This is a genomic window from Streptomyces sp. NPDC026672 (assembly GCF_040638185.1).
In the GTDB taxonomy this organism is placed as follows: domain Bacteria; phylum Actinomycetota; class Actinomycetes; order Streptomycetales; family Streptomycetaceae; genus Streptomyces.
Genome location: NZ_JBEZXS010000023.1, coordinates 54,489 through 109,696 on the forward strand (window position 1 = coordinate 54,489; position 55,208 = coordinate 109,696).

Sequence of the window (55,208 nt, forward strand, 5' to 3'; positions counted from 1 at the left end):
GCCAGGGGTTCGACCTGGGCGTGCCGGACGTACCACTCGTCGAGCGCGGCGGCGGTGGCGCGGGCGTCGTGCAGACGGGCCGGTTCGGTGCGGCCCCACCGGGCGCGGGCGCCGTCCTCGCCCAGTCCGGTGCGGGCGCCGATCCAGGCCCAGGAGGTGTCGTGGGCCCGCAGATGGGCGACCAGCGCGTCCTGGAGCGCGGGCACCCCGTCGTCGAGGAGCCGGAGGATCCGCTCGGCCAGCGCGCTGCCGGGGCCGGCCGCGGTGGGGCCGTCGGGCTCGGCGACCGCTTTGCGCAACTCCTCGGAGAGGTCTCTCAGTTGGGCCGAGAGGGCGAGGCGGGCCAGGTCCTGCTCGGAGAAGTGGGCGGGAAGCACGGTTCTCTCCTTCCTTAAGGGGCGAGCGAGGTGTAGAGGCGGAGTTCCGACGTGTTGTCGGCCGCGTAGTGCACCCGGGCGTAACCGGGGCTCCCGGGGGCGGACATCGGCTCCAGGTCGGGCCGGTGGACGAGGCGCAGGGGCTCGTCCACCGTGAGCCGGCCGAGCAGGACGGCCTCGGCGACGGTGTGGTGGAGATGGACGAGGTACTTGACGAGCGTCACCTCCCGTGTGGCCAGCCGGAGTTCACGGGGCGGGCCGCCGGCGCGGCCCGGGACGTCGAGGGTGCGCGGGAGCGGCGGCAGCGATCCGGTGAGCGGTTTCAGCAGGCGGCTGACCCCGGGCAGATGGTCCGACGGGTGGGGTCCGAGCCAGGCTGCGGTGCCGGCCGGTGCCACGGTCCGGGCCGGGGCGCGGTCCGTCAGGTTCTGCGGGTTGCCGAACAGGAAGCGGGTCCTGGTCCACGAACGCAGCCAGGTCCGGCCCTCCGCCCCGGTCAGTCCGGTGGCGAAGGCGCGTGCGCCCCGGACGAGGTCGACGACGTCCAGGCCGCGCAGGACCACGAGGGCGGTGACGGAGGTCGTGTCGGTGGTGGCTCCGGCCACGAGCCGGGCCCGTTCGTCGAAGAGGGCGGCCAGCCGGTCCTGGGTGAGGGCGGCCGTGGGTGGCGGCGTCATCGTTCCACCCGGGCACCGAGTGCGGCGCGCACCTGGTCCAGTACCGCTTCGGGCGGCGCGTCGGCGTCGACGACGGTCAGCGGCAGTTCGGAGGTCTCCTTGAGCAGCGCGCCGCGCAACTCGTCCTGGAGCCGGGTGAATCCGGCCTCGGTGGGCCGCTCGCCGAAGTGCTCGAAGGGGTTGATCCGCTGCCCGCGGCCACTGCGCTCCCACGCCACCTCGGAGGACACGTCGAGGTAGACGACGCCCTCGGGCTGCGGGAAGGACCGCCAGGCGGCGAACACCCCGCTGTCCTCCACTCCCAGCAGGGCGCATTTGGAGAGCAGCTTGTAGTAGTACGAGTCGACGACGACCCTCTCGCGGCCCGCGGCGCGCGCCAGTTCGTCCCGCAGGTGCAGCACGATGGGGTGCAGCACCGCGAGCACCAGCTCCGGCGAGTACCGCCTGCCGCTCCAGACGAACGCGTCGTCGACCCACATCTCCCGCAACCGCCTGATCAGCGGGGCGGACTCCAGGTAGCGGTCGTCGTAGGAGACGACGTGCCAGTCGTGTGCGGTGTGCAGCCGGCTCAGGACCGTGGACTTTCCGGAGAAGTCCGGTCCGAGCAGTGTCCAGAATCCGGTCAAGGGACGTGCCTCCGTTCCATGGGTCGGTCGGATCGAGGTGCTGTCACCGGGCGTCGAGGAGGCCGATGGCCGCGAACGACGCGAAGGTCAGCAGCAGGTACAGCACGGCGAGGCCCACGGACCAGCGCGGTGCCCCGCGGTGGAAGTGGTGGGCGGCGACCAGGGGCAGGGGCAGGGAGAGCAGGACCAGCCAGCCGGCCGCCTGTCCCGGGGACCACGGCCGGACGGCGGCGAGTTCGAGCGCCGCCGCCGCGAACGGGAGGGCGAGCGTCACCCGTGCCGTGGCCCGCACGCCCAACTGGTGGACGTAGGTGCGGGTGTGGGGGGCGGGGTCGCGGACGAGCCGGCGGGCGAATTCGAGGTGTGTCAGCGCCAGCACGAAGCCCAGGGCGGCGCCGACGTCCTGTCCGGAGGGCGGCTCGCTCTGCCCCCGGGTGGAACCGAGGTAGACGTAGAGGCAGATCAGTGTCTGCATGGGAAGGTTGACCGGCAGGTGCAGCAACGGCCGGTCGGCGTCGGGCCACTTCCAGCGCCACTCGACGAGGAGCGTCACGCACAGGTACCCGCAGACCGCGGCGTAACCGGCCACGGGCCAGCCGCGCGGTGCGTTGAACAGCAGCAGGACACCGACGCCCAGGAGGAACAGCGTCTTCAGGTCCCGCACCTGCACCGCCCCGGTGACCAGTGGCCGACGCGGGTTCTGGACCCGGTCGTAGTCGAGGTCGCGTACGTCGTCCACGGCGCGGAACAGCAGGAACGTGACCGCGATGGTGGCCGCCGTCACGGCGAGCCCGGCCGCCGGCGCCGTACCGGTCCGGTGGGCCGCCTGGTAGACGGAGGTCAGGCCGTAGGACCAGCCGAGGCCGACGGCGCCGTAGAACCAGAGCGGGTAGGCCAGGGCGTACCTGGTGAGCCGGGTGATCATGAGGCGTCCTCGGCTCCGGTCTCGTCGAGCACGGTGACCGTGCCCCGGTCGCCGTCCACCTCGATCAGTGCCCCGTCGGGAATGCGGTCCACCACGCCGTGCACCGCGACCACCGTGGGGACGCCGAAGATGCGGCCGGTGATGGCCATGTGCGACAGCACGGTCCCCCGCTCGGCCACCAGGCCCTTGGCCACCAGCATGAGGAACATCCAGCCGGGATCGGTCTCCCGGGCGACGAGGATGCGGTCGCGGCACGACTCGGGGTCGACGTCCGGTTCGGTGACCACACGGGCCCGTCCGCGCACCACTCCCCCGCTGGAGGCGAGGCCGGTGAGCGTGGATCCGGCGGTGCTGTGGGCGGAGCCGGCCGATTCCAGCGCCAGGTCCAGGGGCAGATCGGCGTCAGTGGCGAAGATGTTGGGCGGATCCCCGCGCAGCAGGCTCGCCTCCCGGGCCTTGGCGCGGACCCCCGCCAGTTCGCGCAGTCCGACAGTGGCTCCGCCACCCTCGTAGACGCCGAGGATCTCCTCGACCGTGAGGTCGTTGACGTCGTCGACCGAGTCCAGCCGGCCCGCGTCGACGAGGTGTTGTCCGAGGGTGCGGACCATCCTGCGGGACGCGCCGAAGAGTTCGGTACGGCAGAAGCGGGCGTTCTCGCGGATGAACAGATTGCGCCGGAGCGACCAGAACAGCAGGCGGAGCAGGGCGAGGCGCAGCGGGCCCGCGCAGTGGGCACGCAGTTCGCCCTCGGCCTCCCGCCGGGCCCTGCGCTCCTCCTCGATGCTGACCTCGGTCGTGCGACCGCTGGTGATGATCGGCCGCAGTTGGGCCAGAAGCATCTCCGGGCGCTGGGAGACCACCGTCGTCTCCAGCTTGAGGTCGTGCAGACCCCGGTCGCCGTACCGCTTCACATGCGTGGTCGCCAGCGCCGCGAGGTCGTCGCCGAACGCGCCGCCCGCCAGCTTTCGCCACACGTCGGCGGCGTCCTGCTCCGCACGGCCCTGGTCGGCCCCGAACACGGCCGCCCGTGCCTCGGCCCGGTCCGCGACCGCCTCGGCGAGGTTCAGGAGGGAACGCAGGGCCAGGACCGAGCGGTTGACCGGCCCGTCGCACAGCATGCCGTTGAGCACGCCGCGGTCCGCCTCCGGGGCCCAGCGGCGCATCAGCCGTTCGGCCAGGTCGAGTTCGGCGATGACATGGGTGTTGGCCACGAGTGTCCGGCCCCAGCACAGGGCGACGTCCGCCCACAGCTCCCGGTAGTCCTGCACGATCTGGCCGGGTGAACGGGTCTGCGGGTCGGGCAGGTTGTCCCGCCGCTCGTCCCACCAGGCGAAGAAGGCGCGCATACGGCGGGGGTTGAGCACACGTCGCAGACCGGCCGCCGGTATTTCGCGTACCCTCATGGCCCAGCGCCGCAGCCGGGTGGGCGCGGGGAGGACCACGGACGAGTCGACCGTCACGACGGCCTTCTCCCATTTGCGCTTCAGTCCGACGAACGCCCGCATCTGGCTGTGCAGCCGGTACCAGGACTCCAGCCGCATGTACACGCGGCCGTCCACGTAGCCGAGCATCCGCCGCAGTTCGTACCGCCGGCCGCGGAGGGTCCGCTCGGGAACGCCCATGCTGCGGTAGAACTCCTCGAATCCGACCGCGTACAGCTCGGAGGCGACGGAGTAGGTGAGCATCGAGGTGTGTCCGGCGTAGCTCTCGGAGATGTTCCCGTTGCTCCAGTGCAGTTCGTGCCGGTCGCGGGGCGCCGCGCCGAGGACGGCCGGGCGGGCCTGGACGAGGTGGATCTCCCCGTCCTCGGTGACCGCGCCCTCGATGTCCTGGGGCATGCCGAAGTGGCGTTCCAGCGCCAGGGCCAGTTCGGCGACGGCGCGTGCGGTGCGGTCGTCGAGCACGGGGCGGTCCGCGAGTTCCCCGGGTACGTCCGCGAGGGTCGTGCCGCCCGTGGCGCTCGGGACGACCCGGCGCTTCTTGTGCACGAGCCGCGGCACGACGGCGCCGGTGGTCGCGTGCACGGAGAAGTGGTCGACGTCGGCCTGTTCCTGGACGACTCCCTCGCCGAGCCCGTAGGCCGCCGCGATGAGGCTCTCCTGCGTCCCGTGGCCGCCGCGCGGGTCGCGGCTGAAGGCCACGAAGGAGCCGGCGGCGGGGACGAGACGCTGGATTCCCACGGCCATCCGGGTGGCGGCGGGGTCACCGCCGCGCCGTGCCCGGTAGAGCACGCCCTCCGGGGTGAAGGCCGAGGTCCAGCATTCGGCGACCCTGTCGACGAGTTCGGCGCGGCCGACCGAGAGGAAGCTGCGGCCCAGTCCGGCGAAGGGGTCCGCCGCGGAGTCCTCGCCGCTCTGTTCGGTGTCGCTCGTGAGGGGGACGGCGCAGGAGCGCACCGCCACGACGCCTGAGTCCCCCGCCAGCCGGTCGAAGTGGCGCAGCAGCGTGTCGGTGACGCTGTCCGGGACGCCGGCGCGCAGCACCGCCGCGGCGGCCTTCTCGGCCCATTCGGCGAGTTCCTCGGGGCTGCCGTCCACGGGCGGTTCGGGCATGTCCGGCCGGGCGGTCTCCATCATGCGGTCGAATTCCTCGACCGAGAGGCAGACGAACTCGGGGACGTTGTAACCGGCCGCGCGGAGTTGTGCCTGGCGTGCGAACTTGTGGCCCACGAGCAGGGGGTCGGCCGACTCGGCCGCGGTGTCGGCAAAGATCGTCGTGTGGGTCATCGTGCGTCGTCCTCGGTGCGGCGTCGGCGGAAGCGGATGGTCTCGTACTGGCGCGGGTCCACGATCAGCGTGTCCAGGTGTGCGCTGCCGACCTCCGTGTCGAGACCGTCGCCGGACGGGTGGTAGAGCCTCATCGCGAGGTCGAACGCGCGGCCCTTGCGGGGGCGCGGCACCCATTCCAGCCGGACGTCGTCGGCCGGGAGCTCGGGCGGGAGGTCCGCTTCCAGGGTGCGCAGGATGAACTTGGAGTCGCTGGGCCGCTCATAGCCGGCGTGGCCGATCAGGGTGGCGAACTGCCGTGAGGTCTCGATGAGTTGTTCCAGCGGGCGGTCCCGCAGGAGATGGCCGGCGGGCGGCTTGCGGGCGCTCGCGAGCAGTCGGTCCTCGGCCCACCACGCCTCGTCGACGAGGCAGTTCTCGGGGCGGGAGCGGTGCGAGAGTTCGGCCGTGGGGAGGGACGTGCCGGTCTGGCCCGGAGCTGCGGGCACGAGCGGGGCGGACGGCTTCTGGCCCAGGACGGCGGTTCCGCTGACGGCGACGTCGGTGCCTATCTCCGCGCGCAGGTTCCAGCCCGGCTCGTTCTCGTTGCCGCTCTCCTGCCGGTCCTCGGGCGTCAGCGGGGTGATCGACAGGGTGATGTCGTCGTCGAGTTCGCAGAACCTGTGGAATTCCAGGGACATCCGCACCCGCCAGTCCGGCGGTATGCCACTGCTCTCGGTCCGTATCAGGTCGAGCAATCCCGTGATGACGAGAATTCCCGGCACATGATCGAGGGCGTGGTCGAAGAAGAACGAATCCTCCCTGTCGACCACCAATTGCGCTGTCGTCCTCCCGGAGGAATGATTCCGCCCTGTAAGGATCTCCTTCTTTTCCATGCATCATCTCCTTTCCGTTCGCCTGGCCGCGAATGCAATAATTCGAGCCGGTCGCTCTCGAATCAGGAGCGACCCGACGACCTTACGCAGGTCGTAACGTCCGGAGAACCGCAGCAAGCGATTTCTAGTATTTCCCTTAGGATTCTGGAGTCACATCCCGAGGCGGCTCGAATGCGCCCATAACCGGGCGTCGAATGCATGGTCGGCACACTTATCGGCCCGCTTGAACGGGAGCCATGATTCGCTTTACCGCGGAATTGGCCGGTAAGCTGCGGCCCGCAGACGTCGAGCAGATAACGAGCCGCGCCCGTGATACGAGACCTCTACAACGTCCGGCTGCTGCCCGAGGAGGGCGCCGCCACCCCGCTGACCGACGAGGAGGAGCGGCGCTTCCGGGCCGTGCTGTTCAGCGAGCTCGGCAACACCATCGCCGACCAGGGCTGGGCGCGCTTCCCGGCGTACACCCCGCAGGAGCGCCGCCGGCTGGTCGACGTGGCGCAGCGCCTCACGGAGCACTGGGGGCAGCGGGTGTTCGTCGAGGCGGAGGACCAGTGCCGGGTCAGGCTCTGTCTGGCGGGGCACGAGACGCGGCCGACGTCGCTGCCGGCGGGTGACCACTGAGGGGCCTGCGGGCGACCTTGAGGGGCGTGCGCCCCACCCCTACGCGTCCATGGGCAGGTTCGGTCCGGCCGCGTGGGTGAGCGGCGGTGCGATGGCCTGGGCGTCCGCCCCTTCTCCGACCCACAGGGCGATGAACAGGGCGGCGGTCGCCTCCAGGAGCCCCGCCCGGTCGAGTCCGCCGCCGGACACGGGCTCGCAGCCCGCGTCCCGCACCAACTCGCGGACGTACGCGAGGGATCGGCGGTCGTCACCACAGATCGGCACGGCGAGCGGCCGTCCGTCGAAGACGGGTGGGCGCATGCGCCACACGTCCTCGTGACACAGGTTGAACGCCTTGACGACGTGGGCTCCGGGCGCCGCCTCGGCGAGTTGCCGCGCGGCGGAGGGCCCGCCTTCCGTGAGCAGGCGGAAGCCGGGCCCGACGGGGTTGGAACAGTCGACCAGCGTCTTGCCCTTGAGGGCCGTCCGCAGTTCCCCCACGACGCTCGCGCCGGAAGCGAAGGGAAGGGCGGCCAGCACCACGTCGCCGGCCTCGGCCGCGTCCCGCAGACCGGCGGATGCGGCGCCGGCCCCGACGCGCTCCGCGAGCAGGTCCGCCTTGGCCGTGTCGCGCCCGCCGATGGTCACTTGATGGCCCGCCCGTGCCCAGTGGGTGGCGAGTGCGTCCGCCATGCCGCCCGTGCCCAGCACTCCGATTTTCATCACTTGATCCCTCTCCATGCCTGTTCCGGCGGTTCGGGATCACGCTATGCGACCGATCGGGCACCGTCCGGTACGTGACGGCCGACACCGGCGGGTCGTCCTCGGCTCAGTCCGGGGCGGCCGCGAGGGACTGGAGGGCGTGGATCAGGGTGGCCGCGTCCCCGGCGGAGAGCGGGGCGAGGAAGTCGCGTTCCATCCGCAGGCGGGCCGATTCGGCCGCGCGCAGGCGTTCCCGTCCGGTCTCCGTCAGCCGCACGATGTTCTTGCGCCGGTCCTCGGAACTGCGCCGCCGCTCGACGAGTCCCTTGCCCTCCAGGGTGTCGACGAGGGCGACCATCGTGGTGCGGTCGACCCCCAGCTTGCCCGCCGCCTCCAGCTGGGACAGCGCGTCATGCGCGTCGAGCACGGCGAGCACCGCCAGTTCACGGCCGTCGATCCCGTGCGGCGCCAGGGCGCGCGCGGACTCCTCGGTCAGCCGCAGATACGCGTGCTTGAGCAGATAACCGAGACGGGAGGAGAGAACCTCGGGCGGCGCTTCACGGGTCATGCCCCCAGCGTATCGAGAGGACTGATCGTCAGCCTTACTGACGATCCGCTAGGGTGACGGTGATGCCGTCGCCCCCCGGCGGCACATCGACCCGAAGGGCGCGTGGCTCCCATGTCCGACCAGCACCTCTCCCCCGTGACGTTCGGCGTCAAGACCACCCCGATGCGGGTCCCCTACGCGGACGTCCTGCGGGTGTGGCAGGAGGCCGACGAGTTGCCCGAGATAGCGGACGCGTGGCTGTGGGACCACCTCATGCCGATCGCCGGACCGCCCGACGGGCAGATCCTCGAAGGGTGGACCCTGTTGAGCGCCCTGGCCGCCGTCACCCGGCGACTGCGCCTCGGGCTGCTCGTGACGAGCAACCGGATCCGTCCGCCCGCCGTCCTCGGCAAGATGGCCACCACGGTCGACGTGATCTCCGGCGGCCGTCTGATCATGGGTCTCGGCGTGGGCGGCACCGTGCAGCCGCCCGGCGCGGGCGGCATCGCCGGTGAGAACCCGGCCGTCGCCGAGTACGCGGCGTACGGCCTCACGCTCGTCCCGCCCGCGGAGGGCATCACCCGCCTGGAGGAGACCATCGCCATCCTGCGCGGCATGTGGACGCGGGACGTGTTCGACTTCCACGGGCGCCACCACCGCCTGACCGGCAACCGCAACGAGCCCAAGCCCGTGCAGCGGCCGGGCCCGCCCCTGCTGATCGGCGGCTGGGGAACCCGCACGCTCCGCGTGGTCGCCGAGCACGCCGACATCTGGAACATCCCCGGGCCGCCGCACCACACGCTGGAGCGCGTCGTCGAGCGCGGCGCCGTCCTGGACGCGCACTGCGCGGCCGTCGGGCGCGATCCGCGGACGATCACCCGTTCCGTGCAGTACACCGTCTCGTACGACGATCCGGCCGGCGACCGCGAGGCCGTGACCGCACTCGTCGCGGCGGGCATGACGCACATCGTGCTGAGCCTGCGCGGCCCCTATCCCCCGGGGGTCGCCCGGTGGCTCACGCGGGAGATCATCACGCCCGTGCGGGACGCGACGGGGTACTGACGGGCCGTCCGCCGTGCGCGACGCGGAAATGCCGGGCCGTCCGCCGGCCGTGACGGCGAACTGACGGATCGTCCACCGGGCGCGGCGACACGGCGACACGATCCGGTCCCGCACCCATCCATGCGGCGAACCGGGGTATCCGCGTCACAGAGGGACCATCAGTCCGACCCGAAGGGAGTCCCCGTGCCCCTCACCTTCCGCAAGAGCCTGCGCATCCTGCCCGGTGTGAAGCTGAACATCAACAAGCGCTCCTGGTCGATCACCACGGGCGGCAGGAACGGCCCCCGGCACACCCACAGCAGCACGGGACGGCGCACGACCTCCATGGACCTGCCCGGCCCGTTCGGCTGGCGCCGCACCACCAAGGCACGCCGGAAGTGAGCCCCGACCCCGCGACCCACGGGTTCCGGGCCCGGCCGTGTGCCGGGCCCGGAACGGGTCACGCCTGGGCGAGCTGCGGGTAGAGGGCCTCGACCCCGGCGGACAGACCGGCCTTGACCTGCCTGCTGATCTCGTCGGCGATCACCTCCGGCAGGCCCTTCTCGAGGCCTTCGAGGGCGATGCGGGCGATGTCGGCCGGGTCGGACTTCTCGACGTCCAGGCCGGCGATCATGTCGGTGTCCATGTAGCCGACGTGCAGCGCGGTCACCTGCGTGCCCTGCCCGGCGAGCTGCAGCCGCAGGGAGTTGGTGATCGACCACTCGGCCGCCTTGGCCGCGCAGTAGGCCGCGGCGTCCGGCATGGAGAACCAGGACAGGACGGACAGGACGTTCAGGATCGAGCCGCCGCCGTTGCGGGCGAGGATCGGGGCGAAGGCCCGGGAGACGTCCAGGGTGCCGAGCACATGGGTGTTGTACTCCAGGTGGAAGGCGTCGAAGCCGCCGTCGAGCACGGTGGCGCCGGTGGACGACCCCGCGTTGTTGATCAGCAGATCCACGTCCTGCGCCTGTTCGGCCGCGGCGAGGACGGAGGCGTGGTCGGTGATGTCGAGCGCGAGCGGGACGGCACCCTCGACGGTGACGGCACGGGGGTCACGGGCCGCCGCGTAGACCTTGCTCGCACCCGCGTCGAGCAGGGCGCGGACGAACTTGTCGCCGAGGCCGCGGTTGCCGCCGGTGACGAGGGCGACGGAGCCATTGAGCGTCATGAGGTGATCTTCTTCCTGGTGGGGGTGGAAAAGGGGAGGGACGTCCCGTCGGGAAGCGCCGCCGCGACCGACAGGAGTCACGGAGCCCCGGAGGAAACCGATCGGTTTCCTCCCGTGTCTCGACTGTAGACCGATCGGTTTCCGATGTCGAGTCGGCGGGGTAATGTCATCACCATGACCACCGACACAGCCGCGTCCGGGACGGCGCACAGGACGTCGGGGACCGCCCCCGGGGCCGCACCGCGCGACCGGCTGCTGGACGCCGCGGCCGAGCTGTTCTACCGCCGGGGCGTCGGGACCCCGACCGACGACCTCTGCCGGGCCGCGAAGATCTCCAAGCGGTCCATGTACCGGATGTTCGACGGCAAGGACACGCTGCTCGCGGCGGCGCTGGAACACCGGGCGCCCGCCTTCGCCGACCTGCTGCTGCCCCCGCCCGACCTGGACGCCGGGCCCCGTGCGCGCATGCTGTACGTCTTCGAGCGGCTGGAGGAAGCCGCCCTGTCACCCGGTTACCTGGGCTGCCCGTACGTGGCCGCGCAGGTCGAGCTGAAGGACCCCGCGCATCCGGCGAGCGTCGTGGCGGCCGACGCCAAGCGGGACGTCCTCGACTTCTTCCGCGCCGAGGCACAGCGGGCGGGCATCGCCGACCCCGACCTGCTGGCCCGCCAGCTGGCCGTCGTCTACGACGGTGCGAGCACCCGCGCCGGCATCGGCGCCGACGATCTGCGCGGCCTCGCGGTCACCACGGCCGCCGCGCTCATCACCACGGCCGGCGTCACCCACTGACCCCGACCCACCCCACCGGCCCGCGCCCCACCGGCCCGGTGGTCCAGCCGGTCTCCACCGCCGCTGGAGCGACGGCCCCGACACTCGCGGCGGCAGCTCGGAAAGGGGCACTGCATGTCGGACTCAGGCGTCGTCAGGACGCGTCATGCGATCGAGGTGGCGGCCGAACCCAAGGCCGTGTACGAGCTGATCGCGGCGGCGGAGAACTGGCCGCACATCTTTCCTCCCAGCGTGCACGTGGCGAAGCTGGACGGGGACGACAGGTCGGAGCGGTTGCGGATCTGGGCCTTCGCGAACGGGGAGGTGCGCTCCTGGACCTCCCGCCGCCTGCTCGACCCGGACGCCCTGCGGGTGACGTTCCGTCAGGAGGTCTCGTCCGCGCCCGTCGCCTCGATGGGCGGCGAGTGGATCATCGAGGCGGCGCCGGGCGGCAGCAGCGTCGTCCTGCTGCACGACTTCACCGTCCTCGGCGACGACGGGGCGGCCCGCGCGTGGGTGGAGCGCGCCGTCGACACCAACAGCACCTCCGAGCTGGCGGCGCTGAAGTCGGCGGCCGAGTCCCTGGCGGCGGAGCCAGGGGCGCTGCTGTCGTTCGCCGACCACGTCGACATCGCGGGCCCGCGGCGGGAGGTGTACGACTTCCTGTGGCGGGCGGACCTCTGGGAGGAGCGCCTTCCCCATGTGGACCGGCTCGTACTGACCGAGCCCGGCGAGGATCTCCAGACGGTGGAGATGGACACCCGCGCCGCCGACGGCTCGGTGCACACGACGACGTCGGTACGGGTCGGTTTCGCGCCGGACCGGCTCGTGTACAAGCAGATCCAGGTGCCGCCCCTGATGGCCGCGCACACGGGCCGCTGGAGCATCGAGCCGATCGGGCAGGGAGTGCGGGCCACCTCGCACCACACGGTCGTCCTGCGCCCGGAGCGGGTGCGGGAGCTGCTGGGCCCGCGGGCCACGCTGGAGACGGCCCGGGATCTCGTGCGCACCGCCCTCGGCAGGAACAGCACGGCCACGCTGTCGCTGGCCAAGGAGGCCGCGGAACGGGCCGTGTCGCGCTGAGTACGGACGACCGAGAGGGAGGTGCCCCGGAGATCCGGGGCACCTCCCTCTCACTGTGGTCCGGCGCAGTGCGGCGGGTGCGGATCAGCCGCCCGACAGGGCCGAGTTGACCAGGTCGACGAAGGCCCGGGGCGTCTCGGCGCCGTCGAAGTCCTCGTCCGGGAGGTCGACCCCGTAGTCACGGGTGATGCGGCCCGCCACCTCCAGCAGGGCGAGGGAGTCGTAGCCGAGTTCCGTGAACGGCACGTCGGCGATGTCCCCGCTCAGGTCGACCGCCTCGTCCTCGCCCGCCGACTCGCGCAGGATGCTGGTGAAGTCCTCGATGCTCAGTGCCGTGGCCCCGTTGGTGCTCATGGCGGTTCCTTCCGTCCGGTGGGTGCTCGTCGGTGGGGTGATGTGCCGGTGGTGCGTGCGGGCCCGGTGCGCCCGGTGGTGCGGTGGTTCAGTCGGCCCTCGTGACGACCGCCGCCGCGTTGAAGCCGCCCTCGCCGCGGGCCAGGACCAGCGCGGCGTCACCGGTGACCGGGCGGGCCCCGCCCGTCACCAGGTCCACCGGGCAGTCCGCGGCGACCGCCGTGACGTGCGCGGTCGCCGGAACGGTGCCGTCGCGCAGGGCGAGCAGCGCGGAGACCACGTCGAGGGCGGCCCCGCCCGCGTAGAGGCGCCCGGTCTGCGCCTTCGGCACGGTGACCGGTACCGCGCGGGGGCCGAACACCGCGGCGAGCGCGGCGGCCTCGGCGCGGTCGGCCTCGGGTGTGCCGGCCGCGTCCGCGAAGACGACGGCGATGTCGCCGGGGGCAAGGTCGGCGTCGGCGAGGGCGGCGCGGACGGCGCGCTCCAGGCCGTCGGCCCCGGGGGCGCGCGGGTCGGGGTCGAACGTGGCCGCGTATCCGGCGAGCCGGCCGTGGACGCGGGCGCCCCGCGCCGCGGCGGACTCCGGGTCCTCCAGGACGACGTACGCTCCGCCCTCGCCCGGGACGTGGCCCGAGGCGGCCTCGTCGAAGGGCAGGTACGCGCGGTCGGGGCGGTGCTCGGTGCTGAGCCGGCCGGAGGCGAGCTGGCCCGCGAGGCCGAGCGGGCACAGCGCGCCGTCGACGCCGCCGGCGAGCATCACCTTGGTGCCCTTGCGGATCTGCCGCCGGGCGTGCCCGAGCGCGTCGAGCCCGCCCGCCTGGTCGGTGACCACGGCGCTGCTCGGGCCCTTGAGCCCGTGCCGAATGGAGATCTGGCCGGTGTTGACGGCGTAGAACCAGGCGAAGGACTGGTAGGCGCTGACGAATCTGCCGCCCTTGCTCCACAGGTTCTGCAGTTCGCGCTGGCCGAACTCGAAGCCGCCCATCGACGAGGCCGAGGACACCCCCGCCCCGTACGGTTCGACGGCGGCGAGGTCGAGGCCGCTGTCCTTCAGCGCCTCGTCCGCCGCGTACAGGGCGAGCCGGGTCATGTGATCGGTCTGGGGCAGCAGCCGGCTCGGGATGTGCGCGTGGGCCTCGAAGCCGGGCACCTCGCCAGCGAGCCGTACCGGGTAGCCGGAGGCGTCGAAGCGGGTGATCTCCGCGATGCCGTTCACGCCGTCGACGAGGGCCGACCAGTGGGCGGCGGCGCCGAGCCCGGTGGGGGCGGCGGCGCCGATTCCGGTGATCACGGGCCGGGTGGCGGTCGTCGTCACGCCGCGCTCCTCTCGGGTCGGGCGAGGACGACGGCGCTCTGGAAGCCGCCGAAGCCGCTGCCCACGCTGAGCACGGAGTCGACCCGGGCCTCGCGTGCGGTCAGGGGGACGTAGTCGAGGTCGCACAGCGGGTCGGGCTCGTGCAGATTGGCCGTCGGCGGGACGAGGTGGTGCTCCATCGCGAGGACGCAGGCGACGAGTTCGAGCGCGCCGATCGCGCCGAGGGAGTGCCCGATCATCGACTTGATGGAGCTGACGGGCACCCGGTGGGCGTGGTCGCCGAGCGAGGTCTTGAACGCGGCGGTCTCGTGCCGGTCGTTCTGCTTGGTGCTGGAGCCGTGGGCGTTGACGTAGTCGATCCGCTCGGGCGCCAGCCGTGCCTCCGCCAGCGCCACGCGGATCGCCTCGGCCATCTCGGTGCCGTCCGAGCGCAGACCGGTCATGTGGTAGGCGTTGCTGCGCGTGCCGAAGCCGGCGACCTCGGCGTAGAGACGGGCGCCGCGGCGGCGCGCGTGCTCCAGTTCCTCCAGGATCAGCACCGCGGCGCCCTCGCCGAGGACGAGCCCGTTGCGGGTGTTGTCGAAGGGGCGGGAGGCGTGCTCCGGGTCGTCGTTGCGGGGTGTGGTCGCCTTGATGGCGTCGAAGCAGGCGAGGGTGATCGGGGAGATCGGCGCGTCGGTGCCGCCCGCGACGACGATGTCGGCGCTGCCCTCACGGATCAGGTCGGCACCGTGGCCGACGGCGTCGAGCCCCGAGGTGCAGCCGTCGGAGACGAGCGACACGGGGCCGCCGGCGCCGACCTCGCGGGCGAGTTCGGCGGCCAGGGAGCTCGGCACGAAGTGGTCGTAGAGCCGGGGCACCGCGTAGGCGTGGTCGACCAGCCAGCGCGCGCCGCCGTCGCTCAGGACGACGTACTCGTCCTCCATCGACGTGGTGCAGCCCACCGCGCAGCCGAGCGACACACCCGTGCGGGCGGCGTCGGGGGTGCCGAGGTCGAGGCCGGAGTCGGCGAGTGCCTCACGGGCGGCGACCAGCGCGAACTGGCCGGCGCGGTCGAGCCTGCGCTCCTCCTGCGGGGACAGTCCGGCCGCGGCGGGCTGGAAGTCGACCTCGGCCGCGACCTGGGAGCGGTACGGGGAGGCATCGAAGAGGGAGATCGTGCGGGTGGCCGTCCGCCCGGTCGACAGCAGATCCCAGTACCGCTTGATCCCTGTTCCCCCGGGCGCCACCGCACCGATTCCGGTTATGACGACGCGTCGATCCATGGGCATCCTCACTCGATGTCGGCGGGGACCGGCCCTCCGGCCCCCGTACGTGACCGTGTCAAGCCGGTCTGGAGACCCGCTCGAACGGGCCTGGACACCCGTGCGTCCGGACCGGCGGCCGGTGTGTCGGCGTCCGGATCGGCCGCCGGTGCGTCGACGGGCCGGGCGGGCGCGGCGAGTTCGGCGAGCGTCCGCTCGAAGGCCGCGCGCTCCGCGTCCGGTTCGCCGGGGCGCGCGGGCAGCAGGCCGAGCGCCCGGGAGCCGCCCTTCGCGACCCGCGGATGACGGCGGGCGAGCGCGGTGAGGCCCTGTCCGGGACCCGCCTCCACCAGCACCGCGTCCCGCTCGGTGAGCAGGGCGTCGAGCGCCGGCCAGAACAGCACGGGCCGTGCCGGTTGCAGCGCCCAGAACCGCGGGTCCCGCGCCCGTTCCGCGCCCAGCGGCCCCGGCTCGTACGCGGAGTGCAGGGCGATCCGGGGCGGGTGGACCGGCAGCGCGGCGAGGAACGGCAGCGCGCGCAGGGCCGCCTCCGTGAGCACGGGGCTGTGGAAGGGGTGGTGCGCCCGCGCCCTGCGGCACGTCAGGCCGTCGGCGCGCAGCCTCTCCTCGGCGACGCGCAGTCCGTCCTCCGGACCGCAGAGCAGCACCTGGCGCGGGGCGTTGACCGCGCCGACGACCACCTCGTCCGTGGTGTACGGGGCGACCTCGTCGGGTCCCGCCTGCACGGCGAGCATGCCGCCAGGCGGGGCGTCGTCGAGGTGGGCGATCCGGTCGGCCATCAGGGCCACGGCGTCGGCCGGGTCGAGCACGCCGGCGAGGGTGGCCGCGGCGACCTCGCCGACGCTGTGCCCGAGCAGTGCGGCGGGCCGTACACCGGCGTCGAGGACCGTACGGCCCAGGGCCCAGTCGAGCGAGAACAGCAGCGGCTGCGCGGTGCGCACCCCGTCGGCTTCCGGGCCGCGCCGGGCGGCGAGCCAGTCGGCGCGCAGGTCGAAGCCGTGGGCCCGCCACAGGTCCAGGACCTCGTCCATACGGGTCCGGAAGCCGGGGTGGGCACGGTGGAGGCCGACGCCCATGCCCGGCTGCTGCGCGCCCTGTCCGGGGAACAGCAGCACGGTCGGCGGTGGTGCGGTCACGGCGGATCTCCTCTCCTCGGTGTCCTGGATGTTCTGGGTGTCCTGGGTGTTCCGGGTGTCCTGCCGTGCCGGCAGCGTCCTCCCCTCTCCTGGAGACTCGGTCGACCCCGGGCACAACGCCCCCCGCTCCAGCGGCTCTGGACCGCTCGTCCACCGGGGGGCCGGACGGTTGTCCCCTGCCGGAGGCACGCGACCCGTCGCCCCGGTGCACCGCGGTCGGTACGAGGGCCGCCGGGCCGGGCACCACCTGGACCGGCGGCCGTCGGCGTCCGCGGGGGCTCCCTTCTGGACGGCCGGTGAAAGGGCATCGGGAACATGAGGTTCGACGACCTGTACATCTCCGGGGCCGCCGTGCACCTGGAGGGCCGGAGCACCGTGGCGGAGGCGCTGCGGGAGGGGCGGTGCGACGAGCGGGCCGCGACCCGCAGCGGTGTCGCCGCCGTCGCGGTGTCGCGGGACGCCTCGGCGCCCGAGCTCGCGGTGGGCGCGGCACGCCGGGTGCTGGAGCAGACGGACACCCACCCCACCGACGTCGATCTGGTGCTGCACGCGACCGTGCAGCACCAGGGCCACGACCTGTGGGCCCCCGCCTCGTACATCCAGCGGTACGCGGTCGGCAACCGCTGCCCCGCCGTCGAGATCAAGCAGCTCTCCAACGGGGGCATGGCCGCGCTGGAGCTGGCCTCCGGTTATCTCGGCGGCGGCACGGGCCGTACGGCCGCGCTGCTGACGACCGGTGACGTGTTCGGCGAGCCCGGCTTCGACCGCTGGCGCAGCGACCCCGGCACGGTGTACGGCGACGCGGGCACCGCGCTCGTCCTGCGCCGCGGGCACACGGGCTTCGCCCGGCTGCTGAGCCTCGTGACCGTGTCGGACGCCGACCTGGAGCAGATGCACCGCGGGCGCGACCCGTTCTCGCCGGTGCCGTTCGCGGTACGGCGGCCCATCGATCTGGGGCTGCTCCAGCGCGCGTTCATCGAGGACACCGGCCGGTCGTACAGCGTCTCGCGGATCACGGCCGGGCAGGACGAGACGCTGAAACGGGCGCTCGCGGAGGCGGACCGCACCCTCGCCGACCTGTCGTGGTTCGTGCTGCCGAACTTCGGGCACGGCCGGCTCACCTCGACGTTCCTGCGCCGCTGGGGCATCCCGGAGGAGCGGACCACCTGGCAGTGGGGCCGCTCGGTGGGGCACCTCGGGGCCGGCGACCAGTTCGCGGGGCTCGCGTTCCTCGCCGGTTCGGGCCGGGTGCGGGCCGGTGAGCTGGGCCTGCTGTTCGGGGTCGGCGCCGGGTTCACCTGGAGCTGCGCGGTCGTGGAGTTCACGGGCGCGGGCGGTGCGGCGGCGGACGTATGAGCGCCGCGGCGGGGGTGACGGTGTGGGCGGGCCGGGTCGTGGAAACCGCCTACGACGGGGGCGAGGACGCGGGGTTCGCCGAGCCGTCGCTGCTCTCCCCCGCCGAACTACGCCGGATGCGCCGGATGCGCCGGATCCGTAGACCGCTCGCCGCGCGCCGCTGGGCCGTCACGCGGACGGCGCTGCGGCGCGTTCTGGCCGAGCGGGTCGGGACGCCTCCCGAGCGTCTGCGCCTGGGCCGGGCGCCGTGCCCGCACTGCGGTGTCCGGGACCACGGCCCGCCGGCCCTGCTCGACTCCCCCGTGCCGGTGACGTTCAGTCTGTCCCGCTCGGGGCCGCACTGGCTGCCGGCGGTGGCGCCGGGCTTCCCCGTCGGCGTGGACGTGGAGCGGGAGCGGCCCGTGGACGTCGACGCCGTGGCGCGCAGGGCGCTCTCGCCCGGCGAGCGCGGGGTCGTCTCGTCCCGGGGGGCCCGCGGCGCTGTTCCGCTGCTGGACGCGCAAGGAGGCGGTCGCCAAGGCGATGGGCACGGGGCTCGTCACGGATCTGCGCCGGATCGAGACGGACCCGGAGTCCCCGGACTCGGCCCGTACGCCCGGGGGTCGGCGCGTCCACACGGTGTCGGCACCGGAGGGCGTGCACGCGGCCCTCGCCGTGCCGGACGTCACCGCGATCACCTGGCGGACCCGGCTGTGGGAGCCGGGCACGGCCGAGTGATCACGGCGACGTCCTCCGCCTGGGCGCGACGGCTTCGGGAAGCGGCTGCCGTCGGCGCTCGCCCGCCGTCGGCCCCCACCCGTCGCCGGCGCCCGCCCGCCGCCGGCGCTCAATCGCCGTCAGCCCTCGGCCGCCGTGGAAGCGTGGCAGGCACCAACGCCCGGCCGCCGTCGAAGCGTGGCAGCCGCCGACGCCCGGTCGCCGTCGAGGTGTGGTCGGCGTCAGGGCATGGCCGCCGTCGAAGCGTGGCCGACGTCAGGGCGTGGCCGGTGGGTTGACGACCGACTTGTCGACGGCCGCCGGTTCGAGCTTCCACTTCTTGAGGATCTTCGTATAGGTGCCGTCCTCGATGAGCAGGTTCATCGCGTCCTTGACGGGCGCGGCGAGCGGGGAGCCCTTCTTGACGGCGAGGCCCACGTTCTTGCGTTCGGACTCGTTGAGGTACCGCAGGTCCGGCTGCTGGGTGGCCGCGTAGCGCAGCACGCTGGACGTGGTCATCAGCAGGTCGACACGGCCCTGGCGCAGGGCGAGGAAGTGCGCGGCGGCGTCGGGATAGGTGCTGACGGCGATCGGCTTCCTGCCGTCGGCCGCGCACTTCTTGCTCGCCGCCTGGAGGTCCTCCTCGAAGGTGGTGCCCGTGCCGGTGCCGACGCGCAGACCGCAGAGCTGACCCAGGTCGTCCACCTTCTTCAGCTTGCTGTCGTCCCGTACGGCGAAGCCGGTGCCGTCGGTGATGTAGAGGACGAAGTCGAGGACCTGTTCGCGCTCCTCGGTGACGGCGAGGTTCGCGGTGCCGAGGTCGTAGTGGCCGGCGTTGAGGCCGGTGATGAGGGAGGCGCCGCCGACGTGCTTGCGCTCCACCTTCAGACCGAGGACACGGGCCACGGCGTCGGAGACGTCGATGTCGACGCCGCGCGGCGCGCCGCCGCCCTCGGGGCTGAACGCGATGGGGGGCACCCCGATGCCGGACCCGATGCGCAGCACCCCCGACTTGCGCAGCCCGGCGGGCAGTTCGGCGGAGATGGTGGGGTCCTCGCGGACGGCGGAGACCACGTCCTGGCGGCCGAGGCCGGCGGCCCTGCCGTCCTCGGGGACGTCCTGCGCGCCGGAGCCGCAGGCCGCGAGGAGCAGCGTGAGCAGGGGCGCGGCGGTGAGGGCCCGGGTGATGTGCGGGCGGCGTCCTCGCACGCCTGGGGAACTCGCGGCGGGAGCGGGGGACATCGTGCCTCCTCGACGGGATCGACCGGCTGGTGGTGGGTGGAAGGGACGGGTGAACTGGGCGGGGTCGCACGTCAGTTGAGGGAAAGGAAGCGGACCGTGCGGTCGTTGCGGGGGGCGTCGAAGACCTCCTGCGGGGTGCCCGTCTCGACGACCCGGCCGTCGGCCATGAAGACGACCTGGTCGGCGATGTCACGGGCGAAGCGCATCTCGTGCGTGACGACGATCATCGTCATCCCGCCGTCGGCGAGTTCCCGGATCACCGTCAGTACCTCGCGGGTGAGTTCGGGGTCGAGCGCGCTGGTCGGCTCGTCGAAGAGCATCGCCCTCGGCTCCATGGCGAGGGCGCGCGCGATCGCCGCCCGCTGCTGCTCGCCGCCGGAGAGCTGGTGCGGCCGGGAGGTCTCCTTCCCGGTGAGGCCCACCCGGGCGAGCAGGTCGCGGGCCCGTTCCTCGGCGGCGGCCCGCTTCAGTCCGAGGAGGGCGCGCGGGGACTCGGTGACGTTGTCCAGGACCGTCATGTGGGGGAAGAGCCGGAAGTTCTGGAAGACCATGCCGGTACGGGCGCGTTGCCGGGCGACGGCGCGGCGCGAACGTTCGTAGAGCCGGCCGCGGCGCCATTCGTGGCCGACGAGTTCGCCGTCGACGACGATGCGTCCCGCGTCGATCCGCTCCAGCCGGTTGACGCACCGCAGCAGGGTGCTCTTGCCGGACCCGGAGGGGCCGATGACACAGGTGACGGTTGACTCGGGAACGGTGAGCGAGACGTCGTCCAGCACGGTCAGCGCGCCGAACGACTTGCGGACACCGACGGCCTCGATCATCCGCGCTCCCCCGTGGCGTAGCGGCGTTCGACGAAGTGCTGGACGACGCTGAGCAGCGTGGTCAGCAGCAGGTACCAGAGCGTGGCCACCAACAGCAGTGGGATGACCAGGTAGTTGCGGTTGTAGATCAGCTGGGTCGCGTACAGCAGGTCCTGCACGGCGATGACGCTGACGATGGACGTGCCCTTGAGCAGGCCGATGATCTGGCTGCCGGCGGGCGGCAGGATCGCGGGCATGGCCTGCGGCAGCACGATCCGGCGGAAGATGTGCCCGGCGCCGAGGCCGAGGGCCTCGGCGGCCTCGGTCTGGTCGCGGCCGACGGACAGGATGCCGGCCCGGACGATCTCGGCGAGCTGCCCGGCCTCGTGCAGGACGAGGCCGATGACGGCGGCCGTGAGGCTGCCGATCATCCGCTCGGTGGAGAACTCGGTGAACCCGGGCCCGAACGGGATGCCGAGCGACAGCCTGGGGTAGAGCAGCGAGATGTTGTACCAGAACAGCAGTTGCACGAGCATGGGGACGGACCGGAACAGCCAGGTGTAGCCGAAGCTCAGCGTGACGAGGACCGGGTTGCGGGACAGCCTCATCACGGCGAGCACCGTGCCGAGGACGAAGCCGCCGGTGAAGGCGACGGCGGTCAGCAGCAGGGTGGTGACGAGTCCGTCGAGCACCGCCTCCGCGGTGAGGTACTTGGCGACGACGTCCCAGCGGAACGCCTCGTTGGTGATCAGGGCGTTGAGGGCCATCGCCAGCAGGACGGCGCCCACCGCGCCGCCGACCAGGCGCAGCGGGCGCGGGCGGGCCCGTGCGAGGGCCGCGTCGGCGCCGTCCGCCGTCCCGCGGCCCGGCCCGCCGGCCCCGTCGGCGGGGGCCCTGCGGGCGCGGGCGGCGCGGTCCTGTCCGGTACGGCCGTGCCCGGCCGGGTCGTGCTTGGCCCGGTCGTGGTTGGCCCGCTCGTGCTCGGCGCTGCCGTGCCCGGTGCGCAGGAAAGCCATCGGCGGTCCGTCCTCAGTCGTTCGACGCGTAGTGCGGCAGCACGTGCTCGGCGAACAGGCGCATGGTGCGGGCCGACTCCTCGAACGGCATGGCGCCGGAGATGACCTGGAGGCTGATGGTCAGGTCGCCGAACCAGCCGCGGATGTCGTCGATCGCGGCCCGTACCTCGTCCGGGGTGCCGACGAGCGCCTTGCGTTCGGCGACGGCCTTCGAGAAGTCGCCGCGGCCCGCCTTCTCGACGATCTTCTCGTAGCCGGGGTAGTCGGCGCTGCGGGTCTCGCGCCACGCCGACACGGCGGCGGCGAGGGCCTGGTTGGCGCGGTCGGACGCCCGCCTGCCCTTCTCCCACGCCTCGTCGCGGTCCTGCGCGAGGTAGCAGCTGTAGCTCATGTGGACGTCTTCCTCGGTGGGCTTGAAGCCCGCGGCCTCGGCGGCGTCGCGGTAGCGGGTGAGCGTCTCCTGCACCTGTTCACGGGGGTTGATGGACGGGACGAGCATCACGCCGTGCCCGGCGCGTCCCGCGGCCTCGGCGGACGCCGGGGTCTTCGCGGTGGCGACGAGGATGCGGGGGTGGGGACTCTGCCAGGGCCGGGGCAGCATGGTGACCGGGCCGAAGCGGTGGAAGGTGCCCTCCCACACGACGTCCTCCTCCGCCCACAGCCGGCGGACGGCCTCGACGCCCTCGTCGAAGCGGGCCCGGCTCTCGTCCATCGAGACCTCGAACGCGGCGAACTCGTCGGGCAGGAACGCCCGTCCGAAGCCCACGTCCAGGCGCCCCTGGGAGATGTTGTCGAGCATGGCGAGCTTGCCCGCGAGCTTCAGCGGGTGGGTGAAGGCGGGCAGGACGGCACCGGTGACGAGGCGGACGCGGCGGGTGCGGGCCGCGGCGGCGGCGAGGAACGTCACCGGGTCGGGGCTGTAGCCGCCGTACTCGTGGAAGTAGTGCTCGACGGTCTTGACGTGGTGGAAGCCGAGTTCGTCGGCGAGTTCGGCCAGCCGCAGCGACTCCTCGAAATGCTGTCCTGCGGGCTTCTCCGCGGGTCCCACGGTGGGAAAGAGGTTGATGCCGAACTTCATGGAGTCCCCTCGATGTGGTGGCTGGTCGGTGGGTGCCCGCCGGGTCTCACGGCCGGTCGGTCGCCGGGGGCCCGGTCAGGGCGGGTACGGGCAGGTGGACGTAGTCGCGGTCGTGGTAGAGCATCGGCGCCCGGCCGTGCACGGCGGCGCCCTCCAGGCGGCCCAGGAACACGCTGTGGTCGCCGGCCGGGATCTCCTGGTGCGTCAGGCACTCGGCGACGGCGCTGAGCCGGTCCGCGGGCAGCAGCGGAGCGCCGGCGGCCCGCTCGGAGGGGCGCCAGTCGAGCCCGGCGAACTTCTGGGTGCTCTTGCCGGCGAAGCGCTCCGCGAGCCGTTCGTTGTGCACGGCGAGGAAGTTGACCGCGAAGCCGCCCGAGTGCCGGATCGCCGCGAGCGTCCGGGACGTGGTGCCCACGCACACCAGCAGCAGCGGCGGCCGCATCGACACGGAGACGACCGCGCTGGTCGTCAGACCGCTCGGCCGGCCGTCGGGGCCCGCCGCGGTGACGACGCAGACCGCGGCCGGGTGCGCGCTGAACACCGCGCGGAACAGTTCGTCGTCGATCGCCATGATCGTGGCTCCTCCCTGGCCCGCTCAGGCTGTCCACGGCCGCTGGAGGGCGGGTCCATGCCCTCTGGAGGAAACCGCCGGGCCCTTCTCCTCCAGCACCCGCGCCAGCAGGGCCGTCGCGTTGCGGTGCAGCGGGAAGTCGGTGCCGGGCGGCAGGATGCCGCTCTCCTCCAGCAGCCGGGTCACGCGCGCGGTGACGACGCAGAACCGGTAGGCGGCGAACACCTCGTGGTAGGGGAGGTGGCGGGCGGTGCGCCCGGTGCGCTCCTCCCAGCGGGCGACGGTCTCCGCGCGGCCGGGCAGCCCGGCGAGCCGGGGTGCGCCGATGCCCTCGCTGAGGTGCCGGTCCATGTGCAGGTACCAGGCGAGGTCGGCCTCCGCGGGCCCCAGCGCGGCCATCTCCCAGTCGAGCAGTGCGGCGGGCCGGGTCCCCGCGTAGATGATGTTGCCGATCCGCGCGTCGCCCCACAGCAGTGCCGCCGGACCCTCGTCGTCGGGGACGTGGGCGCGCAGCCAGTCCAGGGCGGCGGACGCGGCGGTGTTGCCGGCGGCGACCCCGTAGAAGTCGAGGTGGTGGGTGAAGTGCCGCAGGAGCTGGCCCGTGCCGGTGGGTCCGAACTCGGGCCGGTCCAGGAAGTCGGCGCCGATCACCTTCGGGTCGAGGCGGTGGACGGCGGCGAGCGCGTCCACTCCCCCGTGCCACACGGCGGCCCGGTCCGCGGGCGTCAGGTCGGCGAGCCAGCCCTGCCGGTGGTAGGAGGGCAGGTCGGCGGGCACCTGGCCGTCGACGCGTTCCATGACCAGGAACGGGGCGCCCAGGTACGCGGCGGAGGGCTCGTCCCACAGCACCTTCGGCACGGGCAGGCCGGTGTCGCCGAGCAGCCTCAACAGCCGTACCTGACCGTCCCACTGGTCCTCGGGGAAGACCCGGTGGCCGGTCGGGGCGACCCGCACGGCCAGTGCCTCGCGCCGACGGGTGCCGCCCTCGGTCCACTCGGCGTCGAACAGCAGGATCTCACCGGAGAAGCCGGCCTCCTTCGGTACGGTGACCGGTCCGATCTCGGCGGCACCGAGCTCGGCGGAGCGGGTGCCGAACCAGTGGGTGAGGACGGCGCGCGTGAGGTCGGGGTCGCGTTGCAGGGGTACGGGCACGGTGGCTCCTCACACCCGGCGCTGGCCGGGCACGGACGGAAGGGCGGGCGGGGAGGGGACGGCCGTGCCGCGGCGGATCGCGGTCTGGAGCCGCCCGATCACGGGTCCCGGCGCGACACCCAGGTCCCTGGCGAGCCGGCCGGTGAGCCGTGACATCACGTCGAGCGCGTCACCGACCCGCCCGGTCCGGTGCAGGGCGGTCGCGTAACGGGCGTGCAGGGCCTCGTGGGTGGGGTGGCGGCGGGTGAGGACGGCGAGTTCCGCGAGCACGTCGCGGTGGCCGCCGAGCCGGAGCCGGGCGTCGAGGAAGGTCTCGTGCACCTCCAGGCGGCGGCGTTCCCAGTGGGTGACGGCGGAGCGCAGGACGGGTCCGACGCGTACGTCGGCGAGGACGGGCCGTTCCCACAGGGCGAGCGCGGCGCCCAGCAGCCGGACCACGGCGACGTCGTCGCCGGCGGCCCGGCCCGCCTGTTCGACGAGCCGTTCGAACCTGAGCAGGTCCAGTTCCTCGGGCCGTACGTCGATGAGGTAGCCCTGTCCGGTGGTCCTGAGCCGGCCGTGGGCGGCGGCGCGGGAGCCGACGGAGGGCATCCTCGCGAGCAGCCGGCGCAGGTGCATCACATACGTCTGGAGGGTGGTGGCCGCGCTGGGCGGCGGGTGCTCGCCCCAGATCTCGGTCACACAGGTGCGTACGGGCATCACCTCGCCCGCGTGGAGCAGCAGCAGCCCGAGCAGTTGGCGCTGCTTGGGCGCGGTGGGCAGATGGCGGCCATCGCTGTCCTCCACGGACAGTCCCCCGAGCACGCCGAATTCCATCGTGGTTCCTCTCGTCGCCTGGTGCGTGGTCCAGGGTCGGTTTCCGCGGCTGCTCCAGCGGCGCTCCACCGGGTGTCGGCGCAATGGGCGGGCAAGGAGCCGAGGCCGTGCCGGACAGGTGGAGGGGTCATGCCGGGAACAGTGGTGACGGTGGCCGACGGGGTGCACGCGTACGTGCAGGAGCCGGGCGGCTGGTGCGTGAACAACGCCGGGATCGTCGTGGGCGAGGACACGGTCCTCGTCGTCGACACGGCGGCCACCGAGCGTCGGGCGCTGGCGCTGCGGGACGCCGTGGACGCGCTGGCGCCGCATCCGCGCCGGATCGTGGTGAGCACCCATCACCACGGCGACCACACCTTCGGCAACCATGTGTTCAGCGGGCCGCACACCCTGCTGGTCAGCCATGAGGCGGGCCCGGCCGAGCTGGTGCGCAAGGGCACGGCGCTCCAGTCGATGTGGCCGCACGTCGAGTGGGGCCGGACGCCGACCGTGCTGCCGACGCTGACCGTGCGCGACGGGGCGACGCTCCATCTGGGCGGCGTCACCGCGGAGTTGATCCACCCGGGTGTCGCGCACACGGCGGACGACCTGGCGGTGTGGCTGCCCGAGCAGCGGGTGCTGTTCGCGGGCGACCTGGTGTTCTCCGGGGCCGCGCCGTTCGTGCTGATGGGCTCGCTCACCGGGTCCCTCACGGCGCTGGCCCGGCTGCGGGAGCTCGATCCGCTGGTCGTGGTCGGCGGGCACGGTGCGGTCGGCGGGCCCGAACTGCTCACGTTCACCGCGGAGTACCTGCGCTGGGTCGCCGCGCTGGCCGAGAAGGGGCGCGCGGACGGCCTGGGCCCGCTGGAGACGGCGCTGCGGGCCGACGAGGGCGCGTTCGCCGCGCTGCTCGACCGGGAGCGGCTGGTCGGCAACCTCCACCGCGCCTTCCACGAGGCAGCCGGCGGCACACCGGGCGCGCGCATCGAGTCGGCGCCCGCCATGCGCGAGATGGTCGCCTTCAACGACGGCCGCCCGCTGCGCTGCCTGGCCTGACGGCCGGCCGGGCCCCGGGGGCCGTGCCGCGCAGGGGTGCGCCGAGGGGGTGTGCGCCGTGGGCGTGTGCATGGTGCGCAGCCTTTCCGCGGGGGCTGGAGCGGGACTCCAGGTGCGCTGGACGGCGCCGGGGACGGTCCCCGCCGGGTCGGGCATCACCGGGGGGTCGGGCACCACCGGGGGGTCGGGGGTCACCGGCGGGGCGGGGGTCTCCAGTCCCCCTCCGCCGGGGCGCGAGCCGCGGGGCGCAGGCTCGTCGACGTCCCGAAGCCGAAGCTGTGGAGGAGAGATGAAACTGCGTGGCAGGACCGCGGTGGTCACCGGGGGCACCCGGGGGCTCGGCCGGGACGTGGCGCTGGCGCTCGCCGCGGCGGGCGCGAGGGTCGTGGTGGCCGCCAGGGAGGTGCCCGACGACCCGGCCGACGGCCTGGTGGCGATGAAGGCGGACGTGACGTCACCGGACTCGGCGGCGGCGCTGATGGACGCGGTCCACGAGCGGTACGGGGGTCCGCACGTGGTCATCGCGAACGCGGGCGTGAGCCGTCCGGGTCCGGTGGCGGCACTGTCCGTGGAGCACTGGCGCGAGGTCGTCGACACCAACCTGAACGGGGTGTTCCACACCGTGCGGGCGGCCGTGCCGTACCTGCGCGGGACGCCGGGCGGCCGGATCGTCACCATGTCCTCCCTCCTGGGTTCCCGGCCCGTGCCGGGCGCGTCCGCGTACTGCGCGTCGAAGGCGGCGGTCGAGGCGTTCACCGCCGTCGCGGCGCTGGAGCTGGCCGCGGACGGGGTGACCGTGAACTGTGTGGCGCCGGGGTACATCGACTCCGGCATGGGCACGGCGCTCATCGGCAACGAGGTGCTGTGGCCGAAGCTCGCCCCGTCGCTCGCGGCCGGGCGTCCCGGTACGGGCGACGAGGTGGCTCAGGCGGTGCTGTTCCTGGCCTCGCCGGAGAGCAGTTACGTCAACGGGCAGGTGCTGCGCGTGGACGGCGGCGTGCGCTGAGCCCGGGCCGGCCGGGCCGGGGCCGCGGTGCCCGTGCGGTGCTCCGCTGCCCCGGCCGTCGCGCCGTTTCCCGCGCGCCCCGGCTCAGAGCTGCGCGGCCTCGCCCGTCCGCACCGGCACGCTCAGGTGCGGCTCGCCCTTGATGAGTCCGGTCAGGGCGTCGAGCCGGCGGCGGAACTCCGGCTCGGCGAGGGCCTTGCGGAAGGTGTCCTCGTCCTCCCACTCGGCGATGTTGAAGTAGACGGAGTCGTCCTTCGAGGACCGCACGAGGGAGTAGCGGATGAGGCCCCGCTGGGTCTCCATGAAGGCTCCGACGGCCTCGTAGCGGCTCTCGAACTCCTCCGCGTCACCGATCAGGGTGAGCTTGTTGACGAACACGACGGCCATGGTGGTCTCCTCGGGTGGTGGGTCGTGCGGACCGGTCGGCGGGTGCCGTCAGCCCGCGGTGCCCGCCGCGCTCGCGGCGAGGACCGGGTAGTCGGTGTAGCCCTGGCTGCCGCCCTCGTAGAAGAAGCGGGGGTTCCAGGTGTTGAGCGGGGCGCGGGTGCGCAGCCGTTCGGGGAGGTCGGGGTTGGCGAGGAACTGCCTGCCGAAGGAGAGCAGGTCGGCGCCGTCGGCGAGGGCCTTGCCCGCGGCCGTGAGCGTGGTGTCGGTGTCGAGCGGCCCGGTGCCGAGGTTGACGACGACGGTGCGCCGCCAGTGCCGGCGCAGTTCGTGGACGAGGTCCTGGTCGCTGCCCGCGACGAAGTGCACATGGCCGAGGCCGAGGGTGTCGAGCGCGTCGAGCAGGGCCGGGTACACCGTGGCCCGGTCCGGCTCGTCCATGTCGTTGAGCGGGAACCCCGGGGAGAGGCGGATGCCGGTACGTTCGGGTCCGATCTCCGCGGCGACGGCCCGGCAGACCTCGACGGCGAAGCGGACGCGGTTGTCGGCGTCGCCGCCGTACTCGTCCTCGCGCACATTGCTCACCGGGGACAGGAACTGGTGGAGCAGATAGCCGTTGGCGCCGTGCACCTCGACGCCGTCGAAGCCGATGTCGGCGGCGGTGCGGGCGCAGCGGGCGAAGTCCTCGGCCGTCGCGGCGATGTCGTCGGCCGTCAGGGCGCGCGGCACCGGGTAGTCGGGGCTGCCGTGGAAGACACGGGCGGTGCCCGCGGCCCGGACGGCGGACGGCGCGACGGGTGTCTCGCCGTGCAGGTCGGGATGGCTGATGCGGCCCGCGTGCATGATCTGGAGGTACATCCGGCCGCCCGCGGTGTGCACGGCGTCGACCACCCCGGCCCAGGCGCGGGCCTGTTCGGCGGTGTGCAGCCGGACGCTGTGGGCGTGGCCCACGGCGACCGGGCTCGGGTGGGTGGCCTCGCTGATGACGAGTCCGGCGGCGGCGCGCTGCGCGTAGTACTCGGCCATGACCGGCAGCGGTGTGCCCTCGGCGGTGGTGCGGCCGCGGCCCATCGGGGACATGACGAGCCGGTTCGGCAGGCGGAGGCCGCCGAACGGCACGGCGTCGAACAGGCCGCTCATGCCCCGGCCCCGGTGACGGCCTCGATGCCGGTGATGGTCTCGGCGCCGTCGTGGCTGATGTAGCGGCTGCGCACGAACCAGGTGCCGTCCCTGCGCTCCAGCACGTCCTCGGCGCTCGTGCTCAGGTACAGCCGGGGTTCGCCGCCCTTCGGGGTCTCGAAGACGACGGCGTAGTAGCGGGTCCGTACGACGTCGGTGTCGACGGGCTGCGCGGCGACCATGCCGAACCAGTGGCGGCGGGTCAGGCCGCGGGCGGCCAGCGCGTTGATGCCCTTGCGCATGCCCGCGGCGATGTCGGCCCGGCCGCGCTTGACACCGGCCTTGACGTTCTGGCCGAACGTGCCGTCCTCGGTGAACTGCTCGGCCCACTCCTCGGCCCGGCCCGCGTCCAGCAGCTGCGCGTGCCCGGCGTAGAACTGGATGATGGCCGCGTAGTCCAGGTCGGACACGGTTGTCGTGTCCGGCGGTGCGGTCCGTGTCACAGTCTTCCTCCTGTGCGTCGTGGGCGCCGTTCGGGCGCCGGGGTCCGGGCCAGGCTCTCCGGCGGCGGTGGAGCGGGCGTGGAGTCCGGCTCCACGCCCGGGGTGCCGGTGTCCGGGGTCAGCCGGCCGAGCGCAGCGGCAGGGGTGCGCCGTCCGGTCCCGGCAGGTAGACGGACTCGGTGACGGGCGCGGAGTTGAGCAGGTCGGTGTGCAGGTCGCGCATCCGGACCGAGGGTTCGAGGCCGAGTTCGGCGCTGAAGGTGCGGCGGAGGCGGGCGAACACCTCCAGGGCGTCGGCGGTGCGTCCGGACCGGTAGAGCGCGATCATCAGCTGGGCGTGCAGGTTCTCGTACGTGGGGTACTGGCGCGTCAGGATGCTGAGTTCGCCGATGAGCTGGTGGTGGCGGCCGATCCGCAGGTCCGCGTCGATGCGCTGTTCGAGGGCCCCGAGCCAGGTCTCCCGCAGTCCGCTGAGCCGGGTGCGCAGCAGGGGGCCGCAGGTGACGTCGGCGAGCGCTCTGCCCTGCCAGAGGCCGAGGGCGCGGTGCAGCAGTTCGGACTCGCGGGCGTGGTCGCCGGCGAGCCGGGCGGAGGACGCCTGCTCGACGAGCTTCTCGAACTGGTGCAGGTCCAGCCGGCCGGTGCCGACGGCGAGGAGGTAGCCGCGGTCGCGTGTCTCCAGGTGCAGGTCCGCGGGGACGCCCGGGGCGGTCGCGGCGCTCCTGAGCGTCTTGCGGATCTGCATCACGTACGTCTGGAGCGTGGAATGGGCGCTGTGCGGGGGCGAGTCGGCCCACAGCTCGTCCACGCATTCGTCGACGGTGACGACCTGTCCCGCGTGGAGCAGCAGCAGGGACAGGAGCTGACGCTGTTTCGGGGCCCTCGGGGTGAGGGTCCGCAGACCGTCGCCGAGGGTGAGGGGACCGAGAACCCGTGCGTACATCTCGCCTCCTGGGCCTGATGGTTGGGGGACGAGCACCATCCTGCGCCCAGGATCTTGCACCTCACTTTCCATGCCCTTTCACTGGGGCAACGCGTCCTTGCACGGCCGCGGCACCTGGACACCTCCGTCATGAAGTCGCAATACGGCGCCGGGGAGGCCCGCCGGGCCGGCGGGCCGCGGCGGGCGGGTGTTCATGCGTTGCACTCGGGAAACAGCACGCTGAGGCTGTCGGCGATCTCGGGCAGGTCCGCGGTCCCGTCGTCCACGGGGGCCGGCTCCTCCCCCTCGGGGGTGTGCCCGGTGCGCCGGCACAGTTCCTCGGCCTGGGCGCGCAGGAGCAGCAGCCCGGACCCGTCGGCGACAGTGGCCGCGCGCATCCCGAGTTCGTACGCCTCGGCGGGCCGTCTGCCGACGAGTTCGAGGCGGCCGAGGCCGATGAGCGCGTGGGCCTCGGACTGGGGGTGGCCGATGCGTTCGGCGATGCCGAGGGTGCGGCTGAACTCCCCGCGCGCGTCGGTCGACCGGCCCCGGATGAGGTGCAGTCCGCCGAGGACGTTGCGGGCGTTGGCCTCCAGGGCGACGTAGCCGTGGTTGCGGGCGATGGCGACGGCGCTCTCGGCGTGCTGGTAGGCGAGGTCGACGTAGCCGTTGCAGGCGTAGACCTGGGCGAGCCCGTAGGAGGCGAGCACCGTGGAGTGCAGGGCGTTGAACTCCTTGCTGAGCGACAGCGCGAGGCTCAGGTTGGCCATGGCGGCGTCCCAGTCGCGCAGGTCTGCGTGGACGGAGCCGAGCCGGGCCAGGACCTCGGGGCGGGAGCGTTCGGCGCCGTGTTCGTCGAGGATGGCGGCGGCGCGGCTGAAGTGGGCCTCGGCCGCGCGCAGCCGCCCCTGGCTGTGCCGGGCCATGCCCAGGTACATCAGGCCGCGGGCCTCGACGTGCCGCAGTTCCAGTCGCCGGCTGATCTCCAGACCGCGTTCGAGCAGGGTGACGGCGCTGTCGATGTGTTTGGTGGGCCGCTGGAGCTGGTTCATCGCGATGGCGTTGACGGTGACGGCCTCGAAGTCGCGGACGCCGAGCCGGATCAACGCGCGGTGCGCGGTGCGCAGTTCGCGGGCCGCCTCCGGGAGCCGGTTGAGGCCCTGGAGGGCGAGTCCGACGCTGAGCCGCATCACGGCGGTGACCCGCTGGTCGCCGAGGGAGATCGCGGCGCGCAGTCCGGCCTGGGCCATGGTGAGCCAGTCGCTCTGGAGCCGGCCGAGGGTGCAGTAGCCGCGCAGCATGTCGACGAGGCGCACGCACACCTCGTCGAGGTTCTCCTCCGCGGAGCGGACGACTAGGGCGACGAGGTTGGACTGCTCGGCCCGCAGCCACGCCTGGGCGACCGGCGGATCGATCTCCGGTCCCGGCATCCGCGGGTCGGGCCGGAACGCGCGCAGGAAGCCGGGGTAGCAGGACTGCACGGCCTCGTCGGTGCGGCGCAGGTACCACAGGCAGAGCCGTTCCAGGGCCTGGCGCCGTTCGGCGGGTTCGTCCTCCTCGACGCCGCGTTCGGCGGCGTAGAGGGAGATGAGGCTGTGGAAGCGGTACGAATCCTGGGTGCTCGCCTCGATGAACTGGGCGGCGGCGAGCTTGTCGAGGAGTTGCTCGGCCACCTGGGGTTCGCAGCCGACGAGTTGGGCGGCCGTGGTGGCGGTGAAGGCCATGTCGCCGACGACACCGAGGAGCCGGAAGAACCTGCGGGACATCGCGGGCAGCGATTCGTAGGCGACGCCGAACGCGGCCCGTACGGCGGTGGAGGGGCTGTCGCCGAGGGCGAGGAGTTCCAGCGGGTCGCCCTCGCGCAGCGCCTCGACGAAGGACTCGACCGAGCGCCAGGGCCGTCCGGCCAGGTGCCCGGCGGCGATGCGCAGGGCGAGCGGGAGCCGGCCGCACAGTTCGACGAGTTCGGCGACGGCCGTGTCGCACAGGGTCTCGGGCGGGCGGCCGAGGACGGTGGTGAGGACTTCGGCGCTCTCCTTCTGCGAGAGCAGGTTGAGGGTGAAGCTGCGGGCGCCGTAGACGGCGACGAGGTCGGGGCGGTACTCGCGGTGCAGGGCGAGCACGGCGCAGCTCGGGGAGCCGGGCAGCAGGTCGGGGACCTGTTCGCTGTCGTTGACGTCGTCGATGACGATGAGGACGCGCCGGTCGGCGAGGCGGCTGCGGAGCACACCCGTGAGCTGGTGCCGCTCGGTGGGCAGTGCGGAGACGTCGGCGCCCGAGGCGTGCAGCAGTTCGGCGATGACGTCGTGCACGGGCCGGGACCCGCCGCGGGCGTCGTGCAGGCGGACGTACCACTGGCCGTCGGGGAAGGCGGAGCTGAGCCGGTGCGCGGCCCGGAGGGCGAGCGCGGTCTTGCCGATGCCGGGCGGTCCGACGAGGCTGACGAGCGGTATGGCCGCTCCCTGGCGCGGGGTGAGCGCGGCGACGACCTGCTCCAGGAGTTCCTCCCGGCCCACGAAGTGGGTTGGTTCGGGCGGGAGTTGGCGTTGCACGACCCAGGGCGCGCTGGGGTTGGTGGGCTGCACCCCGGCGGGCCGGCGGGGTTCGGGGGCGGCGTCCGTGTCACGGGCCGGGGAGAACCCGGCCCGCGGGGCCCGGAATTCGCCCGTTTCGGCAAGCAACTGGCGGTGCAGTTCCTGGAGTTCCTGGCCCGGCAGCAGTCCGAGTTCGCGGTCGAGCATCCGGTAGTACTCCCGGTACTCCTCCAGGGCGGCGGCGGCCTGTCCGGTGCGGTGCAGTGCCCGCATCAGATACTCCCGCAGCCGTTCCCGCAGCGGGTGTTCGGCGGCGAACGCGCGCAGTTGCGGGATGATGTCGGCGCTGCCACCGAGGTCGAGCACGAGCGCGAAGCGTCGTTCGACGAGGGTGAGGCGTTCCTCGGCGAGCTGGGGGACGACCTCGGTCTGGAGCGAGGCGGAGGGCACGGTCTCGAAGGGGTCGCCGCGCCATTCCCCGAGCGCCCGTTCCAGGGCGGCGAGTTCGCGGGTGTCGTCCCCCCTGCCGCGGGCGGCCCGCGCCTCGCCGGCCGCGGCCCGGTAGCGGGTGAGGTCGAGGGCGGCCGGGTCCATCGCGAGCCGGTAGCCGCCCGGGTGGGTCTCGATGACCGGAGGGTCGCCGGGGTCGAGCGATTCCCGCAGCAGCGCCCGTAGCCGGGTGGTGTGGACGTGCAGCGCGGCGCGGGTGTCGCGCGGCGGCTGGTCGTCCCAGAGTCTGCGGATGAGTTCGTCGGGCGTGACCACCTGGTCCGCCCGCAGCAGCAGGGCCGAGAGGAGCACCCGCTGCTTGGGGGACGAGACGGTCAGTTCTCTGCCCCCCGTGCGGACCGTCAGCGGCCCGAGTATCCGGAAGTCGTAAGTCGATGCATGTTCCCCGTTCAAGCGCACACCTGCCTGCTCGGTCCCCCTGCGCGCGGTTGGCCGCACGTAGAGGGACACCGTAGAACGCGCGTGCGTGAAAGACCGCCACCGTGTGATTCAGGTCGCATTCGCCGGCCCGGGATGGCTCATGGTTCAGGACAATTTTCTGACCGCCCGTCACCCACGGCCCGTCACGCGGCCCGGTCCTCGCCGCCGTCCTCGGTCAGTCCGAAGCGCCGTGCGAGCAGTTCGTAGGAGCGCATGCGGTCCCGGGGCGCGTGGATCGTGGAGAGCACCATGAACTCGTCGACCTCCAGTGCCTCGGTCATGGAGGTGAGCACCTTGTGCACGTGGTCGGGGTCGCCGACGACACATCGCGGCCACTCGGCGACCTCGTCGGCGAGCGGTTCCACCTCGCCGCGCAGTCCGTCGAGCGCGGCCTCCGGGGAGGGCAGGGGCAGCAGCAGCCCGCGGCCCATGCGCAGCCGGAACAGCCGCTGGCTGGCGAAGACCCGCTCGGCCTCCTCCTCGGTGGGCCCGCAGTACACACCGACGCCGATCTGGACGCGCGGCCGGGCGCCGTCGCTGCTGTTGAAGGCGGTGCGGTACGCCTCGACGACGGACCGGGTGGCCTGGGGCCTGCCGAAGTGGGCTATGGAGACGGGCAGTCCCAGCCGGCCGGCGAGTTCGGCGCTCTGGGGGCTCGCGACCAGCAGCCACACCTCAGGGGCGCCCGAGGTGGGCATGAGCTGGATGCGCCCGTAGGGGTGCCCGTCGGGGAAGCCGCCGTGGAGGAAGGCGAGGAGTTCGGCGAGCTTGCCGGGGAAGTCTCCGGCGTCCCCCGCGGTGGCGGAGCCGGGGGCGAGCGCGTGCGCCTCCAGGCTGCTGGCGCCGACACCGCGGCCGATGCCGAGGTCGATCCGGCCGGGCGAGAGCGCGTCGAGCACCCGGAACACCTCGGCGACCTTCAGCGGGCTGTAGTGCGGCAGCAGCACTCCGCCGGAGCCGACGCGGATGCGGTGCGTCTCGGCGGCGACCCTGGCGACCATGATCTCCGGGGCGGGGCCCGCGAAGGAGGGCGTGGCGTGGTGCTCGGCGAGCCAGTAGCGGTGGTAGCCGAGCCGGTCCGCCAGGCGCGACAGGTCGAGGGAGTTGCGCAGGGCGGTGGCCGGGTTGGATCCCTCCGGCACGACGGACTGATCGAGGACGGACAGTTTCACGCTGGTCTCCTTCACGGTCGGGGTCGCGCTCGCACGATCCGGCTCCCGCGCGCGGTGTGCGCGGGGCCGGGCCGCCGTCACGGACGAGGCCGAAAGGGAGGGGTGAAGCGATTAAGGAGTGGCGGCTCCGGCCGCGGTGTGCCGGAGGCGGGCGACGAGCGATGCCCAGCGGTCGTCGAACGACGCGACGTCGAGCAGTCCCGACAGCTCCTCGCGGCAGTGGGCCTCGGCCCGCTCCCCGCGCTCGGCACCCTCGGGCGTCAGCGTGCAGTACACACCGCGGCGGTCGTGCTCGCAGGAGACCCTGGTCGTGAGGCCCTTGTTCTCCAGCCGGGTGACGAGCCGGCTCATGGAGGACTGGTCGAGTCCCACGGCGGCGGACAGTTCCTGCACCCGCGTGCCGCGCTCATGGCCGTACCGCAGCTCGATCAGCACCATCAGCTCGGGCAGCGAGATCTGGAACTCGCTCGCGAGCGTCCTCTCCAGCGAGTGGTTGAGCTGACCGACCATCAGCGTCAGCCGACGCCACAGGTCGAACTCACCGGGACGCCCGGCACGGTCCTCGGCCGACATGTCCGCCTCCCCTTCGTACGCTCCTCCTCCACTATAAGCCACCTCCATGCACGATCCATGTCTACACATACATTCTTCGTGCGCTTACGCTCACAGCCTGCCTCAATTGCCGCAGGCCAGCAAGGAAAAACAAGATCTGTCCGAAAATTAGATGCAGGCGCCTGCATTTATCTCTACTGTGGGAGCACAGAACGCGCGGCGCGCAGCCGTGCCCGTCCCCAACTGCATCGACCCCAGGCGGTACGCATGACACGCGGAACTCCCGAACCCCCCACGGCTCCCGATACGACGCCGGAGCCCTCGCAGACCGCTCCAGCGGCACCGGAGACGGCCGCCGCGGCGAGCGACAGACTCGACCCGGCGTTCATGCGCATGGCCGGTGTCCTGCTGCTCGCCCTGCTGATGGCGCTGCTCGACGAGACGATCGTCAACGTCGGCCTCAAGACGCTCAGCGGCGAGTTCGGCTCACCGCTCGCGACCGTCCAGTGGGTCACCGCCGGATATCTGCTCGCCGTCGCCGTCGCGACACCGTTCGCGGGCTGGGCGGTCGACCGCTTCGGCGGCCGCACGATGTGGCTCGTCGCCGTCTCCCTCTTCGTCCTCGGCTCGGCCCTGTCCGGCTTCGCCTGGTCGATCGAGTCGCTCATCGTGTTCCGGCTGCTCCAGGGCCTCGGCGGCGGCATGATCGTGCCGGTCGTGCAGAGCGTCCTCGCCACGACCGCCGGCCCCTCCCGGGTCGCCAAGGCCATGGCGCTGATCTCGCTGCCGCTCACCCTCGGCCCGATCCTCGGGCCCGTCCTCGGCGGTGTCCTCGTGGACGCCGTGACCTGGCGCTGGATGTTCCTGATCAACCTGCCGCTCGGTCTGGTCGCCCTGCTGCTCGCGCTGCGCACCCTGCCCGCCGACCAGCACGCCGGCCGCCCGGAGGAACGCCTGGACGTCCTCGGCCTGGTGCTGCTCTCCCCCGGATTCGCCGCCCTGGTCTACGGCTTCACGACCGCCGCGCACTCCGGTGACGCCTCCTCACCCAAGGTCCTCGTCACCTTCGCCCTCGGTGTGCTGCTGCTCGCCGGGTACGTCGCGCACGCGCTGCGCACCACGGTCACCCCGCTCATCGACCTGCGCATGTTCACCAAGCGCGGCTTCACGATGGCCGTCGTCACGATGTTCTTCGTCGGCGCCGTCGCCAACGCCCTGCTGTTCCTGACCCCGCTGTACTACCAGCAGTCCCGCGACTTCGGCGCCCTGCACGCCGGTCTGCTGCTGATCCCCTCCGGTGTGCTCGGCGCCGCCGGCGCGATCACCTCCGGCAAGACCGCGGACAAGGTCACCGCCCGCCTCACCTCCACGGTCGGCATGCTGGTCGTGGCGCTCGCCGCGCTCGTCTTCACGGGGATCGGCTCCGACACCAACACCGCGGTGCTGTCCGTCGCGCTCGGCCTCACCGGCTACGGCATCGGTCTGACCGCGCCCGGCACGATGGCGTTCATGTACAAGGCGGTGGGCGAGGCGAGCGCGCCGCGTGCCACCAGCGCGCTGTTCATCTTCAACCAGATCGGCGGCGCGCTCGGCATCGCGGCCATCGCCATCACCCTCCAGGACCGGCTCGGGGACTCCGGCGGCCACCCCGCCGGGGCGTACGGCGGCTCGTACTGGGTGATCATCGGCTTCAGCGCGGTCGCCGCCCTCGCGGCCGTGGTCCTGCCCGGCAGCTTCCGCGCGGAGGCTCCCCCCGAGCAGCCCGCCGGGGACGACGGGGCGCTCCAGCGTTCCGGACACGCCTGACCACTCCTCCCCCGGCCCCGGCCCGCCCTTCCCCCCCGGGCGGGCCGGGGCCCTTTCACGTCGCCCGCACCCGGCCCCGGTGGCACGCCTCCCGCAGGCCGGGCCGCCCCATGGCCGCTGGACCAGGAATCCAGCGGCCCCTCGTACAACGGGAGAAACACCGCGTCCCCTGCCGGCGAGGAAAACGTGAAGGCACTGGTCACCACCACCCTGGACCCGCTCACCGTCGAGTTGCGCTCCGTCCCCGACCCCAGCCCCCGCCCGGACGAGGCCCTGGTCGAGGTCCACGCGACGGCCCTGAACCGGGCCGACCTCCTCCTCGCGGTCCGCCGCCCGGTCGGCTCCCCCCTCGGCCTGGACGTCGTCGGCACGGTCCTGCGCGCCGCCGCCGACGGCAGCGGTCCGCCCGCCGGCAGCCGGGTCGCCGGGCTCGCCGCGAACGACGCCTGGGCGGAACTCGCCGCCGTCCGCGCCGACCGGCTCGCCGTCATCCCGGACGGTGTCACCGACACCGAGGCCGCCACCCTGCCGGTCGCCGGGCTCACCGCCCTGTACGCGCTCCAGAAGGCCGGCTGGCTCCTGGGCCGGCACACCCTGGTGACCGGCGCGAGCGGCGGCGTCGGCCGGATGGCCGTGCAACTGGCCCTCGCGGGCGGCAGCACGGTGACCGCCTGGGTCGGCTCCGAGGCCCGCGGCGCGGGACTCGCCGCGTTCGGCGCGCAGGTCGTCACCGGCTACGACGAGCCGCCCGCCACGGCCGCCGACGTCCTCGTCGACAGTGTCGGCGGCGACGTGTTCAGCACCGGCTACACCCTCCTGCGCCGCGGTGGTGTGGCGACGGTGTTCGGCAACACGGTCCGCGCCGACCTGCGGCTGCCCCCCGACTGGGGCCACGCCCGCCCCGGCGTCCGCATCGAGTACCTGTTCCTGCTGGACGAGGTCACCCGGCGCGACGTACCGGCCGACCTCGCCCTGCTGCTCGGCCTGGCCGCCTCCGGACGGATCGTGGCCGAGCCCGGTCTGCTCACGCCCTGGACCGACCCCGCGAGCGCCGTCGCGGCCCTGTACTCCCGCGAGGTCAACGGCAAGGTCGTCCTGTCCATGTGAGGGCCGGCGGCAGGCGCCGTCACCTCGCGATCCCCCGTCCCTCACCGCACCCCGAGGTTCCCATGCGACTGATCAGCTATCACGAGCACGGCTCCCCCGACGTCCTGCGCGTCGAGGACGCCCCGGTGCCCACGCCGGGTCCGGGCCGGCTGCTGCTGCGCACCGAGGCCGTCGGCGTCAACTTCGTCGAGACCCAACTGCGGGGCGACACGGCCCCGTTCCCCTCCCCGCTGCCCGGCCGTCCCGGCGGTGACGTGGTGGGCCGCGTCGAGGCGCTCGGCCCGGACACCGACGGGCCCGCGCCCGGCACCCGGGTCGTGGCCTTCGGTGTGCCCGCCGCGTACGCGGACCGGGTCGTCGCCGACGCCGAACGCACCCTCGTGGTGCCCGAGGGCGTCGACACGGCCACGGCGACCGCGCTCGGCTCCACCGCGCAGACCGCGTGGAGCGTCCTCGACGCGGCCCGGATCGCCAAGGGCGACACGGTGCTCGTGCACGCGGCGGCCGGCGCCGTCGGCCACCTCGTCACCCAGCTCGCGAAGCTGCGCGGCGCGGGCCGGGTCATCGGCACGGTCGGCTCGCCCGCCAAGGCGGACTTCGTCCGCGCGCACGGCGCCGACGACGTCGTCGACTACCGGCAGCCGGACTGGGCGGACCAGGTCCGTGACCTCACCGGCGGCCAGGGCGTGGACGTCGTGCTCGACAGTGTCGAGGGCACCGTCTTCAAGGACGGTCTGAAACTGCTCAAGCCGTACGGGCGGCTGGTCTACTACGGCTTCGCGGGCGCCGGGGGCCGGGTCGCGCAGGTGGCGATGACCGAACTCCTCGGCCTGACCTATGTGGTGGGCACCTCGCTGGACGCGTGGGCGAAGGCCGACCCGGCCCGTGTCGCGGAGGCGCGCGGGGAACTGGTCCGGCTGGTCGCGTCGGGCGAACTGCGCGTCGCCGTGCACACCACGCTGCCGCTGACCGAGGCGGCCGAGGCCCACCGGATCATCGAGAGCCGTACGCAGCTGGGCCGTGTCGTCCTCGTCCCCTGAGCCCGAGTCCCGAGGGAGCCGTCCCATGACACAGACCGCACGGCAGCCGGCCCCGGCAGACACGCCGTCACCCGCCGCCGCGTCCCCCGAGCCCGACGAGACCGTTCCCGTCCTGGTCGTCGGCGCGGGCCCCGGCGGCCTCAGCACGGCCGTCTTCCTCGGCCTGCACGGCGTACCGGCACTGGTGGTCGAGCGCCACCGGAGCACGTCGACCGCGGTGAAGGCCACCGGCCAGTACCCGCACACGATGGAGGCCCTGGCCATCGCGGGCGCCGCCGAGAGCGTGCGGGAGCGGGGGCGCGCGTACCGCAGCGACTTCCACATGGTGGTCGCGAAGACCCTCGCGGGGCCGGTGCTGCGCACGCTGATGAGCGGCGACCAGCTGAGCATGCGGCACGTGTCCCCGGAGGACTGGGGCACCGCGAGCCAGTCCACCGTGGAGGCCGTGCTCGCCGCCCGGGCGACGGAACTCGGCGCGCGGCTGCGCTTCGCGACCCGGCTGGTGTCGCTCGTCCAGGACGACGACGGGGTCACCGCGGTCACCGAGGACACCCGGACCGGCGCACGGCGTGTGATCAGGGCCCGCTACCTGGTGGCGGCGGACGGCTGGCGCAGCGGTGTCCGGCAGTCCCTCGGCATCCCCGTGGACGGCCGGGGCACGGTGGGCAAGGTGCTGCGCGTGCTGTTCGAGGCCGATCTGCGCGAACCCCTGTCGCACACGGACGGCGCCGCCGACGGCCGCCGTTTCACCGCGCTGCACGTGGGCCGCGCCGTCCTGTTCAACACCGAGGTGCCGGGTCTGTACGGGTACTTCCGCAACCTCACGCCCGAGCTGCCGGAGGGCTGGTGGACGAGCGAGGACACCGTCGTCGAGCAGATCCGCTCCGACCTCGGCATCCCTGACACCCGGCTGAAGATCGAGGAGATCGGCGAGACGGAGATCTGCTGCGGGGTCGCCCGGCGCTTCCGCGAGGGCCGGGTGCTGCTCGTCGGTGACGCGGCGCACGTGATGCCGCCGACCGGTGGCATGGGCGGCAACACCGCCTACCTCGACGGGCTGTACCTCGGCTGGAAGCTCGCGGCGGTGCTCGACGGCACCGCGGGAGAGGCCCTGTTGGACAGTCATGACGCCGAACGCCGGCCGTACGCCACGGAACTGGTCGAGCAGCAGTTCACGAACCTCGTCGACCGGATATCCCCCGAACTCGCCGACGCGTCCCTGGCCGAGCCGCTGCCGCCGCCCGTGATCGCGTTCGGCTACCGCTTCCCCCGGGGCGCCGTGCTCACCGAACCCGGCGACGGCGGCGAGCTGTTCGAGAACCCGGCCCGGCCCACCGGCCGGCCGGGCTCCCACGCCCCGTACGTCCCGCTCACCCGCGCGGACGGCTCGCCCGCCTCGACCACCGCCCTGTTCGGCCGGGCGTTCGTGCTGCTCACCGGCCCGGACGGAAACGCCTGGGCGGAGGGCGCCGCCAGGGCCGCGGAAGCGCTGGGCGTCGCTATCCGGGTGCACCGGGTCGGCCCCGGCACCGAACTGCCCGACGCCGAGGGGGCGTTCGCCGCCGCGTACGGCATCGGCGCCGAGGGGGCCACCCTGGTGCGGCCCGACCGTTTTGTCGCGTGGCGCTCGGCCGGGGCCCACCCGGACCCGGCGGCCGAGATCGAGCGCGCGCTGCGGCACGTGCTGCACCGGCCCGCGTCCTGAGCGCCCCGGGGCGCGAACACCGTGGAAGTCGTCTCGAAAGGACCCAGCATGGCAGTGTCAGAAGCAGCCGCCCGCACGGAGCGCACCGAGGCGGACGCCGGGGCGCCCGACCGGCGGGTCGCGCTGGTCACCGGTGGTACGAGCGGCATCGGCCTCGCCGTCGCCGAACTGCTCGCGGAGCAGGGGCACGCGGTGTTCCTGTGCGGCCGGGACGGCGGCACGGTCGCCGCCGTCGTGGACAAGCTGCGCGGCCGTGGCTTCGACGCCGACGGCACCGCCGCCGACGTCACGTCGAAGCCGGACGTCCAACGCCTGGTCCGCTCCGCCGTGGAGCGCTTCGGGCCGATCCACGTCCTCGTCAACAACGCCGGACGCGGTGGCGGCGGGGTGACCGCCGAACTCCCGGACGAGCTGTGGGAGTCGGTCATCGAGACCAACCTCAACAGCGTCTTCCGGGTCACCCGCGAGGTGCTGTCGCAGGGCGGCATGGTGGCGCGCGGCCAGGGCCGCATCATCAACATCGCCTCCACGGGAGGCAAGCAGGGCGTGGAACTGGCCGCCCCGTACTCCGCGTCGAAGCACGGTGTCATCGGCTTCACCAAGGCGCTCGGCAAGGAGCTAGCGCAGTCCGGCATCACAGTGAACGCGGTCTGCCCCGGTTATGTGGAGACACCGATGGCCGCGCGGGTGCGCCAGGGCTACGCGGCACACTGGGGTACCACGGAGGAGGCGGTGCTGACGAAGTTCCAGGCGAAGATCCCCCTCGGCCGCTACTCGACCCCGCAGGAGGTGGCGGGCCTGGTCGGTTACCTCGCCGGCGATCTGGCGGCGTCCGTCACGGCGCAGGCCCTGAACGTGTGCGGCGGTCTGGGCAACTACTGACGGCGGGCGGCTCGGGGGCGGGCCGGGGCCGTGCGGTCCCGTTCCGCCCCCCGGCCCGTGAGCACCCCGCCCGTGAGCGTCCGGCCCCGGGAAAACCCGGGCGTGCCCGTCGGCTGCCGGGGGCACGCCCCCGGCAGAAACGAGAGACCCTGGTGAGGTATTACACGGCGGACCGGCTGATCACCGGTGACCGCGGCAGATGCATCCGGCGCGGCGGGGTGGTGGTCGACGGGGACCTCATCCGGTGGGCGGGGCCCGACCGGGCCGTACCGCGGCGGCTGCGGCGGGCGTGCGAGCAGGTGGACCTGGGGGCGCTCACACTGCTGCCCGGACTCGTCGACGGCCATGTGCATCTGGCGCTCGACGGCGCGCCCGGCGCGATGGACCGGATGCGGGCCGCCTCCGACGACGAGCTGTACGCGCTGATGCTGCGCAACGCGGCCGAGCTGCTGTCCGCGGGCGTGACCACCGCCCGTGACCTCGGCGCGCCCGGTGGCCTAGGTGTCCGTGTCCGCGATGCGATCCGCTCGGGCCTCGCTCCGGGGCCCGAACTGGTCGTTTCGGGGGCGCCGTTGACAGTGCCGGACGGCCACTGCTGGTTCATGGGCGGCGCGCGGGTCGGCGAGGAGGCCCTGCGGCAGGCAGTACGGGAGCAGGCCCGCGCCGGTGTCGACGTCATCAAGGTCATGGCGACCGGGGGTGCGCTGACACAGGGGTCGGCGTCGTGGCAGGGGCAGTTCACGGAGCGGGAGCTCGCCGCCGTCGTCGAGGAGGCGACCCTCGCGGGCCTTCCCGTGGCCGCGCACGCGCACGGCACGGAGGGGATAGCGGCCTGTCTGCGCACGGGGGTGCACACCATCGAGCACTGCAGCTTCCTCGACGCGTCCGGCGCGATCGTGCCGGACCACGGGGTGCTGCTGGGGCTGGCCGCGAGCGACGTCCACGTCTGTCCGACCATCAGCGTCCGTTTCACCGAGCGCCGGGACCCGCCCGATCCGCGTCGGACACCCGCCCTGCCCGCGCTGTACCGGCAGGGTGTCGCCATCGTCGCCGGTACCGACGCGGGCACGGACGGCGCACCGCACCACGCCTATGTCGAGGGTCTGATCGGTATGGCCCGGCTCGGTCTGCCGCACGCGGAGGTGCTGGAGGCGGCGACGTCCCGCGCGGCCCGCGCCCTGCGTGTCGAGGCGCTGACCGGCAGGATCGCGGCCGGACTGCGTGCCGACCTCGTCGCGGTCGAGGGTGATCCGCTGGCCGACGTCACGGCGCTGCGCGCCCTGCGTCTGGTCGTCGCACGGGGGCGGGAGGTCCGCTCACCGTCCGAGCGGTCGCCCGCGGGCGAGTGGGCGCAGTGAGGTGGGCGCAGTGAGGGGGCACATTGCCACGACGTGGAGCCGCGCTCCGTCATTTCTCCACCGTCGTCGGTGAGGCTTCCCCCATGCACGGTGAACCCGAACGAGACGGATCCGGACACGGCCGGCCCGAACGAGGTGGACCCGGACGAGGTGGGCCGGAACGAGGTGGGCCCGGACAAGCTGAGCCCGAACGAGGTGGGCCCGAACGGCCTTCGGCCGGCACCTCGCCGTCTCCGTCGCCATCGCCATCGCCCTCTGTGTCGCCGGAGCACCTGACCCTCCCGCTTGCCTGTGCCCTGTTCTCCCGGGACGCGGCGTCGGCCGCCGCCCGTCTCCTGGGACTGCCGGCCGACCCCGCCCCGTCCGTGGCGTCCTCCTCGTACGCCCGCACCCTCGGCGTCTGAGGGGGACGGGCCCCGGCCCGCGGTCAGTCCGGCGAGTCTGCGAGCGTGCCGAGCCAGTCGTCCACGGCTGGAGCCACGTCCACCCCGATGACCTCGGTCAGCTCCCGCTGGGCCGTCGCCCAGGCACCCGCGGCGGAGGCGAGCGCCGCCACGCCCCGATCGGTTGTCGCGGCGGAGGTCACACGCCCGGACGGTGAGATGTCGAGGGCGATCCAGCCGTGGCGCTCCATGAGCGCCAGATTGCGGCTGATCGTGGAGCGCTCGACCGCCAGCCGCTCGGCGACTGCCGACGGCTTCAGCGGGCCGTCCCGCAGCAGAATGCCGAGCACTTCCAGCTGGGGAAGGGACACGCCGGTGGGGCGAAGGGCCTGGTCGAACCGCCGGGCCACCATCCGGTGCAGCCTGCCGACCCGGCTGCCCAGGCACCCGGCCTGCATGGCGGCGGCGAGCTCCGCGGCCTGCTGTTGTCGCATCTACAACTCTTCCTGGCCGGCCTCGACCGGTAGCCGGAAGGCCGAAGGGCGGCGGCACCCTTGCCGGAACACGACACGGTCCTGGCGGTCGTCCGCGCACGGTGTCACCAGAACGCGGCCAGCACGGACGGGGAGTGCGCGAGTCGTTCGTGGAGGGGGTAGCGGCGCGTCGGCTCGGCGTCGTGGTGCGCGGAGAGATCGGAGAGCAGCAGGAGCACGGCGTTCCGGGCGAGGGGTTCGAAGACCTGGTCGGTCAACCGCCGTACGTCGTCGAGGAACCGGTGGGGGTGCGCGGGGCCGTCGTCGGTGGCCGGCGGGAGGTACGCGGCCAGCGCCAGCCCCGCCACGGCCCGGCGGCCACGGGGCGCGGTCGGCGAGGCCCAGACCTCCCGGAACACCCGCTCGGCCTCGGCGAAGCGGAACCGACCGGCCAGGACCACCCCACGCAGATTGGCGACGGCGGACCCGAGGTCGTACGAGGTGAGGTCGGCTCCACGGGCCGCGTCCCGGTCGAACGCCAGGTCGATCCACCACGCTGCCCTGCTCGCGGGCTCGGTCACATTGCCCTCCACCGCGGATGTGTCCGCGTCGGGTGGGCGACCGGGCCGGAGCGCGCCGGCGGGGCGGCCGGGTCCGGCGAGTGAGGGGCACGTGCGACGGGGCGTCCGCCGGCCAGGATCAGCCGTGCGAGCAGCGTCCGTCCCATGGCCCCCGCGAACCGCACTGGGGATCCGTCGGCCGCCCGTACGTCGAGGCGCCCGAGGAGCAGAAAGTGCACGAACTACTTATATCACCGGCCGCGAGTGCCCCGGCCGGATGGATCAACTCCCCTGTCGGCAAAGGGCGTTGGTCCTCCCGGGAACCTACTGTCCCCCTCGCCCGATTGGTCGTACTCTGACAAGTCAGAGACATTCAGGCATGGTTGACGGGGGGGACCGTCATGTCCTGGGACCACACCGCGCACGGCGATTTTGTCATTCCACCGATGCCGACCGCACCGCCGCCCGCTCCCGCGGATCCCTGGCGGGCCGTGGCGGTCGGGTTGCTCAACCTCAGCGGGCTGGGCCTCGGTTACGCCCTCGTGCGCCGTTGGGTGCCGATGGCCGTCTGCTGGGTCATGACGGCGATCCTGCTCGTGGTGGCCCTGCCGGCCGATCCGGACGGGGTGCCCGGCGCCCTGCTCGTCCTCTGGCTGGTCCTGCTCCTGGCCGCCGCGGTGCACGGCGCCGTCGTCGGTCTGCGGACCCGGCTCTCGTGGCCGGCGAGCTCCCTGGTCGCGGCGGCGCTGGGCGTCGTGCTGCTCGCCGTGCCCGCCGCGGGGGCCGTCCTGTACGACGGGGCACGCGACGAGGCCACGGAACAGATGCTGCTGGACCGGCTGGAGAACGCGGACGACCTCGTCCGTACGGCCGCGGCGACGCCCTTCGAGACGGCCCAGGGCGACTACCGCCGGGCGCTGACCGTCTACGACGGGCTCACCGACGACCACCCGGACTCACGCGCGGCCGGTCGTGTCCCCGACCGGCTCAAGACCTACTACACCACCGTCGCCGCGCCCTACGCGCAGCGCAACTACTGCGACGCGATAGCGCCGTTGACGTATCTGCGCACGGTCCCGCGCACGATGGACAGGAAGGCGCTCGGATCGCTGGCCACCTGGCCCGACGACCGGCTGGCGACGTCGCTCTACGAGTGCGGCTCGACGTCGCTCGACTCCGACGCCTCGGGCTGGACCGCGCACTTCGGCGAACTCCTGACGACGTTCCCCGACTCGGCGCAGGCGCGGCAGGTCGAGCCCGCCGTGAAGGGCGCGGTCGACAAGGCGGTCACGGCCGTCGGGGGCGACGACCCGTGCGGGGCGGTCGAGCGGCTCGACGGGCTCGGCACCAAGGTGCGGACCCTGCCGGGCGACGAGGCCGGTCTCGGCGACGCCCTCGGCCGGGACGCCGACCTGGCCGAGCGCAACGCGAGTTCGGGAACGTACCACTGTGGCGTCGACCAGTACCGGGACGGGAAGTTCGACGAGGCCGCCACCACCATGAACGACTTCGCCAAGGAGCATCCGAACGACCGGAACACGCCCCGCGCCAAGAAGATCGCCATCGGCGCGGAGGTCGCCGAGACCGTGCCGGCGGCGGGCAAGCGACTGCCGACCACGGCGTCCGGCGGCAGCATCTCCGTCACGATCAAGAACGACAGCCCCGACGACATCACGGTCCTCTACACCGGCCCGGTGACCGGCAGCATCACCCTCGAGGCGTGCGGCGGTTGCACGTCGTACTCACTGGCCAGCACGATCGGACTCGCGTTCAAGCCGTGCAGCGACAGCGGCAGGAACTACCCGCAGCGCACCATCCGGCTGCCCGCCGGCACGACCTACTTCGTGCACAAGTCCCAGAGCGGCCTGGGCAGGTCCCCCGCCTCGGACACCGCCAAACTGTCCCCCGGCTACATCTACACGGAGTGCGCCTACACGACCAACTTCGGCTACTAGGGCCTCTCACGGCAACGCGCCATACCGGAGCTGCCCCTCAGACGCTGAGGACGATACGGCCGCCCGCCGCGTGGTTCTCCAGCCGCTCGTGGGCGGTCGCCGCCTGCTCCAGGGGCAGGATCTCGACCTCGGTGTCCGCCAGGCCCTCGGCCACCGCCTTCAGCGCGGCCCGCGCCGCGGGCCGGACGGCCTCCGGGTGCGTCGGCAGATAGCCGCCGGCGTTGAAGCCGGTGACGGTGAAGTTGCCGTACCAGATCCGGTTGCCGTCGATGCCGTGGTTCCAGTCGCCGCTGGCGTTGCCGACCAGCAGGAGCCGGCCGAAGGGCGCGAGCAGGTCCAGGCTGAGGGAGCGGACGGGGCCGCCCACGGGGTCCACGACGACGTCGAACTTCTCGTCGCCGAGGACGTCGGGCAGCAGGGCGGAGTCGACGATCGTGTCGTAGGGCAGCTTGGAGGCGGCCGCCGCGCCCATCCTCTCGGTGCGGACCGTGCCGACCACCCGGGACGCGCCCAGCCCGCGGGCGATGCCGGGGAAGCTCGCCGCGAACGCGCCCAGCGCCCCGTGGATCAGCACGCTGTCCCCCTCGGACACGTGGATCGCGCGAGAGAGCGCCGCGTGGGCCATGATCGCGTTGGGGACGACGGCGGCGGCAAGCGCCGGGTCGATGTCGTACCCCTCCGTCGGGACGACCCATCCCTGGTCGGCGACGTACACCGAGGCGTATCCGCCCGTCCCGTCGGAGGGCAGCGCCACCACCCTCTCGCCGACGGAGAGACCGGTGACCCCCTCTCCCAGCGCGCGCACGGTACCGGCGACCTCCAGCCCGGGGACGTACGGCGGCTGCGGCAGCCCCGCGCGCTCCTTGTAGAGGCCCTGCCGGATGTAGACGTCGACGAGCCCGACGGCGGCATGGGTGACGTCGATCGCGACCTGGCCGGGGCCCGGTTCCGGATCCGGCAGTTCGGTGGGGGTGAGCACACGCGGTCCGCCGAACTCGGTGACCTGGACAGCCCTCATGATGATTCCCTTCGCCGTATAACGCACTCGATGATGCGTTAAGTCGACCGTAACACGACTCGGCACCGGAACGCATCACGGGGTGCGTTAGAATTCCGGCATGCGTCAGAGGGCTCGGTCGGTCGAGGACAAGGCACGTCGTGCGGAGGATCTGCTCGACGCGGCGGAGGCGCTCGCACTGGAGCTCGGCGGGGTGCGCTACGTGACCCTGGCACCGGTCACCGAGCGGGCGGGCCTGCACCGCACCGGCGTGCGGCGCTACTACGCCAGCAAGGAGGAGCTGTTCCTCGAACTGGCCGAGCGCGGCTGGGGCCGCTGGCGCGACGCCATCCGGGCGGAGGTCGGCGAGCGCACCGGGCTGGGGCCCGCGCGGACCGCGGAGGTCGTCAGCCGGACGCTCGTCTCACTGCCGGTGTTCTGCGATCTGCTGACCCATGTGACGCTGCACCTCGAAGGCGACGTCGACATCGAACGGGCCCGCCGCTACAAGACCAACGCCTTCGCCGCCCACGACGAGATGACGGCCGTGCTCACCCGGGCGAGCACGATGACGGGCGAGCAGATCGAGGGTCTGCTGGCGGTGGCGATCATGCTGGCGGCCGGCTTCTGGCAGGTGTCCCATCCGACCCCGACCCTCGCCGCCCTGTACGAGCAGGTGCCGCGCTGGGGCCATGTCGCCCTCGACTTCGCCCCCCGGCTCGACGCCGCGCTCCGCGCGTTCGCGGTGGGCCTCGGCGAACCGCCGAGCGCGCCGGACACGGACTGACTCCGCCGACCCGCCCGGTCGGCTGTCCGACCGATCGACCGTCCCGCCGCTCAGCTGTCCGTCCGATCGACTGCCCGGCCCCTCAGCTGCCGGACCCGCTCCGCTGTCCGGCCGACTCCGGTGGCCGGCCGGACGGTTCGCGCCCGGACCACGCGGGTCGCGTCAGCGGACCGGCGTGGGACGGCGGTCCGTCAAAGGGAGTTGGCCCTTGAGCATGCGGCCGCCGTCGCCCGTCAGCCGCAGGTAGTAGTCGGACGAGCAGGACGTACCGTCCTCGTCGAGGGCGAAGATGCCCGACCCGGCGGGCACGTCGGCGGCGGACTCGGCCGTCTTCGCTATCTGGTTGGCCTCGTTGTACTCGTCGAACATGGAGATGTAGATGCCCTGCGCCCCCAGCCGCACCATGTTGTAGAACTGGCGCCACATGAAGTCCCCGTGCGCGCGCTGGCGTTCCTGGAGGTCGCCGGGGAGCACACAGGGCTGGTAGTCGATGCCGTGGGCGGCGCAGTCGGCGAGGTCGGGGCGGTTGACGTTGTCGTAGAACGAGTCGGAGTCGGCCGCCCTGCCGATCCGGCCCACCATCCACGGCGAGAGCATGTGGAAGGCGTGGTAGACGTCCGAGAAGCCGGGCCGGGAGTCCTCGGTGCCGGTGCGCCAGTGCGTGGGGACGCCCCCGATGACGTAACAGCCCTGCTGCTTGAACCAGTTGACGACGTCCAGGCACTCACCGGCGCCGAACGGACGGGCGTTGTCGCTGAAGCCGAAGCCCCAGACGCACACCACCGGCTTGCCGTTCTGACGGGCGTAGGCCGAGGAGGCGGTGTGCGCGGACATCTTGCTCGTCCAGTCCTGCTTGATCTGGCCCGCCATCGAGGTCCAGCCGGTGACGTCGTACATGACGTAGAACTTGCGGCCGTTGGCCTCGGCCGCCGACCGCACCTTCTGTGCCATGGCGTCGCGGGTGGGCCCCTCGGAACCGAACGGGTTGAAGCGCTGGAGCGCGGCGGTGTCGATGCCGTTCTCACGCATCCACCGGAAGTGGGTGTCCACGGTCTGCTGGTCCCAGGACGAGAACAGGGCCGCGGGCGAACCGCCGTTGAGGTTCGGCATGTCGGTGCGGTAGGTGCGGGTGTAGTCGCGCACGTCGGGCCAGGACTTGGCGCTTGCGGCCCCGAGGCGCGGGGCCCTGGACATGTCGGGGCTCCAGTGCCACCAGCCGTTGACGGGGGCGCCGTCGCCGGCGCAGGCGAACCAGCCCTGGTAGCCGACGGTGATCTTGCCGACGACGTCACCGACCGGGCTCGCCGTGCCCGCCGTGGGGGTCTCCGCGGGAGTGGCGGCACGGGCGGTGGTGGGTGACAGGGCTGCTGCCGCGGCGCTGCCCGCGGCGAGGGTGAGGGCTCGGCGGCGTGTGACTGCCATGCGTGGGGGTCCTCTCGATGGTGAGGGCAAGGCGATCGTGCGCTCACAAAATAGCGCCGGGCACACGGGAGGAGAGGGACCGCGGGAGCACCATGGGCCGTTTCAAGTCCCCTACGGCACAGGGGGATTCCGCGCCCCGCGCGGCTACGCCGGCAGTGCCCGGCCGGTCAGTCCCCGGCCGGGCTGCGGCGCGCGGGCCGCGGGCGTCCGCGGCGCCGTACGGCCTCGTACGTCTGCTGGAGGGCCGCGTTCGTGGCGTCGGGGGAACGCTGGGCGACGCCGACGAACAGGCAGTCGACGAGCGCGAGTTGAGCTATGCGGCTGGCGGTCGCGCCGGAGCGGAAGGGCATCTCACGGGCGCGTGTCGCGAGGACCAGGTGGGCGCTGCCGGCGAGGGTGGAGCCGGGGACGTTGGTGAGGGCGATGGTGGTGGCGCCGCGTTCGACGGCCAGTCGGAGGGGTTCGACCGTGTCCTCGGTCTCCCCGGAGTGCGAGATGGCCACGGCGACGTCACCGGGGCCGAGCAGCGCGGCCGCGGTCAGGGCCGCGTGCCGGTCGGTCCAGACGAACGCCATGCGGCCCGTGCGGTGCAGCTTCTGGTGCAGGTCCTGGCCGACGAACGCGCTGGCACCGACGCCGAATATGTCGACACGGCGGGCGCCCGCCACGGCGTCGACCGCCGCGCCCAGCGCCTCGACGTCGAGCCCGGCCCCGGAGTCCTCCAGGGCGCGCACCTCGTTGTAGATGATCTTGTGGACGATCCGTTCGAGGGTGTCGGTGGCGCTGATGTCGGTGCCCGGTGCCGGGCGCTCGCCGCCGAGGGCGTGTTCGCGGGCGGCCGCCGCGGCCAGGGCGAGCCGCAGGTGCGGGTAGCTGCCCAGCTCCATCGTCCGGCAGAACCGCATGACCGTGGCCGCGGAGGTGGCGGCGCGTTCGGCGAGGGCGCTGATGGACAGTTCCGCCGCCCGGTCCGGGTCGGCCAGCACAGCGTCGGCGACACGCCGTTCGGAGGGCGCCAGGGTCGGCAGGGCGGCACGGACGCGCGTCAGGACGTCGGCGGCCGGGGCGCTCTCCGGCGCCGGCCGCGCGGTGGTGCGGTGCGGGTCCTGGCGGGCCATGGACGGGTTCCTCCTGGCTGGGTGGCGTCAGCGTAACCACGCCCACCGAACGCGTCAAAAATTTACGCACTGCGCCGCTTGGAGTCATTTGTTGACATACGAAGGCCCGCCTTCCGATACTCGCTGCACCCTATCCGCGCCGGCCACGCCGTCGACCGTGACCGTCCGCCGCGCCGGATCCCGTACGACGACGAGGGCGCGCCGGATGACAGCAGCAGTGGCGGTGGACCTGGGCAAGACCGGCTGCCGGGCCGTGCTCCTGACGGACCCGCACACTCCGGCGGGACCCGCGCACGAGGTGCCGGGGGCGCCCGGGCTCGCCGCCGCGGGAGGTGTCGAGGCGGCCCGTGCCGCGGTGCGCGCCGCGGTGCTGCCGCTCGTCGCCGAGCACACACCGGACCGGCTCGCCGCCGTGTGCGTGGGCGCGGCGGGCGCGGCCTCGGCCCCGGCGGCGGCCCGCGCCCTGGCGGAGCTGCTCCTCACGGACCTGCCCGCGGACGAGGCGGCCGTCACCAGCGACGCGGTCACCGCGCACGCGGGCGCCCTGGGCGGCCGTGCGGGGGTGGTGCTGGCGATCGGCACCGGGTCCGTCGCGGTCGGCATCGGCGCGGACGGCTCGTTCGCCCGCGTCGACGGCTGGGGCCCCTGGCTGGGCGACGAGGGCAGCGGGGCCTGGATCGGGGTGGCGGGGCTGCGGGCCGCGCTGCGCGCGCACGACGGGCGCGGCCCGGACACCGCGCTGCTGACCGCCGCCGCCACCCGCTTCGGCGACCCCGACGCGCTGCCCTCCGCCCTCTCCGCGGACGGCAACCCGGCCCGCACGGCGGCCTCCTTCGCCCCGGAGGTGACCCGCGCCGCCGAGGCCGGCGACCCCGTCGCGGCCGAGATCGTCCGGGACGCCGCCGCCGCGCTCGGTGACTCGGTGCTCGCGGCCGCCGCCCGGATCCCCGGCGACGACCTGCCCGTGGCCGTCACCGGAGGGCTGACCGGACTCGGCGAACCGCTCGTGGCACCGCTGCGGGCCGCGCTCGCCCGCTCGGCCCGGCGGCTGCGCCCAGTAGCTCCGCTGGGCGATCCGCTGGACGGCGCGCGGCTGCTGGCCCTGGACCCGTCCCTGCCGCACGAACCCCATGTCGTCCGGGTCCGCCGGACGGCACCCCCGCCCCGTGTCCCCTCCGCACCGGTGATCCCGCCGGCCGTCGCCTAGGAGCGAGCGTGCGCCAACTCGACCTGGTCGTGGTCGTCGTCTACCTCGTCGCGATCGCCGTGATCGGGCTACGGCTGGCCGGACGGCAGCGGACGGCGCGGGACTACTTCGTGGGCGAAGGGCACATGCCCTGGTGGACCGTCTCGTTCTCCGTGGTGGCCACCGAGACCAGTGTGCTGACCGTCATCAGCGTGCCCGGCGGTGCCTACGGCGGACAGGGCTTCGGCAACGTCGAACTCGCCCTCGGCTACGTCGTCGGCCGTGTCGTCGTCGCCACCGCGCTCATCCCCCTGTACAAGCGCGGCGGGTTCGTCAGCGCCTACCAGTACCTGGGCGACAGGTTCGGGCTCAGGCTGCAGGGGCTCGCCTCGGTGACCTTCGTCTTCACCCGGCTCCTCGCCGAGGGCGTCCGGCTGTTCGCGTCCGCCATCCCGATCAAGCTGCTGCTCGACGAGTTCGGTGTGCACGCGAGCTACCGCGTCATCATCATCGTCCTCACGGTGATCACCGTCGTCTACACCTACCTCGGCGGCATCAAGGCCGTCATCTGGACCGACGCCGTCCAGATGGGCCTCTACCTGGGCGGCGCGCTGCTCGCCGTCGCCGTGCTGTCGGCCCATGTCGGCGCCGACGGGTACTCCGCCGCCCTGCACTCGGGCCACTTCAGGCTGTTCGACACCGACTTCGGCCCGGCGCACGTCCTCACCAGCCCCTTCGCCCTGCCGACCGCGATCGTCGGCGGCGCCGTCTTCGCGATGGCCAGCCACGGTTCGGACCAGCTGATCGTCCAGCGGGTCCTCGCCACGCGCTCGCTGCGCGACGGCCAGAAGGCCATGATCGTCTCCGGTGTGTTCGTCACGCTCCAGTTCGCCGCGTTCTCCCTCGTCGGCGCGCTGCTGTGGTCGTACAACGGGGGCAGGAGCTTCACCGACCTCGGCCTCGGCAGCTCCGACAACCTCTACCCGCACTTCATCCTGCACGGGCTGCCCGTGGTGGTCTCCGGACTGCTGGTGGCGGGCATCCTCGGCGCCGCGATGGGCTCCCTGTCCTCGGCGCTGAACTCCATGTCCAACTCGACGGTCGCCGACCTCGTCCACAGCTTCTTCCGCGGCACCCCGTCGCAGGAGGCGCTGCTGCGGCTCGCCCGGGTCATGACGCTGGTGTGGGCGGTGCTGATGGCGGTGTTCGCCTGCGCCTTCAGCACCAGTACCGGCAATGTGTACCTGACCGGTCTGACCATCGCGGGCTACACCTACGGCGCGCTGCTCGGCGCCTTCCTGCTCGGGCGGCTCGTCCGGCGGGCCGACGAGACCGACTCGGCGGTGGCGTTCCTCGTGACGGTCGCGGTGATGACGTACGTCGTGCGCGAGGTCAGGATCGACGTCACGGCGGCGGGCGCGACGGTGCCGACCGCGATCGCCGCGCAGTGGCTGGTGCCGATCGGCGTGCTGATCACCCTGGTCGTGGGCGGTGCGCTGAGCCTGTTCCACCGGTCGCCGCGGGCCTACGGGACACGCGGCGACCGGACCTCCGATGTCCCCGTGAACGCCGGTAGGGAGTAGCCATGCGTGTGATCGGTCTGATGTCGGGCACCTCGTACGACGCCATCGAGGCGGCCGCCGCCGACCTCACCCTCGACGGCGACACCCTGCTCCTGCGGCCGCTCGGCCATCTGTCCGTGCCGTACCCCGACGACCTGCGGGACCTGATCGCCGCCACGCTGCCCCCGGCGACCACCACGACCGCGGCCGTGTGCGCCCTGGACACCGGTGTGGGGCAGGCCTTCGCCGGCGCCGCGGTCCGAGTGCTCGACGAGGTGTGCGGCGGCATGGCCGACCTGGTGGTGTCCCACGGCCAGACGATGCACCACTGGGTCGAGGACGGCACCGTGCGCGGGACCCTGCAACTCGGCCGGCCGGCCTGGATCGCCGAGGCCACGGGGGTGCCGGTGGTGTCGGACCTGCGCGGCCGGGACGTCGCGGCGGGCGGCCAGGGCGCCCCGCTGGTCGGGATGACCGACACCCTGCTCCTGCGGGGGCTGCCCGGGGTGCCGGCGGCGCTCAACCTCGGCGGCATCGCCAACGTCACCGTCGTGGCCCCGGACGCGGAGCCGCTGGCGTTCGACACCGGCCCCGCCAACGCCCTGCTGGACGCTGCCGTGCACCACTTCACGGACGGCGCCGCCGCCTACGACGAGGACGGACGCCGGGCCGCGGCCGGGCACACCGACCCCGACCTCCTCGAGGTGCTCCTCGCCGACCCCTACTACCGCAGGCCCGCGCCCAAGAGCACCGGCAAGGAGCACTTCCATCTCCCGTATCTGCGAAGGGCGTTGGCCGACGCACCGACTCCCGGCACGGACGACGTCCTCGCCACCCTGACCCGGCTCACCGCCGTCACCGTGGCCGACGCCTGCCGCGCGCACGGAGTCACGGGCCTGGTCGTCTCCGGGGGCGGCACCCGCAATCCGGTGCTGATGCGCATGCTCGGCGAGGAACTTCCCGGCGTCACACTGCGTCCCAGCGACGACCTGGGCCTGCCCTCCGACGCCAAGGAGGCCCTGGCCTTCGCCGTGCTGGGCTTCCTCACCGTCCACGGACTGCCCGGCACCCTCCCCTCGGGCACCGGCGCCCGCCACGCCTCGCTCCTCGGCAGCCTCACCCCCGGCCGCGGCCCGCTGCGACTGCCCGAACCCGCCGCACGGCCCCCGCGTCTGCTGCGCGTCACGGACCCCGTCATCCCAGCAGGGCGGCGATGGTGACGAGCGCGGGGACCGAGGCCACCGTGGACAGGAGGATGGACTCCCGGGCGAGTTGTTCACCGACGCGGTACTGCGTGGCGTAGGTGTAGAGGTTCTGCGCGGCGGGGAGCGCCGAGGTCACGGTGACGTCGAGCAGCGCCGCGCCGTGCAGATGGAAGAGGCCCGCGCCGATGCACCAGGCGATGAAGGGCTGGACGGTGGTCTTGAGGGCGGCGGACAGGGCGATGGCGGGCCGGTTGGCGCCGCGGGCGGGAAGTCCGCTGCCCCGCAGGGAGATCCCGAAGGCCAGCAGGACGGCGGGGACGGACATGTTGGCCATGAGGACGAGGGGTTCGAGGGCCGGCTGCGGGACGCTCCAGCCACTGGCTGCCACCGTGACGCCCGCGAGCGAGCTGACCGCGACCGGGTTGCGCAGGGGTGTGGTCAGCCGCTGGAGCAGGGGGCGGCGCTCGCCGGGCCGCTGGAGGTCCAGGACCGTCAGGGCGAGGGGGGTGAGGACCATCTGCTGGAACAGCAGGATCGGCGCGACGAGGGAGGCGTCGCCCAGGACGTACACGGCGATCGGGATGCCGAGGTTG

Annotated in this window: 53 protein-coding genes and 1 pseudogene (2 of these 54 cut by a window edge); 21 read left to right on the forward strand and 33 right to left on the reverse strand. The window is 73.2% G+C overall.

The genetic code is table 11. The features are described from left to right. The 6 genes in view from AB0F77_RS25500 to AB0F77_RS25525 are tightly spaced (at most 43 nt apart) and all read right to left on the reverse strand, a layout consistent with a single transcriptional unit that may run on beyond the window. On the reverse strand, positions 1–377 hold the 5' portion of the coding sequence (locus tag AB0F77_RS25500) for a hypothetical protein (protein WP_361953015.1). 514 nt of this gene lie to the left of the window's left edge; 377 of the gene's 891 nt are visible here — the first part of the coding sequence; it begins with the start codon at positions 375–377; its stop codon lies off the left edge, out of view. A gap of 14 nt (positions 378–391) precedes the next feature. After that, a complete protein-coding gene (locus AB0F77_RS25505; RefSeq protein ID WP_361953018.1) occupies positions 392–1,054 on the reverse strand; it encodes a DUF6182 family protein in 663 nt (220 codons plus the stop codon). Then, positions 1,051–1,680, reverse strand: coding sequence for a hypothetical protein (locus AB0F77_RS25510; RefSeq protein ID WP_361953021.1), 630 nt, complete (start codon positions 1,678–1,680; stop codon positions 1,051–1,053). The genes AB0F77_RS25505 and AB0F77_RS25510 overlap by 4 nt, the downstream gene beginning before the upstream one ends. Before the next feature lie 43 nt (positions 1,681–1,723). Then, positions 1,724–2,605, reverse strand: a complete 882-nt coding sequence (locus AB0F77_RS25515) for a hypothetical protein (protein WP_361953024.1) — start codon at positions 2,603–2,605, stop codon at positions 1,724–1,726. Then, positions 2,602–5,331, reverse strand: a complete 2,730-nt coding sequence (locus AB0F77_RS25520; protein WP_361953027.1) for a PEP/pyruvate-binding domain-containing protein — start codon at positions 5,329–5,331, stop codon at positions 2,602–2,604. Before AB0F77_RS25520 ends, AB0F77_RS25515 begins: the two co-directional genes overlap by 4 nt. After that, on the reverse strand, positions 5,328–6,206 hold the full coding sequence (locus tag AB0F77_RS25525) for an AfsA-related hotdog domain-containing protein (RefSeq protein WP_361953030.1): 879 nt from the start codon (positions 6,204–6,206) through the stop codon (positions 5,328–5,330). Before AB0F77_RS25525 ends, AB0F77_RS25520 begins: the two co-directional genes overlap by 4 nt. Positions 6,207–6,515: 309 nt before the next feature. Here AB0F77_RS25525 and AB0F77_RS25530 point away from each other — a divergent pair, with 309 nt between their 5' ends. Next, on the forward strand, positions 6,516–6,827 hold the full coding sequence (locus AB0F77_RS25530; RefSeq protein ID WP_361953033.1) for a hypothetical protein: 312 nt from the start codon (positions 6,516–6,518) through the stop codon (positions 6,825–6,827). A gap of 39 nt (positions 6,828–6,866) precedes the next feature. On the opposite strand, the gene AB0F77_RS25535 is transcribed toward AB0F77_RS25530, so the two are convergent. Both AB0F77_RS25535 and AB0F77_RS25540 read right to left on the reverse strand, forming a co-directional pair. After that, entirely contained in the window at positions 6,867–7,529 is a 663-nt protein-coding gene (locus tag AB0F77_RS25535) for an NAD(P)-binding domain-containing protein (protein ID WP_361953036.1), read from the reverse strand. Between the two features lie 106 nt (positions 7,530–7,635). Next, positions 7,636–8,076 carry a MarR family transcriptional regulator gene (locus AB0F77_RS25540; RefSeq protein ID WP_361953039.1) on the reverse strand — a complete coding sequence of 147 codons (441 nt, stop codon included), beginning with the start codon at positions 8,074–8,076 and terminating at the stop codon, positions 7,636–7,638. A gap of 111 nt (positions 8,077–8,187) precedes the next feature. Here AB0F77_RS25540 and AB0F77_RS25545 point away from each other — a divergent pair, with 111 nt between their 5' ends. Both AB0F77_RS25545 and AB0F77_RS25550 read left to right on the forward strand, forming a co-directional pair. Then, the gene (locus tag AB0F77_RS25545) at positions 8,188–9,117 is read left to right on the forward strand and encodes an LLM class flavin-dependent oxidoreductase (RefSeq protein ID WP_361953042.1); all 930 of its coding nucleotides are present in this window, start codon (positions 8,188–8,190) and stop codon (positions 9,115–9,117) included. A 183-nt stretch (positions 9,118–9,300) separates the two neighbouring features. Then, positions 9,301–9,498: a DUF4236 domain-containing protein gene (locus AB0F77_RS25550; RefSeq protein WP_361953045.1), complete on the forward strand. Its 198-nt coding sequence runs from the start codon at positions 9,301–9,303 to the stop codon at positions 9,496–9,498. Positions 9,499–9,556: 58 nt separating this feature from the next. On the opposite strand, the gene AB0F77_RS25555 is transcribed toward AB0F77_RS25550, so the two are convergent. Then, positions 9,557–10,264 carry an SDR family oxidoreductase gene (locus AB0F77_RS25555; protein ID WP_361953048.1) on the reverse strand — a complete coding sequence of 236 codons (708 nt, stop codon included), beginning with the start codon at positions 10,262–10,264 and terminating at the stop codon, positions 9,557–9,559. A 174-nt stretch (positions 10,265–10,438) separates the two neighbouring features. On the opposite strand from AB0F77_RS25555, the gene AB0F77_RS25560 reads away from it, so the two are divergent. Both AB0F77_RS25560 and AB0F77_RS25565 read left to right on the forward strand, forming a co-directional pair. Next, positions 10,439–11,053, forward strand: a complete 615-nt coding sequence (locus tag AB0F77_RS25560; RefSeq protein WP_361953051.1) for a TetR family transcriptional regulator — start codon at positions 10,439–10,441, stop codon at positions 11,051–11,053. A gap of 114 nt (positions 11,054–11,167) precedes the next feature. Then, positions 11,168–12,115, forward strand: coding sequence for an aromatase/cyclase (locus tag AB0F77_RS25565; protein WP_361953054.1), 948 nt, complete (start codon positions 11,168–11,170; stop codon positions 12,113–12,115). Positions 12,116–12,199: 84 nt separating this feature from the next. On the opposite strand, the gene AB0F77_RS25570 is transcribed toward AB0F77_RS25565, so the two are convergent. The 4 genes from AB0F77_RS25570 to AB0F77_RS25585 all read right to left on the reverse strand — a co-directional run bounded on the left by AB0F77_RS25570 (position 12,200) and on the right by AB0F77_RS25585 (position 16,185). Further along, positions 12,200–12,469, reverse strand: coding sequence for an acyl carrier protein (locus AB0F77_RS25570; RefSeq protein ID WP_361953057.1), 270 nt, complete (start codon positions 12,467–12,469; stop codon positions 12,200–12,202). Between the two features lie 88 nt (positions 12,470–12,557). Then, positions 12,558–13,784 carry a ketosynthase chain-length factor gene (locus AB0F77_RS25575; protein WP_361953060.1) on the reverse strand — a complete coding sequence of 409 codons (1,227 nt, stop codon included), beginning with the start codon at positions 13,782–13,784 and terminating at the stop codon, positions 12,558–12,560. Next, positions 13,781–15,049 (reverse strand): beta-ketoacyl-[acyl-carrier-protein] synthase family protein, encoded by a 1,269-nt coding sequence (locus AB0F77_RS25580; protein WP_361953063.1) that lies wholly within the window; start codon positions 15,047–15,049, stop codon positions 13,781–13,783. The genes AB0F77_RS25575 and AB0F77_RS25580 overlap by 4 nt, the downstream gene beginning before the upstream one ends. A gap of 8 nt (positions 15,050–15,057) precedes the next feature. Further along, a complete protein-coding gene (locus tag AB0F77_RS25585) occupies positions 15,058–16,185 on the reverse strand; it encodes an acyltransferase domain-containing protein (protein WP_361953066.1) in 1,128 nt (375 codons plus the stop codon). 315 nt (positions 16,186–16,500) lie between these two features. On the opposite strand from AB0F77_RS25585, the gene AB0F77_RS25590 reads away from it, so the two are divergent. Further along, positions 16,501–17,541, forward strand: coding sequence for a ketoacyl-ACP synthase III family protein (locus AB0F77_RS25590; RefSeq protein ID WP_361953069.1), 1,041 nt, complete (start codon positions 16,501–16,503; stop codon positions 17,539–17,541). Between the two features lie 471 nt (positions 17,542–18,012). Further along, positions 18,013–18,258, forward strand: a pseudogene (locus AB0F77_RS25595) (4'-phosphopantetheinyl transferase superfamily protein); the annotation flags it as partial. A gap of 255 nt (positions 18,259–18,513) precedes the next feature. On the opposite strand, the gene AB0F77_RS25600 reads toward AB0F77_RS25595, so the two are convergent. From AB0F77_RS25600 to AB0F77_RS25630, 7 genes are all read right to left on the reverse strand, one after another. Next, positions 18,514–19,479 (reverse strand): ABC transporter substrate-binding protein, encoded by a 966-nt coding sequence (locus tag AB0F77_RS25600; protein ID WP_361953072.1) that lies wholly within the window; start codon positions 19,477–19,479, stop codon positions 18,514–18,516. Between the two features lie 71 nt (positions 19,480–19,550). Beyond that, positions 19,551–20,300, reverse strand: coding sequence for an amino acid ABC transporter ATP-binding protein (locus tag AB0F77_RS25605; protein WP_361953074.1), 750 nt, complete (start codon positions 20,298–20,300; stop codon positions 19,551–19,553). Then, positions 20,297–21,295, reverse strand: coding sequence for an amino acid ABC transporter permease (locus tag AB0F77_RS25610; RefSeq protein ID WP_361953076.1), 999 nt, complete (start codon positions 21,293–21,295; stop codon positions 20,297–20,299). Before AB0F77_RS25610 ends, AB0F77_RS25605 begins: the two co-directional genes overlap by 4 nt. A gap of 13 nt (positions 21,296–21,308) precedes the next feature. After that, positions 21,309–22,373 carry an LLM class flavin-dependent oxidoreductase gene (locus AB0F77_RS25615; protein WP_361953079.1) on the reverse strand — a complete coding sequence of 355 codons (1,065 nt, stop codon included), beginning with the start codon at positions 22,371–22,373 and terminating at the stop codon, positions 21,309–21,311. A 46-nt stretch (positions 22,374–22,419) separates the two neighbouring features. Continuing rightward, positions 22,420–22,944, reverse strand: a complete 525-nt coding sequence (locus tag AB0F77_RS25620) for a flavin reductase family protein (protein WP_361953082.1) — start codon at positions 22,942–22,944, stop codon at positions 22,420–22,422. Positions 22,945–22,968: 24 nt separating this feature from the next. Further along, complete coding sequence (locus AB0F77_RS25625; protein WP_361953085.1) at positions 22,969–24,096, reverse strand: phosphotransferase family protein; 1,128 nt, start codon at positions 24,094–24,096, stop codon at positions 22,969–22,971. Between the two features lie 9 nt (positions 24,097–24,105). Further along, the gene (locus AB0F77_RS25630) at positions 24,106–24,912 is read right to left on the reverse strand and encodes an AfsR/SARP family transcriptional regulator (RefSeq protein ID WP_361953088.1); all 807 of its coding nucleotides are present in this window, start codon (positions 24,910–24,912) and stop codon (positions 24,106–24,108) included. A gap of 129 nt (positions 24,913–25,041) precedes the next feature. Here AB0F77_RS25630 and AB0F77_RS25635 point away from each other — a divergent pair, with 129 nt between their 5' ends. Both AB0F77_RS25635 and AB0F77_RS25640 read left to right on the forward strand, forming a co-directional pair. Next, a complete protein-coding gene (locus AB0F77_RS25635) occupies positions 25,042–25,947 on the forward strand; it encodes an MBL fold metallo-hydrolase (protein WP_361953091.1) in 906 nt (301 codons plus the stop codon). Positions 25,948–26,236: 289 nt separating this feature from the next. Next, positions 26,237–26,953: an SDR family NAD(P)-dependent oxidoreductase gene (locus AB0F77_RS25640; RefSeq protein WP_361953094.1), complete on the forward strand. Its 717-nt coding sequence runs from the start codon at positions 26,237–26,239 to the stop codon at positions 26,951–26,953. An 84-nt stretch (positions 26,954–27,037) separates the two neighbouring features. On the opposite strand, the gene AB0F77_RS25645 is transcribed toward AB0F77_RS25640, so the two are convergent. The 7 genes from AB0F77_RS25645 to AB0F77_RS25675 all read right to left on the reverse strand — a co-directional run bounded on the left by AB0F77_RS25645 (position 27,038) and on the right by AB0F77_RS25675 (position 35,090). After that, positions 27,038–27,340 carry an antibiotic biosynthesis monooxygenase family protein gene (locus AB0F77_RS25645; protein WP_361953097.1) on the reverse strand — a complete coding sequence of 101 codons (303 nt, stop codon included), beginning with the start codon at positions 27,338–27,340 and terminating at the stop codon, positions 27,038–27,040. A 48-nt stretch (positions 27,341–27,388) separates the two neighbouring features. Beyond that, positions 27,389–28,477 carry an alkene reductase gene (locus AB0F77_RS25650; protein WP_361953100.1) on the reverse strand — a complete coding sequence of 363 codons (1,089 nt, stop codon included), beginning with the start codon at positions 28,475–28,477 and terminating at the stop codon, positions 27,389–27,391. Continuing rightward, complete coding sequence (locus AB0F77_RS25655; RefSeq protein WP_361953103.1) at positions 28,474–28,959, reverse strand: nuclear transport factor 2 family protein; 486 nt, start codon at positions 28,957–28,959, stop codon at positions 28,474–28,476. Before AB0F77_RS25655 ends, AB0F77_RS25650 begins: the two co-directional genes overlap by 4 nt. Positions 28,960–29,077: 118 nt before the next feature. Continuing rightward, positions 29,078–29,902, reverse strand: a complete 825-nt coding sequence (locus AB0F77_RS25660; RefSeq protein ID WP_361953106.1) for an AfsR/SARP family transcriptional regulator — start codon at positions 29,900–29,902, stop codon at positions 29,078–29,080. 191 nt (positions 29,903–30,093) lie between these two features. Next, on the reverse strand, positions 30,094–33,318 hold the full coding sequence (locus AB0F77_RS25665; protein ID WP_361953109.1) for a BTAD domain-containing putative transcriptional regulator: 3,225 nt from the start codon (positions 33,316–33,318) through the stop codon (positions 30,094–30,096). A gap of 170 nt (positions 33,319–33,488) precedes the next feature. Further along, on the reverse strand, positions 33,489–34,517 hold the full coding sequence (locus tag AB0F77_RS25670) for an LLM class flavin-dependent oxidoreductase (protein ID WP_361953112.1): 1,029 nt from the start codon (positions 34,515–34,517) through the stop codon (positions 33,489–33,491). Positions 34,518–34,628: 111 nt separating this feature from the next. After that, the gene (locus AB0F77_RS25675) at positions 34,629–35,090 is read right to left on the reverse strand and encodes a MarR family transcriptional regulator (protein WP_361953115.1); all 462 of its coding nucleotides are present in this window, start codon (positions 35,088–35,090) and stop codon (positions 34,629–34,631) included. 246 nt (positions 35,091–35,336) lie between these two features. Here AB0F77_RS25675 and AB0F77_RS25680 point away from each other — a divergent pair, with 246 nt between their 5' ends. The 7 genes from AB0F77_RS25680 to AB0F77_RS25710 all read left to right on the forward strand — a co-directional run bounded on the left by AB0F77_RS25680 (position 35,337) and on the right by AB0F77_RS25710 (position 43,371). Further along, a complete protein-coding gene (locus AB0F77_RS25680; protein ID WP_361953118.1) occupies positions 35,337–36,875 on the forward strand; it encodes a DHA2 family efflux MFS transporter permease subunit in 1,539 nt (512 codons plus the stop codon). Between the two features lie 186 nt (positions 36,876–37,061). After that, positions 37,062–37,982 carry a zinc-binding dehydrogenase gene (locus tag AB0F77_RS25685; RefSeq protein WP_361953121.1) on the forward strand — a complete coding sequence of 307 codons (921 nt, stop codon included), beginning with the start codon at positions 37,062–37,064 and terminating at the stop codon, positions 37,980–37,982. A gap of 62 nt (positions 37,983–38,044) precedes the next feature. Continuing rightward, on the forward strand, positions 38,045–39,022 hold the full coding sequence (locus AB0F77_RS25690; RefSeq protein ID WP_361953124.1) for a zinc-binding dehydrogenase: 978 nt from the start codon (positions 38,045–38,047) through the stop codon (positions 39,020–39,022). A 25-nt stretch (positions 39,023–39,047) separates the two neighbouring features. Next, positions 39,048–40,727, forward strand: coding sequence for an FAD-dependent monooxygenase (locus tag AB0F77_RS25695; RefSeq protein ID WP_361953127.1), 1,680 nt, complete (start codon positions 39,048–39,050; stop codon positions 40,725–40,727). A 48-nt stretch (positions 40,728–40,775) separates the two neighbouring features. After that, on the forward strand, positions 40,776–41,609 hold the full coding sequence (fabG, locus tag AB0F77_RS25700; RefSeq protein WP_361953130.1) for a 3-oxoacyl-ACP reductase FabG: 834 nt from the start codon (positions 40,776–40,778) through the stop codon (positions 41,607–41,609). 152 nt (positions 41,610–41,761) lie between these two features. Next, positions 41,762–42,967, forward strand: coding sequence for an amidohydrolase family protein (locus tag AB0F77_RS25705; protein ID WP_361953133.1), 1,206 nt, complete (start codon positions 41,762–41,764; stop codon positions 42,965–42,967). A 257-nt stretch (positions 42,968–43,224) separates the two neighbouring features. Continuing rightward, entirely contained in the window at positions 43,225–43,371 is a 147-nt protein-coding gene (locus tag AB0F77_RS25710) for a hypothetical protein (RefSeq protein WP_361953136.1), read from the forward strand. Between the two features lie 23 nt (positions 43,372–43,394). Here the strand turns inward: AB0F77_RS25710 and AB0F77_RS25715 are convergent, their stop codons facing one another. After that, the gene (locus tag AB0F77_RS25715) at positions 43,395–43,844 is read right to left on the reverse strand and encodes a MarR family transcriptional regulator (protein WP_361953139.1); all 450 of its coding nucleotides are present in this window, start codon (positions 43,842–43,844) and stop codon (positions 43,395–43,397) included. A 104-nt stretch (positions 43,845–43,948) separates the two neighbouring features. Then, complete coding sequence (locus AB0F77_RS25720; protein ID WP_361953142.1) at positions 43,949–44,404, reverse strand: hypothetical protein; 456 nt, start codon at positions 44,402–44,404, stop codon at positions 43,949–43,951. A gap of 425 nt (positions 44,405–44,829) precedes the next feature. Here AB0F77_RS25720 and AB0F77_RS25725 point away from each other — a divergent pair, with 425 nt between their 5' ends. After that, on the forward strand, positions 44,830–46,338 hold the full coding sequence (locus AB0F77_RS25725; RefSeq protein WP_361953145.1) for a hypothetical protein: 1,509 nt from the start codon (positions 44,830–44,832) through the stop codon (positions 46,336–46,338). Between the two features lie 37 nt (positions 46,339–46,375). Here AB0F77_RS25725 and AB0F77_RS25730 read toward each other — a convergent pair whose 3' ends face one another. Next, positions 46,376–47,356 (reverse strand): zinc-binding dehydrogenase, encoded by a 981-nt coding sequence (locus tag AB0F77_RS25730; RefSeq protein WP_361953148.1) that lies wholly within the window; start codon positions 47,354–47,356, stop codon positions 46,376–46,378. Positions 47,357–47,456: 100 nt separating this feature from the next. Between AB0F77_RS25730 and AB0F77_RS25735 the strand changes: the two genes are divergently transcribed. Further along, on the forward strand, positions 47,457–48,122 hold the full coding sequence (locus AB0F77_RS25735) for a TetR family transcriptional regulator (protein ID WP_361953151.1): 666 nt from the start codon (positions 47,457–47,459) through the stop codon (positions 48,120–48,122). Between the two features lie 162 nt (positions 48,123–48,284). Here the strand turns inward: AB0F77_RS25735 and AB0F77_RS25740 are convergent, their stop codons facing one another. Then, a complete protein-coding gene (locus AB0F77_RS25740; RefSeq protein ID WP_361953153.1) occupies positions 48,285–49,544 on the reverse strand; it encodes a glycoside hydrolase family 71/99-like protein in 1,260 nt (419 codons plus the stop codon). 167 nt (positions 49,545–49,711) lie between these two features. Next, positions 49,712–50,662, reverse strand: coding sequence for a MurR/RpiR family transcriptional regulator (locus AB0F77_RS25745; RefSeq protein ID WP_361953156.1), 951 nt, complete (start codon positions 50,660–50,662; stop codon positions 49,712–49,714). 205 nt (positions 50,663–50,867) lie between these two features. Between AB0F77_RS25745 and AB0F77_RS25750 the strand changes: the two genes are divergently transcribed. From AB0F77_RS25750 to AB0F77_RS25760, 3 genes are read left to right on the forward strand one after another with little or no spacing between them, the layout of a single operon-like run. After that, positions 50,868–51,869 (forward strand): BadF/BadG/BcrA/BcrD ATPase family protein, encoded by a 1,002-nt coding sequence (locus tag AB0F77_RS25750; RefSeq protein WP_361953159.1) that lies wholly within the window; start codon positions 50,868–50,870, stop codon positions 51,867–51,869. A gap of 8 nt (positions 51,870–51,877) precedes the next feature. After that, positions 51,878–53,431: a sodium:solute symporter gene (locus tag AB0F77_RS25755; RefSeq protein ID WP_361953162.1), complete on the forward strand. Its 1,554-nt coding sequence runs from the start codon at positions 51,878–51,880 to the stop codon at positions 53,429–53,431. 2 nt (positions 53,432–53,433) lie between these two features. Continuing rightward, complete coding sequence (locus tag AB0F77_RS25760; RefSeq protein WP_361953165.1) at positions 53,434–54,630, forward strand: anhydro-N-acetylmuramic acid kinase; 1,197 nt, start codon at positions 53,434–53,436, stop codon at positions 54,628–54,630. Here AB0F77_RS25760 and AB0F77_RS25765 read toward each other — a convergent pair. After that, positions 54,605–55,208, reverse strand: the 3' portion of a protein-coding gene (locus AB0F77_RS25765; protein WP_361953168.1) for an AEC family transporter. The gene runs 317 nt beyond the window's last position; 604 of the gene's 921 nt are visible here — the last part of the coding sequence; the start codon falls outside the window, past its right edge; its stop codon occupies positions 54,605–54,607. The genes AB0F77_RS25760 and AB0F77_RS25765 overlap by 26 nt on opposite strands.

Coding starts and splice junctions, on each gene's coding strand:
- AB0F77_RS25505 (WP_361953018.1), bottom strand. CDS start 1,054: ATGACGCCGCCACCCACGGCCGCCCTCACCCAGGACCGGCTGGCCGCC.
- AB0F77_RS25515 (WP_361953024.1), bottom strand. CDS start 2,605: ATGATCACCCGGCTCACCAGGTACGCCCTGGCCTACCCGCTCTGGTTC.
- AB0F77_RS25520 (WP_361953027.1), bottom strand. CDS start 5,331: ATGACCCACACGACGATCTTTGCCGACACCGCGGCCGAGTCGGCCGAC.
- AB0F77_RS25525 (WP_361953030.1), bottom strand. CDS start 6,206: ATGGAAAAGAAGGAGATCCTTACAGGGCGGAATCATTCCTCCGGGAGG.
- AB0F77_RS25535 (WP_361953036.1), bottom strand. CDS start 7,529: ATGAAAATCGGAGTGCTGGGCACGGGCGGCATGGCGGACGCACTCGCC.
- AB0F77_RS25540 (WP_361953039.1), bottom strand. CDS start 8,076: ATGACCCGTGAAGCGCCGCCCGAGGTTCTCTCCTCCCGTCTCGGTTAT.
- AB0F77_RS25545 (WP_361953042.1), top strand. CDS start 8,188: ATGTCCGACCAGCACCTCTCCCCCGTGACGTTCGGCGTCAAGACCACC.
- AB0F77_RS25555 (WP_361953048.1), bottom strand. CDS start 10,264: ATGACGCTCAATGGCTCCGTCGCCCTCGTCACCGGCGGCAACCGCGGC.
- AB0F77_RS25560 (WP_361953051.1), top strand. CDS start 10,439: ATGACCACCGACACAGCCGCGTCCGGGACGGCGCACAGGACGTCGGGG.
- AB0F77_RS25565 (WP_361953054.1), top strand. CDS start 11,168: ATGTCGGACTCAGGCGTCGTCAGGACGCGTCATGCGATCGAGGTGGCG.
- AB0F77_RS25570 (WP_361953057.1), bottom strand. CDS start 12,469: ATGAGCACCAACGGGGCCACGGCACTGAGCATCGAGGACTTCACCAGC.
- AB0F77_RS25580 (WP_361953063.1), bottom strand. CDS start 15,049: ATGGATCGACGCGTCGTCATAACCGGAATCGGTGCGGTGGCGCCCGGG.
- AB0F77_RS25590 (WP_361953069.1), top strand. CDS start 16,501: ATGAGGTTCGACGACCTGTACATCTCCGGGGCCGCCGTGCACCTGGAG.
- AB0F77_RS25600 (WP_361953072.1), bottom strand. CDS start 19,479: ATGTCCCCCGCTCCCGCCGCGAGTTCCCCAGGCGTGCGAGGACGCCGC.
- AB0F77_RS25605 (WP_361953074.1), bottom strand. CDS start 20,300: ATGATCGAGGCCGTCGGTGTCCGCAAGTCGTTCGGCGCGCTGACCGTG.
- AB0F77_RS25610 (WP_361953076.1), bottom strand. CDS start 21,295: ATGGCTTTCCTGCGCACCGGGCACGGCAGCGCCGAGCACGAGCGGGCC.
- AB0F77_RS25615 (WP_361953079.1), bottom strand. CDS start 22,373: ATGAAGTTCGGCATCAACCTCTTTCCCACCGTGGGACCCGCGGAGAAG.
- AB0F77_RS25620 (WP_361953082.1), bottom strand. CDS start 22,944: ATGGCGATCGACGACGAACTGTTCCGCGCGGTGTTCAGCGCGCACCCG.
- AB0F77_RS25630 (WP_361953088.1), bottom strand. CDS start 24,912: ATGGAATTCGGCGTGCTCGGGGGACTGTCCGTGGAGGACAGCGATGGC.
- AB0F77_RS25635 (WP_361953091.1), top strand. CDS start 25,042: ATGCCGGGAACAGTGGTGACGGTGGCCGACGGGGTGCACGCGTACGTG.
- AB0F77_RS25640 (WP_361953094.1), top strand. CDS start 26,237: ATGAAACTGCGTGGCAGGACCGCGGTGGTCACCGGGGGCACCCGGGGG.
- AB0F77_RS25645 (WP_361953097.1), bottom strand. CDS start 27,340: ATGGCCGTCGTGTTCGTCAACAAGCTCACCCTGATCGGTGACGCGGAG.
- AB0F77_RS25650 (WP_361953100.1), bottom strand. CDS start 28,477: ATGAGCGGCCTGTTCGACGCCGTGCCGTTCGGCGGCCTCCGCCTGCCG.
- AB0F77_RS25660 (WP_361953106.1), bottom strand. CDS start 29,902: ATGTACGCACGGGTTCTCGGTCCCCTCACCCTCGGCGACGGTCTGCGG.
- AB0F77_RS25675 (WP_361953115.1), bottom strand. CDS start 35,090: ATGTCGGCCGAGGACCGTGCCGGGCGTCCCGGTGAGTTCGACCTGTGG.
- AB0F77_RS25680 (WP_361953118.1), top strand. CDS start 35,337: ATGACACGCGGAACTCCCGAACCCCCCACGGCTCCCGATACGACGCCG.
- AB0F77_RS25690 (WP_361953124.1), top strand. CDS start 38,045: ATGCGACTGATCAGCTATCACGAGCACGGCTCCCCCGACGTCCTGCGC.
- AB0F77_RS25695 (WP_361953127.1), top strand. CDS start 39,048: ATGACACAGACCGCACGGCAGCCGGCCCCGGCAGACACGCCGTCACCC.
- fabG (WP_361953130.1), top strand. CDS start 40,776: ATGGCAGTGTCAGAAGCAGCCGCCCGCACGGAGCGCACCGAGGCGGAC.
- AB0F77_RS25715 (WP_361953139.1), bottom strand. CDS start 43,844: ATGCGACAACAGCAGGCCGCGGAGCTCGCCGCCGCCATGCAGGCCGGG.
- AB0F77_RS25725 (WP_361953145.1), top strand. CDS start 44,830: ATGCCGACCGCACCGCCGCCCGCTCCCGCGGATCCCTGGCGGGCCGTG.
- AB0F77_RS25730 (WP_361953148.1), bottom strand. CDS start 47,356: ATGAGGGCTGTCCAGGTCACCGAGTTCGGCGGACCGCGTGTGCTCACC.
- AB0F77_RS25735 (WP_361953151.1), top strand. CDS start 47,457: ATGCGTCAGAGGGCTCGGTCGGTCGAGGACAAGGCACGTCGTGCGGAG.
- AB0F77_RS25740 (WP_361953153.1), bottom strand. CDS start 49,544: ATGGCAGTCACACGCCGCCGAGCCCTCACCCTCGCCGCGGGCAGCGCC.
- AB0F77_RS25745 (WP_361953156.1), bottom strand. CDS start 50,662: ATGGCCCGCCAGGACCCGCACCGCACCACCGCGCGGCCGGCGCCGGAG.
- AB0F77_RS25750 (WP_361953159.1), top strand. CDS start 50,868: ATGACAGCAGCAGTGGCGGTGGACCTGGGCAAGACCGGCTGCCGGGCC.
- AB0F77_RS25760 (WP_361953165.1), top strand. CDS start 53,434: ATGCGTGTGATCGGTCTGATGTCGGGCACCTCGTACGACGCCATCGAG.